We start from the raw sequence: 57,671 nt of genomic DNA, 5'->3' as shown, positions 1-57,671 counted from the left end.
AGAGGCGAGGGAAGAGCTTGCCTTGCTGGCGGCCGAGATTGCCCGTCATGACGCGCTCTATCACGGAAAAGACCAGCCCGAGATTTCGGACGCGGATTATGATGCGCTGAAGCGCCGAAACGATGCGGTAGAGAAGCGGTTTCCTGCCCTTTTGCGGTCCGACAGTCCCACAGGACGAGTCGGGTTCACGCCTCTGCCCACCTTTGCGCCGATCGTTCATGCCCGGCCCATGCTGTCGCTGGACAATACGTTCTCAGATGAGGACGTGCAGGATTTCGTGGCCAGTGTGTATCGCTATCTCGGCAAGTTGCCGGACGATTCCATCGCCTTTACCGCCGAGCCGAAGATCGACGGGCTTTCCATGTCGATCCGCTATGAAAATGGCCGGTTGGTGAATGCCGCGACGCGCGGCGACGGCACGACCGGGGAAAATGTGACCGCCAATATTCTGACGATTGCCGAGATTCCTCGCACGCTGCCGGCGAATGCATCTGCCGTCGTGGAGGTGCGCGGTGAAGTCTATATGGCCAAGAGCGATTTTCAGGCGCTGAACGCCCAGATGGAGGCCGAAGGCAAGCAGACCTATGTGAACCCGCGCAACACCGCCTCAGGCTCGCTCCGGCAGCTCGATCCGAAGGTGACCGCGGCGCGAAAACTGCGTTTCTTTGCCTATGCCTGGGGGGAGGTTTCGGAGATGCCGGCCGATACGCAATTCGGCATGGTGGAAACCTTCGCGGCCTGGGGTTTTCCCGTCAATCCCTTCATGAAGCGGCTCAATCGCATCGAGGATATTCTCGCTCATTACCGGGAAATCGGCCTGAAGCGGCCGGATCTCGATTATGACATTGACGGCGTCGTCTACAAGGTCGACCGGCTGGATCTGCAGGAGCGGCTCGGTTTCCGGTCGCGCAGCCCCCGCTGGGCGACCGCGCACAAGTTTCCGGCCGAGCAGGCGGTGACCCGGTTGACGGGCATAGACATTCAGGTTGGGCGCACCGGCGCCCTCACGCCGGTGGCCCGCCTGGACCCGGTCACGGTCGGCGGCGTCGTCGTGACCAATGCGACGCTTCACAATGAGGATTACATCCGCGGCCTCGGCAATTCGGGTGAGCCGATCCGTGAGGGCAGGGACATCCGCATCGGCGATATGGTGATCGTCCAGCGGGCCGGGGATGTCATTCCCCAGATCGTCGATATCGTGCCGGAGAAGCGTCCAGAAAACAGCATTGCCTATGAATTTCCGCGGACCTGCCCGGTTTGCGGCAGCCACGCTGTCCGGGAGGTCAACGAGAAGACCGGCAAGATGGATGCGGTGCGCCGCTGCACGGGCGGTTTCGTCTGTCGGGCGCAGGCGGTGGAGCACCTCAAGCACTTCGTCTCTCGCAACGCCTTCGACATCGAGGGGCTCGGGACCAAACAGGTCGACTTCTTCTTCGAGACGGACGATCCCTCGATCCAGGTGCGCACCGCGCCGGATATTTTTACCCTCGAAAAACGACAGCAGAGCGCGCTGGCACGGCTTGAAAACCGGGAAGGCTTCGGCCGGACCAGTGTTCGGAAGCTGTTCGATGCCATCAATGAGCGGCGATCCATTGCGCTGCACCGGTTGATTTTTGCGCTGGGCATCCGTCATGTCGGGGAAACGACGGCCAAGCTGCTTGCGCGCGCCTATGGCACCTATGCCGCATTTGCGGAGGCCATGGAGGCCGCCGCGCCCATGCATGGCAGTGCCTGGAACGAACTCAACGCCATCGAGGGCGTCGGCGAAGTGGTGGCGACTTCCATCGTCGAATTCTACAAGGAACCGCGCAACCGGGATGTGATCGGGCGCCTGCTGGAAGAAGTCACGCCTCAGGACGCGGAGCAGCCACAGACGACCGGAAGCCCGATTGCCGGCAAAACGATCGTTTTTACCGGATCGCTGGAGCGGATGAGCCGCGATGAAGCCAAGGCCGGTGCGGAAGCGTTGGGTGCCAAGGTCGCCGGGTCGGTCTCCAAGAAAACGGACATCGTCGTTGCGGGCCCCGGAGCCGGGTCAAAGCTTGAGAAGGCCCGCGAACTCGGTATCCAGACCATGGACGAGGACGAGTGGCTTGCCTTCCTCGCGGGGGCTTCGTCCGGATCGTGAAAGCGCTTGCCATCGATTTCGAAACCGCCAGCGAAGAGCGTGGCAGCGCCTGCTCGGTCGGTCTTGCCTGGGTGGAAGACGGTCAGGTCATCCGTGTGGAAGAGCGCCTGATCCGCCCCAGATCCATGCGGTTTTCCGCGATAAATATCGCCATTCATGGAATTCGGCCGGAGCATGTGGAAGATGCGCCGGAATTTCCGGAGGTCATGGAGGAGTTTTCGGAGGATTTTGCGAGGCTGCCCATGATCGCGCATAATGCCGCCTTCGACTTCTCCGTCTGGCGAGGCGCGCTGGACCAATACCGCATGGCCTATCCCGCAGTGACCTATTTCTGCACGCTGAAAATGGTTCAGAAGGTCTGGCCGCATCTGCCGTCGCATCGGCTGAACGTGGTGGCGGAGCATCTCAGCCTGCGCTTCCGGCACCACACCGCAGGCGAGGATGCGGCCGTCGCGGCCGCGGCCGCCATCGGCGTGGCGCGCAGCCTCGATGTCATCGACCTTCCCGCCGTCGCCTCGCGCATTCGCATGACACCCGGTCAGCTGCGCCCCGGCGGCTATCAGCCCTGCTCCTGTCGCAAGGTCTGATCATCTTCTCCTTGCGTGGCGCTCTTAAACTCCTATTTCTGGTGTAGATCGTTCCGCAGAGTGGATGGCTGAAAGGATGACCCATGACCAAGACGATGTTTCGAACCCTGGCCGGTGCTGCCCTCATGACCGTGGCGACGGCCTTGCCTGCCGGTGCAGATGTGGTGGGAAAAATCGGGGTGGACTGGATCGGCAACGATATCGTTGTGGAAGCCCTTGCAGACCCCAAGGTGCAGGGTGTGACCTGCCACGTCACCTATTTTGACCGAAGCGTGATCGACCGGCTGCAGAAGGGAAACTGGTTCGAGGATCCTTCCAACAATTCCATCGCGTGCCGGCAGACGGGGCCGATCACCATCGGAGACATCGAGCTTTCCGATGACGGCGAGGAAGTGTTCCGGCAGGGCATGTCGCTGATCTGGAAGAAGATGGTGGTAAACCGGATTTACGACCGGAAGAACGATACGCTGGTCTATGTGGTGCATACGCGGCAGGTGACGGACGGATCCGCCAAGATGGCGATTTCCACCGTGCCCCTCTACGGTCAGTCGGTCACGTGGAAGGACGGGAAGCCTCAATAGGCATGCGGTGAAACGATTAGATAATCCTCACCCAAAAATGGTCCGATTTTTTTGGGGCGGCAGCGCGGATAATAGACGAAAGGCTCTTCCGTTATCTCGATTCTTGTGCAAACCTTGGATTGTACAAAGCGACTGCGTCGGAGCATGAAAACCAGCGTAGGCGCCTCCTGTGCACGCCCGGATCGGCTCGGTGGCGTTACCCCAGCTGCCGAAGCCCCCAACAAAAGCCTCGAACCCTCATTGGTTCGGGGCTTTTTGTTTTCCTGCCGTCCCGTCGATGGGCAGACGGGGCGCCGTAGATAAAAATACGCCGCTCCTGCGAGATGAGCGGCGTATCGTGATTGCAACCTTAAGGGTGTTATGCCGCCTGGGCGAGTTCGTCGGCGATAACCGTGTCCAGATTGAGGAAGCACACCATCGATTTTTCGAGGGCGACGATGCCACGGCAGAAGGCGCGCTGTGCTTCCGGAATGATCTCCGGCGGCGGCTGAAGGTCTTCGCTGCGGATGGTCATCATGTCGGAAACCTGCTCGACCAGCAGGCCGACCAGCTTGCCGGCAATATCGGTCACGATGATCGCGGAGCGCTCGGACGGCTCGGTATGGTTCATGCCGAGGCGGCAGGCCATATCGATGACCGGGATAACGGCGCCGCGCAGGTTGATGAGACCCAGCACATAGGGCGGCGTGTGCGGCATCGGGGTGACCGGCGCCCAGCCGCGAATTTCCCTGATCGCCATGATGTCGATGCAGAATTCCTGATCGGCAAGATGGAAGGACACGATTTCCAGATACGCACCGGACTGCTTGATGGCGTTCGACATGATCAGAATTCTTCCCAGTTATCGCTGGCACGAACAGGTCCTGCCTGTGCGGCTGCGCTGCTTCTATTCAATGCACCGGCGAGTTTGGTCACCAGAGCCCGGGCGGGAGACGCCTGTGGTGCATGTGTCTCCTTGGCGGTCTTGGGGACAGAATATTCGAGATTTCTTTCCCGGAGCTTAAAGTGGCTGATCGCCTGCATCAGCTTGTCCGCGTCCTGCGCCAGCGAATGGCTGGCCGCGCTGGTTTGCTCGACCATCGCCGCGTTCTGCTGCGTGACCTGGTCCATCTGGTTGACCGAGGTGTTCACTTCCGACAGACCGGTGTTCTGTTCCTGTGTATCGGTTGCGATCGACAGGACGTGATCGCTGATCCGCACGACGTCCTCGCCGATGTGCTGCAGCACATCGCCGGTGGCGGTAACGAGGCTGACGCCGTTGCGAACTTCCTCTCCCGACTTGTTCACGAGCGTCTTGATGTCCTTGGCGGCGGTGGCCGCGCGTCCGGCCAGTTCGCGCACTTCCTGGGCGACGACGGCGAAACCCTTGCCGGCTTCTCCGGCGCGGGCTGCTTCGACGCCCGCATTGAGGGCCAGCAGGTTGGTCTGGAAGGCGATTTCGTCGATGACGTTGATGATCTTGCCGATTTCGCGCGACGCATCCTCGATGCGCTCCATGGCCGCCATGGCATCGGACACGACCTTGCCGGAGCGCTCCGAAGTCTGCCGTGTCGCTTCCACCATGCGCCCGGCTTCACCCGCCTTGTCGGCGGAATTGCGCACACGCGTCGTGATCTGCTCGATGGCGGCTGCGGTCTCTTCCAGGGATGCGGCCTGGTGTTCGGTGCGCTTGGCCAGGTCTTCGGCGGCCGAACGCATCTGCCTGCTGTAGGACTGGATCGACATGGAATTCTGCCGGATATCCCCGACGATGGATTGCAGTTCGACGACCGTCCGGTTGAAGTCCAGGCGCAGGCGCTCCAGATCGGAGCGGAAAGGGGAATCGATTGTGAAGGTAATGTCACCGCTCGCCAGCCTTCCAAGCCCGTCCGCCAAAGCATCCACCGCAAGGCGGATGGCGTCGGCATCAGCCTTGTCGGCCGCTTCTGCCTCCTGCCGCTCCCGGTCGAGAGCCAGACGGGCATTTTCCGTCTCGCTTTCCAGCACCTTTTTCTCTGCGGCAGCCTGACGGAAAAGATCCGTGGCGCGCGCCATCTCGCCAATTTCGTCGCCCCGGTCGATCATCTGGACCGGTGTGGACATGTCGCCGCCCAGGATTCGCTGCATGCTTTCCCGAACAGCCAGAATGCCGCTTTTCAGCTTGTTGCCATGGACGAATTGCAGCACGGATACGACGGTCAGCGCAATCAGGCCCGCAATCAGCTGGATATAGAGCGATGTTTCCGAGGCATTTTCTGCGGCGATCAGGCGCTCTCTGACCGCCACATTGCCTTTCTCGGCCATGTCGGACAGCAAGGTGGCCATCGTGTCGCCTGAACGATCGATGGTATCGTCGATGGCGCCATAGGCTTCCTCGGCGGCACCCTGCTCGACAAGGGTCTTGAGATCGACGGAAATCGCCTTGGAAAGGGCGGCGAGATCGGCGCCGAATTCGGTGATGGAACCCGTCTGGCCGAGGCTCGCGGCAAGGCTTTCCAGAGCGGGCCTGCCTTCGCTGAGCTGCTGGATTGCATTTTCGATGATCGCCTGGCGTTCGGGCAGGACCTTCTTTTCGGCCTTGTCGACCAGCGTATCCATGGCGGCGAGCACCATGGTGACATTGGCGTGACGCATGGCCACGACCGTTTGGACATTCTGCCGGATCTGCTCTGCCTCTCCGAGATCGGCAGTAATCATGCGGCTTTCGAAAGCGCCTACCGCAATGATGGACATGACGCCGGCTGCGGCGCTGATGCCGAGGGTCAACAGACGCTGGCTGACCGATAAACTTCTTCGAGCGGTCTTTGATGACATGAATTCCTCGCCAGGCCGCACGCGGCGGCTTGAAGCCGAATGATCGGGATCATGCACAAGCCCGGGACGGGGGACGATGGATGCGTCGCTTTTTTCAACGGTCAACCGCCCGCTTCAGGCCGTGTGCGCGGCGTGAAGCGGGTTGGCGGGTTTCCGCTCTCCATAAAAATGGTATCCACCAATGTTTAAGCTTTTGATAATCAAAAATAGAAATAAAATTCTAAACCAAAGCACGAACCGTGCCTCAGGACACGTCAATCGTTGCGCGATAGACGTGCCAGGTGGCATGGCCGAGGACCGGCAGCACGAGCAGCAGGCCGACGAATGCGGGGAGCAGAGCGGCCAGCGCCGACGCGCCAACGATAAAGCCGAATGTGAGCAGGGCGACGGGGTTTTCCATCACCGAGCGGATGCTGGTGATCATGGCGGTGATGAAATCCACCTCGTGATCGAGCAAAAGCGGCATGGAAATGACGGTCACGGAGAACAGGATCGTGGCGATGACAGCCCCCACGATGGTGCCGACCCCGAGAAACAGCAGCCCCTGCGTGGTGGAAACGATCACGACCATCAGGGCGTCGAGTTCCGCAGGCGCCTTGTATCCGAGAAACAGGGCGAACAGCAGCCGGACCTGATAGATCCAGATCCAGAAAATGAAGAGGACGACGAAGGCCATCCAGGACAATTGCCGTTCCCGCTGGCGAAACACTTCCGCCAGAATGGCGGACCAGGTGATCGGCACGTTCTGCTCCCTCCGGCGGCTGATTTCGTACAGGCCGACGGCAATGAAGGGGCCGATCAACGGAAAGCCGATGGCGACCGGAATGATCAGCCAGGGAAGGTGATAGACGGTCAGGGCCGTAACGATGAAAAGGCCGCCCAGCACATAAATGGCCCCGAAGAACAGGCCGAAGCGCAGATGAGAGCGGAAATCGTCCATTCCGAGCATCAGCGCCCGGCCAATATCGCCGACCGATACTTTTCTGATGCGAATGCGCCGTGTGGGCGCGGCTCCCTCCGTCATGCCAGCACTTTCCATCCGTCATCCTCCCCGAAGACTGCGATTGCGGCCAGTGTTCCGTGGAACAAGATCGGCGTCTTTGAATTTTGTCAAGAAATTCAAGGGAAGTATTCAAAAATCGCTGTCTTTGCTCCGCGGGGGCTTTCGGATATAATGCGGCCATGCGTCCTGAAGCGATCCGTTGGCCGCTCGCCCTGAGCGTCGTCATTCTGTCCGGTCTCGTCCTTGCCCTCGGCATGGCGGGCTGGATTCGGCACGCGGCCGATCTCATGCTTTCGCTGGGGCAGGCCGGGCTTTCCTGGTGTCTCTGAAGTCCCGTGCGGCATATCGGCCTTGATCGCGGCTTCACGCTGCTCGTGATTTGCATCCCGTCGCTGGCCGGGCTATCAGCAGCGTCCATATGATGATCCCATTATCAGGAGGCTCCGCATGCGCTCGGTCCGCATCATGCTCTGGTCTGCCACGCTCGTCCTTGCGGCGCTTGTCGCGGTGCTTGGCTACACCTACACGCGCTCGGGCGATCAGCTCGCGGAAGCGCCCTTCGGCGTTCCCTTCCAGCTCGTCAGGCAGGATGGTACGCCCGTCAGCGAGAAGGACCTGCAAGGCAAGCCGACCGCGCTTTTCTTCGGCTTTACCCACTGCCCGGATGTATGTCCCACCACCTTGTTCGAGATGGACAACTGGCTGAAGACGGTCGACCCTGATGGCACCAAGCTGCAGGCATTCTTCGTGACCGTGGATCCGGAGCGGGATACGCCGGCCATCATGAAGGAATATGTTTCCAACGTGACCAGCCGCATTACCGGCATTTCCGGCGATCCGGCCAAGGTGATGGACATGGTGAAGGGCTTCCGGGTCTATGCCAAGAAGGTGCCCACCGATCCGGCAAAGCCGGATGGCGAATATGTGATGGACCACACGGCCTCTGTTTTCCTTCTGGACGACAAGGGCCGTTTTGCCGGCACCATCGCCTATCAGGAAGATCCGAAGGTGGCCGAGACCAAACTGAAAAACCTGATTACCCGCAATCTCTGATCCCACGCCCCCCGCATCCCCGAAGGATCCTGCCTGTGAGTGAAATCCGTCTCTTCATTTCAACGACCGAGGCTCGTGCCGAACGGTTTCTGGAACGCCTGACCGATGTCTTCGGGGAGGAGGATTTCGCCATCGGCACCACCGAAATCGACGAGAAGACGGATCTGTGGGAAGCGTCCATCTATATGATGCGGGAGGATGAAGAGGCCGTCCATCCTCGCTTTCTCGCCTGCCTGACGGACGAGTTTGCCGGCCTTTCCATCGAACGCGAGGTGCTGCCGGACGTGGATTGGGTGGCCAAGTCGCTCGAGGGTCTCAAGCCTGTCAGGGCAGGGCGCTTCCTGGTGCATGGCTCGCATGACCGGGACAAGGTGCGGCAGGGCGATATCGCGATCGAGATCGATGCGGGACAGGCCTTCGGCACGGGGCATCACGGTACGACCGCCGGATGCCTGGAAGTGATCGAGCAGGTGGTGCGGTCCCGCAAGCCGCGCCATGCGCTGGATCTCGGCACCGGCAGCGGCGTTCTGGCAATCGCGGTGCGCAAGCTGACCCATATCCCGGTGCTGGCGACCGACATCGACCCGATTGCCACGCGGGTTGCGGCCGAAAACGTGCGGCGGAACGGCATAGCCACGGGCATCGCCATGGAAACGGCGCCCGGCTTCCATTCCACCGCGTTTCGGCGCCACGGGCCTTTCGACCTCATCATTGCCAATATCCTGGCGCGGCCGCTGATGCGCATGGCACCGGACCTGGTGAAGCATCTGATGCCGGGCGGATCGGTCATTCTCTCGGGCATTCTGGCAAGCCAGCGCTGGAAGGTGCTTTCGGCCTATAACGGCGTGCATCTGCGCCACGTGCGAACCATATGGCGTAACGGCTGGGTGACAATCCATCTCGACAGTCCGCTCGCCTGAGGGCGGACATTTCTCCCGGCCAGAAAAGCAAAAAGGCGGTGCCGAAGCACCGCCTGTGGATCAGTCTGACCTGATCTTGCCCGCAAGCCTGGGAGGAGGAGGTGGCTCAAGCGGGCGCCCGATACCTTGCATCCGGTCGAAGGGAGGGAGGAGGATCTCGACGGGTCGTTCGGTATCAAGTTTTATTTGCTTCGATGAATGTCGTTTGCGACATCGCTTCGATGGGCGCGTTCTAACATTTTTTACCGGCTGGTAAATATGCGATTGCGCATAACCGATATGCACTCTTCGCATGAGAATGAAAGGGGCTGCGCTCTGCCTGCAAGCCCGTTTGTCCTGCGACAAATCCCGTTTATGGTCTGACAAACGGAATCGGACAGGGACCACCACCATGTTTCAGAGTTTTGACGTCACAGCGACCCCGCAATTCGGCCGGACCCGCATCGAGGCCCTGCGTGCCGCCTTCGACGGTGATGGTGTGGACGCGGTGCTGGTGCCCCGGGCCGACGAGTTCCAGGGCGAGTATGTGCCGCCATCGGCGGAGCGCCTGGCCTATATGACGGGGTTTACGGGGTCGGCGGGCATCCTGCTTGTCACCCGCGAGCAGGCGGTGGTGTTCGTCGACGGTCGCTACGTGACCCAGCTCGCCGAACAGGTGGATGCGACGGTCTTCACGCCGGGCGATCTGGTCAACGAGCCGCCGCATCTCTTCATCACGCGCAAGGCGCTGAAGGGGCTGCGTCTCGGCGTGGATCCGTGGATGCATACCGGGGCCGACATTGCCCGGCTGGAAAAAGCCCTTCAGGAGGTGGGAGGGAGCCTGGTTTTCCTTCCCCATAATCCGGTCGACCGCATCTGGACGGATCGTCCCGCCGAGCCGCTCGGTCAGGTCTCGGTGCAGGATCTTCCCCAGGCCGGTGAGCTGGCCATTCACAAGATCGAGGCGATCCGCCGGCAGCTCGCGGAGAAGGGGCAGGACGGGGTGTTGATCACCGATCCGTCGTCCCTCGCCTGGATCTTCAACATTCGCGGGCTCGACGTGCCGCGCACGCCGCATCCGCTGGGGCGGGCCATCATTCATGCGGATGGCAAGCCGGACATTTTCCTCGACCGCCGCAAGACGGGCATCGAGGCGGAAGCCTATCTCGGCCAGCTCGCCCATCAGCGCAGACCCTCGGATCTGGTGCCGGTTCTCGAAGGGCTTGCGCGGGCCGGCAAGAAGATTGCCCTCGATCCCGATCTGGCGCCGTTCGCGCTGGTGCGGCTGATCCGCGAGGCAGGCGGGGAGGTCATCGAGGCGACGGATCCGGCAAAGGTGCCGCGGGCGACGAAAAACCAGGCCGAGCTCAACGGTTCTGCCGCTGCGCATCTGCAGGATGGAGCCGCCATGGTGGAATTCCTCGCCTGGCTTTCCGGCGTGAAGCCGGGCTCGATCACGGAAATCGATGCGGCCAGACAGCTCGAGCAGTGCCGCCGTGCGGTGGGCGAGCGGATGCAGAACCCGCTGAAGGACATATCCTTCGATACCATCGCCGGCGCCGGAGAGCATGCGGCGATCATGCATTACCGGGTGACCACGGAGACGGACCGGACCATCGCGCCCGGCGAGCTCTTCCTGATCGATTCAGGGGGCCAATATATCAATGGCACGACGGATATTACCCGTACGGTCGGGATCGGCGAGGTGCCGGAGGAACAGCGGCGCTTCTTCACGCTGGTGCTGAAAGGGATGATCGCGATTTCGACCGCCCGCTTCCCCAAGGGCACCCGTGGGCTCGATCTCGACGGGCTGGCGCGCATTGCGCTCTGGAAGGCGGGGGCGGATTATGCCCATGGCACCGGCCATGGGGTTGGCTCCTATCTCTCGGTCCATGAAGGCCCTCAGGGCATTTCGCGGCGCGCGGCACAGGAGCTTTTGCCCGGCATGATCCTCTCCAACGAGCCGGGTTACTACCGGCCCGGCGCCTTCGGGATCCGGATCGAGAACCTCATCTACATCAGGGAACCGGAGGAGATCGAGGGCGGCGACATCGCCATGCTGGGTTTCGAAACCCTGACCTTCTGCCCGATCGACCGTTCGCTGATCGTCACCGGCCTGCTGACGCGCGAAGAATTGCTCTGGATCGACGCCTATCATGACGCCACCCGGGAGCGGTTGCTGCCCCTGCTTGTGGACGAAGAGATCCGTCAATGGCTGGTCGAAGCGACCAAACCCCTGCGGGTCTGAGAGGGACCTAGATCCCGGGGGCGCCTTGACGCCCCGGGGATGCGGCCGATCCCGCCCGGGGACTTCATCCGTCGCTTGAAGACGCCTGACAGTCTGATTCAGCCGGCTGGCCGAAGTGACTGATGCGGAATCGCTTTTACCAGCCCATGCCGTGACGCAGCGTCATCACCACCACCCAGGCGGCGGCCAGCATGGTCAGCACGTTCATCCGAAGGCCGACGACGAGCGCTATCGCCATGGCGATCTTGAGTTCCGGCCCGCCCGCATAGAAATTGGGCGCCACGAGCGTGGTGAGCACGGCGGCCGGAACGGCGTTGAGGGCCGCATCGAGCCGGGGCGGGATGCTCTTCATCCGGGAAATCAGCAGATAACCGCCGATACGGGTGGCGAAGGTGGCGACGGCTGCAGCGACGATGAGCAGCATCATGTCGAGGTGCATGATCTTGTCCATGGCTCAGGCCTCCGTTCCGGTTGGCTTCACCGGCAGCAGGGCCGCGACGAGCACGCCGGACAGCGCCCCCACGCTGACATGCCAGGGCGAGCCGATATAGCGATAGGCGAGGATGGAGGCGAGGGCGGCGGTGATCGCCACGGGCAGGAAGTTCGGCCGCTTGCGGAAGCCGAAGACGAGCCCGAGGAAATAGACCGGCAGCAGCACATCCAGTCCGATCACTTTCGGATCGCTGATCAGGTTGCCGAGAAACGCGCCGATAATGGTGACGATCAGCCAGGGCACGTAGATGATCGTTCCAAGCCCCATATACCAGGAGAAGGACACGGTGCGCCCGGATTCGCCCCGCTTGTAGGTTTCCGCAAACTGGGGATCGGTCAGCAGGAAGAAGGTCAGGAATTTCTGGAACGGCCCGAAATGCCCGATGAACTTCGCCATGGAGGCAGAATAGAGAATGTGGCGGAAGTTCACCGCAAAGATGGACAGGATGATCAGCCAGGGCTGGACGTGATGGCCGAACAGTTCCAGGCCGACGAGCTGGCTTGCGCCGGCAAAGACGGTCGCGCTCATGAAGGCGGCTTCGAAGACCGTCTGGCCGTTCTGCACCGCCACCGCGCCGAACAGGGCGCCGAAGGGCGCAGCCGAAACGAAGATTGGCAGACCGGTGCGCAAACCCTCGCGAAAATCAGATTGCCGCATTCCAGACTCCGAATAGAAATATCTCCCCGACCTAGCCCCGGCGCGGTTCATCGACAAGCGCGTTCCATTGATAGGCCAATCGAAAATGCTGATCGTTCAGTTTCGTCACCATTTTCGCGCAAGCCAGCACCCGGAAGATCGGAGCAGGAAGACATGAGAGTCTTCCTGTCAAAGAGGGCACGCATCATGATGGTGAACCGGCTTGCCGGCGGTGTCGTTTCCGAGAGGTACATGCGTTCATGAAAAAAGTGGAATTTTCCAAAGACCAGAAGACCGCCATTGCCCGTCGGGTGCAGCGCTACTTCATGGAACAGCTTGATTGCGAGATCGGAACCGTTTCGGCCATTTTCCTTCTCGACTTCTTTGCCGACGAAATCGGCGGACATTTCTACAATCGCGGTCTGATCGACGCGCACGAAGCTCTTTCCGCCCGGCTTGACGATGTCTTCGACGAGGTGTGGAAACTGGAAATGCAGACCGCGCCCGTGCAACGGCACAATGCCTGATCATCCGTAGGGATCAGCCTTCGGCAGCGCCCTCGCGGCGCTGTCGGCATTTCAGCGCCTTTCTCAGGCGCTCCTGTCTCGCTCTTCCTTCAGCCCGCGCAACAGCGGCATGGCGGCAAAGACGAGCTGTGCAGACAGACCGGCCACGCCCTCCGGCCGCATCAACGCGGCGATATAGCCGGCTGGATCGACATCGCTCAGCATCGTCGCCAGAAGAAATTCTCCGGTCATCAGAAGGGCAAAGGCGATCAGGCCCATGGCGATCCTGCTGGCCGGATCGGGCGGTACGGGTCTCAGGCGGAGCACCAACCCCAGCGACCACCAGGAAATGGCCAGCATGAGCGGAATTTCCACCAGAACCGCCGGCAGTGCGCCGATGTGCGGCGCCAGCAGAACGGTTCTGACCGTGCCCAGAACCATGCCGGCTGCAAAGACCAGAATGAAATAGAGAAGCGCACTTCTCGCCATCATATTGCTCAGAGCGGTTGTTTCTTCATCTGGAACGTATGTTCCGGACCGGGGAAGCTGCGCGCCTTGACCTCGGCTGCATACTCTTCCGCTGCCTTGGAAATGACAGGAGCGAGGGAAGCGAAGTGCTTGACGAAGCGCGGCTTGAAATCGGTGAAGACCCCCAGCATGTCATCGACCACAAGCACCTGCCCGTCGCAGGCAGGCGAAGCGCCGATGCCGATGGTGGGTATGGGGCAGACATCGCTGATTTCGCGGGCGAGCGGCTCGATGGTGCCCTCGACCACCATGGAGAAAGCCCCGGAATTCCCGATCGCCAGCGCATCGCGCTTGATCTTGTCGGCTTCGGCATTGGTGCGGCCAAGAGAACGATAGCCGCCTGCCGCATTCACCTGCTGCGGCATGAGGCCGACATGGCCCATGACCGGTATGCCGCGCAGCGTGAGGAAGGCAATGGTTTCCGCCATTTCCTCGCCGCCTTCCAGCTTCACGCCATCACAGCCGGTTTCCTGCATCAGTCGTGCCGCATTGCGGAAGGCCTGTTCCTTCGATTCCTGATAGGAGCCGAACGGCATGTCCACGATGACGCAGCTGTTTCCGGTGCCGCGCATCACCGCCTGACCGTGGGCGATCATCATCTCCATGGTGACGGGAATGGTGTTCGGCAGGCCGTAGAGCACCATGCCCAGGCTATCGCCGACGAGCAGCAGGTCGCAATGCGGATCGAGAAGCTTGGCGATGGGCGTTGTGTAGGCGGTCAGGCATACGACGGGCCGCACGCCCTTGAGCGCGGTGATATCTGCTGTCGTCAGCCGCTTCTTGCGAACAGCCATGCTCATGTCAGGCAGCCTTTGTGCTGGGGGCGAGTGCCTTGCGGCCGATCACCCGATTGTCGAGAAGTTTCGTCCGTCCGAACCGGACGAAGAGCAGCAGCAGAACAGGGCCATCGACCCGGGTCAGGCTTTCCAGGGTCTTCGGGTCGCGAAGCGCCACCACTTCCGGCTCGGCCAGCGGTTCGCGGCGGATGAAGTCGGTGACGGCGGCCTCGAAGGCGGCGATATCCGTCATGCCGGACCGGTAGAGCCGCTCGGCCTCTTCGAGCGCGCGCGGCACGATGGCCGCAGCCCTGCGCTCTTCAGGGCTCAGATAGACATTGCGGGAAGAGCAGGCGAGGCCATCTTTCTCGCGTACGGTCTCCACCGGCACCACGCGGACCGGCATGGCCAGATCCTGGACCATGCGCTGGATGATCGTGACCTGCTGGTAGTCCTTCTCGCCGAAATAGGCGGCATCCGGCTGCACGATGTTGAACAGCTTGGTGACCACGGTCGCCACGCCGGCAAAATGGCCGGGGCGAACTTCGCCTTCCAGTTCGGAGCCGAGCCGGGGCACATCGACCACCGTCTGCATCGGTTCGGGATACATGTCCTCCACCTCGGGGGCGAAAAGAATGTCCACCCCACCGGCGGTCAGCAGTGCGCTGTCGCGGGGCAGGTCGCGGGGATAGCGGGCGAGGTCTTCATTTGCCCCGAACTGCAGCGGATTGACGAAGATCGACACGATCGTGACGTCATTCTCGGCCCGCGCATGGGAAACGAGCGACATATGGCCTTCATGAAGATAGCCCATGGTGGGAACGAAGCCGATGGTGCGGCCCGCCTTGCGGTGAGCGAGCACAAGCGCGCGCAGCCGGGCGATAGTCTTGACGGTTTCCAACTCCAGCCTCCCTCTGCCGGGGTAGAACGGGCCTCAGGCCCGTGGGCGTCCATGGTCCCTGTGGTAAACTGTGCAGTGCAAAAAAGCAAACCAACATTTCGGCATGCTGACCGTTTCGCGGGCAGGGCCTGCCTGTTTTGTCGTCACTTTCCGGCTTCGCGGAGGATATCCGTGCTGCTGACCACGGAAATTCCGGCCTTTTTCATCTCCTTCAGCGCCTCCTCCACGCCCTCCGGCGTAATGCCGCGCGAGAGGTCCGACACGAAGCGCACGCGCACGCCCGGAAGAAGCTCCAGCGCATCCAGAACGGAGAATTTCACGCAATAATCCGTGGCCAGACCGCCAATGTCGAGCTCGGTCACGCCCCGTTCCCGGATGACTCTGTCGAGGCCTGTCAGCGCGTGTCGGTCATTGTCCCGGAAAGCGGAATAGCTATCCACGCCAATATCTTGGCCCTTCCTCTGAACAAACTGAATCCGGTCTGTTTCCAGTGCCGGATGAAAGTCCGCATCGGGGGTTCCCTGCACGCAGTGGTCCGGCCAGAGCATTTGCGGCTTGCCGGAAAGCTCGCCCATCTCGAAGGGTTGCCTGCCGGGATGGCGCGAGGCAAAGCTGCCGTGATCGGCAGGATGCCAGTCCTGCGAAGCGAGGATCAGGTCATAGCCGCCGTCCCGCATCAGCCGGTTGGCGACGGGGATGACCTCGTCTCCTCCGGCAACCGGAAGGTTGCCGCCGGGGCAGAAGCCGTTTTGCAGATCGACGAGGAGAAGAGCCTTCATGGAGCCGGTCCTTTCTTTGCGCTGCAACATGGCAAGGGAAAGGTCCGGTCGCAAGGGGGACTGCCAAAAAACGACGGCCGGACAGGGGCGGTCCGGCCGTCAGACTGTGCCTTCGGGGCGCCCGGACGCCCTTACTTGATCAGCTTCGGATCGCCGGCCACGGAAATCGCCATGGGTAGCGCGGCAATCCTGTTGGCGGCGGCCTGAACATCGGCAAGGCTCAGCGCATCGATACGCTCAACATAGGTGGCGAGGTCGCCAAGGCCATATCCGGTCGATTCGAGGCCGATGATCAGCCCCGTCATGCTGTCGGTATTGGCGGTTGCCGACAGGAATTCGGCCTTCATGGTTTTCCGCGCGGTCTCGAATTCCTCTTCGGTGATGGGCTTGCTGGCCAGTTCTTTCACGATGCGGCGTACCTCTGCCAGCGAATCCTCCGTATGGGCCGTATCCACCGCCGCCTGGATGTAAAGCAGGGCATTGTCGAGCCCGCGGGTGCCCTGGGTCGAGGCGTTGATGCCATAGGACCAGCCTTTCTGCTCCCGGAGGATCAGATTGAGGCGGCTCTTGAACGTGCCGCCAAGAATGCGGGTGGCGAGATCGAAGGCGGGGCCCTCGGGCGTTTCGGGCGAGGGCGCCTTCATCGCGATCGTCAGCATGCTCTGGGTTGCGCCCTCGACCGGGCGCAGGCTCTTGCCGTCCTTGACGGCAGGCCGGACCGGTTCGGGCGAAACCGGTGCGCTCTGGCCGCCGGTCCAGCCGGCAAAGGCCTTGTCGAGCCGCGCCTTGACGTCATCGGGATCGAGACTGGATACCACATGAACCACGGATCGTTGCGGCTGGACGAGGCCAAAGAACGCCTCCTTCGCCTGTTCGGGCGTGAGTGCCTTCAACCCGTCCGCCGTGCTTTCCCGGGCTTCCGCCGCATCGGCTGGATACAGCTGTTCCACGAGACCGCGCAGGGCCTGATAACCGGGATCGAGCTTTCTCTGGTCGATGCCGGTTGCGGCGCCCTCGATGAGCGCCTTCCATTCCTTCGGATCGAAACGGGGCTTGGTGATGGCATCGGCCAGATAGCCGGCCGCCATATCGAATTTCTTCAGCGGCGCACTTGCCCCCAGCACGGAACGATAGGCACCCGCGTTGCCGCTGAGGCCAATTCCCTCCTGCTTCAGTTTCTGGTCTAGGGTGACCAGGGGCGTATCGCCAAGGCCACGGCTGCCGATGCCGACGGCGATGTCCGCCAGTGCCGGCGGCAGCGCGGTGTTGCCGCCCGGCACGACGATGGCAATATTCGCGCGCTGCTGGTCCGTGCTGCGGTAGACTTTCAGGGTCGCCCCATTGGCGAGCTTGCGTTCGGCCATGTCGGGCATCTGGATGCCGGCCGCCTCGACCGCTTCCAGCCGCGGCATGGGGATGTCCGCGCGGGCTTCGGATGGCTCGGGTTCGAGCGTGCCGGTGGAATCGGCCAGCGCCGGCGGGAACGTGGCGTTACGCGGGCCGGGCTGCAGCCGAACGGCGACCGGATGGGCCTTGAGCAGGGCGGCCAGCGTCTCGGTCAGTTCGGCCGGCGTGATTTCGGCGGCAAGCCGTTCCTGCTCCCGCCATTCGCCGGCATTGCCGCCCCAGGCGGCTGTGTTTGCCAGGGTAATCGCGAAGCCAAGCGGCTGATTGGGCAAGTTGTCCATGCCCTCCTTCAGCTGGGAGCGAGCGGCATCCAGCGCCTCCAGAGAGATGCCGTCGCGCGTGACTGTATCCAGCGTCTCGCGCAGCGCCTTTTCAAGCTTGTCCGCATCCACGCCCTTGGCGGCGGAAGCACTCACGGTAAAGGTGCCGCCGAGATTGCGGAATTCGAAGCCCGCGCCGGCGGAATCGGCGATCCGCTCATCGATGACCAGCTTCTGCTGGAGAGAGGACTTGCCGGTTGAAAGAACGGCCCCGAGCAGCATGTGCTTCACCGCGTCCTTCGACAGACCTTCCGGACCCGGCCAGGCCAGACTGATCGCCGGTTCGGTGACCGCATCCTTGAACACCAGCGATTTCTGCTCGTCCAGCGGCGGAACCACAGCGGGGCTGGACCCCAGGCCGACCGTATCCAGCATGTCCGCGAACCAACGGGAGATCGCCCATCCCCGGTCCGGCTTGGGAATGAGACCGAAGGTTTTGGCAATATCGGCTTTCGCGCGTTCCGGATCGAAATTGCCGGAAATGGACAGCGTGGCGCGGTCCGGCACGTAATGGGTCCGGTGAAAGGCCACGACATCTTCCAGCCGGGCCGCCTGAAGATCCTTGATGGAACCGATCACGGCGTGGGCGTAGGGATGTCCGGCGGGCGCCAGCGTGACGTTCATCTGCTCCACCGCTGCGCCGCCGGGGCTGTCCAGCGTGTTCTGGCGCATCTCGTTCAGCACCACTTCACGCTGGTTATCCAGATCCTCCTTCGTCACCGCATTGGCGAGGTTGGCCATGCGATCCGCTTCCAGACGGATGAATTCGGGCAGTGCCTCCTTGGGGCCGGTGTTGTGGTAGGTGGTCGAATCCCATTCCGTATAGGCATTGTTGTCACCCCCGACAGCGGAAATCGCGGCATCGTAATCCGGCACGTCATGGGTGCCCTCGAACATCAGATGTTCGAAGAGATGCGCGAAGCCCGAGCGTCCCGGTTTCTCATCCGCCGAGCCGACTTCATAAAGGACGACCGTGCTGACGGTTTGCGAGGTGCTGGAGGGCGCCAGAACTACCGTGAGGCCATTGTCGAGCCGATACTGTTCGATGGAGGGCGAGGCAGGCTCCGCCGACGCGAGCGAAGAAAGGGAAAGGCTCGCAGCCAGCATTGCAGCAGGAGCGATGCGGGCAAAGGTCGATCTGAAAAGCATGAGATATTCCGGTGAGTGCATGAACGAGCAGGATGGCTGCGGGATCATAGCGGCCAAACTGCGGCGGAAAAGCAGGAGTTGCTGCACGACGAGAAAAATTCGCGACTCGGTTGACATGAAATAACAGGATGGTTATATAGCCATTAAGTTATGGAGTTTTCAATGGCAAAGCCACTCGATCTGACGTTTGCGGCTCTTTCCGATGCGACCCGGCGCGCCATTCTCGCCCGGTTGGCACTCGGCGAGGCCACGGTTCTTGAGCTGGCCGAGCCGTTCTCCATGTCTCAGCCCGCCATCTCCAAACACCTGAAGGTTCTGGAGGGGGCCGGGCTCATTTCCCGACGCGTTGAGGGCAGCCGGCGTCCATGCCGGCTGGAAGCGGGGGCACTCGACCGGATCGATCACTGGCTCGCCGACCTCCGGCGGGTTCTGGAGGCAAATTACAGCCGACTGGACAGCCTTCTGGCTGAAATCGACAACAACCACGGAGAAAAAGCATGACCGGACTGACCCTCAAGCGGGACGGCGAACGCCATCTCATCGTCACCCGCTTCTTTGCGGCGCGCCCCGAACTCGTCTTTCGGGCGCATACGGAACCGGCGCTGCTCCAGAAGTGGCTGCTGGGGCCGGAGGGATGGACCATGCCTGTCTGCGTCAGCGATGCCCGCCCGGGCGGCGCGATCCGCTACGAATGGTCGGACGGCAAGGGCGGCGGGTTCCACCTGACCGGAGAATATGTCCTGCTGGAACCCTTCAGCCGGATTGTCCATGTGGAGCGCATGTTCCTTCCTGACCCCACACCCGACAATCATGTGGAGACGACCTTTGCCGCCGAGGGGGCGGGTACGCGCATGACCATGCGCATGTCGCTGCCCGATGCGGCAACCGTCGAGGCCATGCTGTCTTCCGGAATGGAGCATGGCATGGAGGCCAGCTATCAACGACTGGAGCGGGTGGTGTAATAGAAGCGACTGCTTATGGGCGCAGTTGGCTCCCCTCCCTTGCAATATCAAGCACTTGGCTTTCGCAAGGGAGGGGGTTTCCAGTTGGAATATCGAGGTCAGCCGCCTAAAGGCGCATGACGAACGACTCTCACCCCACCTTTTCGACAAATCCTTCCAGCACCCGTTTTTCGCCCGCCTTGTCGAAATCGATGGTCAGCTTGTTGCCCTCGATGCCCTTGATATTGCCATTGCCGAATTTCAGGTGGAACACGCGTTCACCGACGGAGAAGCGCGAGGGGGAGTCCGAGACGGATTTCGCCACCAGTTCGCCGTCGATGGTGCGACCGCGTGGACCGCTCTCGCCATAGCCGATCCGCTCGACCTGATGGCCGGACCGGGTGCCCCAGTTCTCGCGGGTCGAGGCGTTGGCATTCTGCTGGGCCCGCTTCCAGCCCGGGGAATTGTAGGAGTTGGCGAAGGGATCGGCCCGGTCGAACCGGGACTGGCCATAGCCGCCGCGTCCGCCATAGCCGCCATAGGAGGTTTCGGATTCCGCCACGTCCACATGGGCGGGGGGAAGTTCGTCGAGGAAGCGGGAGGGCAGGGTCGATTGCCACAGGCCGTGGATGCGCCGGTTGGAGACGAACCAGATATGGCAGCGGCGCTTGGCGCGGGTAATGCCCACATAGGCAAGCCGCCGCTCTTCCTCGAGACCGGAGCGCCCGCCTTCATCCAGCGCCCGCTGGTGGGGGAAGAGGCCTTCTTCCCAGCCCGGCAGGAAGACGGTCTCGAATTCCAGGCCCTTGGCGGAATGCAGCGTCATGATCGAGACGGCGTCGAGATCCTCGTTCTGCTCGGCATCCATGACGAGCGCCACGTGCTCCAGAAAGCCGCGCAGGCTCTCGAAGGCTTCCATCGAGCGGATGAGTTCCTTCAGGTTTTCCAGACGGCCCGGGGCTTCGGCTGATTTATCCGCCTGCCACATGGCGGTATAGCCGCTTTCGTCGAGAATCTGTTCGGCCAGCTGCGTGTGCGGCGTGTTTTCCAGAAGACCCTGCCAGCGGCGGAAATCGGTGACGACGTCGAACAGAGCCTTGCGGGCCTTCGGTTTCAGTTCGTCCGTTTCGATGATGTCGGCCGCCGCCTGCAGCATGGGAATGTCGCGGGCACGGGCATAGTCGTGCAGGTTGCGGACGGTCGTGTCGCCGAGCCCCCGCTTCGGCGTGTTGACGATCCGCTCGAAGGCGAGATCGTCTGCGGGCTGGCAGACGAGGCGGAAATAGGCCATGGCGTCGCGGATTTCGAGCCGTTCGTAGAAGCGCGGGCCGCCGATGACGCGGTAGTTCAGACCGAGCGTCACGAAACGGTCTTCGAATTCACGCATCTGGAAGGAGGCGCGCACGAGGATCGCCATATGGTTCAGCGGATGCTTCTTGCGCTGAAGCTGCTCGATTTCCTCGCCGACGGCGCGGGCTTCCTCTTCGGAATCCCAGGCCGCGTGAACGATGACCTTCTCGTCATCCGGGTCGGTGCGTTCCGTGAACAGTGTCTTGCCGAGACGGCCCTCGTTGTGAGCGATCAGGTGGCCAGCGGCACCCAGAATATGCTCGGTGGAGCGGTAATTCCGCTCCAGCTTGATGACCTTGGCGCCCGGAAAGTCTTTCTCGAAGCGCAGGATATTATCCACCTCGGCGCCGCGCCATCCATAGATGGACTGGTCGTCGTCGCCGACGCAGCAGACATTCTGCGGCTCGCCTTTCGGGCGCTGGGCGAGAAGGCGCAACCACATGTACTGCGCGGTATTTGTGTCCTGATACTCGTCGACGAGGATGTAGCGGAACTTCTGGTGATAGTCCTTCAGGATGTCAGGATTCTTGCGGAAGATCGCGATGGGATGCAGCAGCAGGTCGCCGAAGTCGCAGGCATTCAGGGTCTTCAGGCGGTTCTGGTAGGCGGCGTAGAGCTCGCGGCCCTTGCCGTTCCCGAAGGAACGCGCATCGCCTTCCGGAATGTCGGCGGGCAGCAATCCCTTGTTCTTCCAGCCGTCGATCATGCCGGCAAACTGGCGGGCGGGCCAGCGCTTGTCGTCCAGACCTTCCGCCTGGATCAGCTGCTTGATCAGGCGAATGACGTCGTCCGTATCGAGGATGGTAAAATCGGACCGCAGGCCTGCAAGCTCGGCATGGCGGCGCAGAAGCTTCACGCCGATCGAGTGGAATGTGCCAAGCCACGGCATGCCTTCCACCGCATGGCCGGCCAGAACGCCGATGCGCTCCTTCATCTCGCGGGCGGCCTTGTTGGTGAAGGTGACGGCGAGGATCTGGCTCGGCCAGGCGCGGCCGGTGGCCAGAATATGCGCGATGCGGGTGGTGAGCACCCGGGTCTTGCCGGTGCCGGCGCCGGCGAGAACCAGCACGGGACCATCGACGCTTTCCACTGCTTCGCGCTGTTCCGGGTTCAGCGTCACCAGGTAGTCAGGCGTCGCCTGGCTGGCCCCGCGGGCAGCCAGCGCCCGCGCTGCAATGCCCGAAGGCTGCGGCGCGGATTGCGGCTGCACAGGCTTGACCGGCTGTGGCGCCTGATCCTCATCGAAGAACGGAATGTCGTCGTATATATTTGTCATCAGCTGTAATGTAGCGATTATCCGGGGAAAGGCCAGAATCAATGTTCGCCTTTCATTCTACCGGATGGCCTACAGGCTTTGAGGCGTAAGTCAACAAACCTTACCAAATCTTCATCTCGCGGCATGCGGTATCGGCTTGCCCGTTCGAGCAAAAAAACCATATTGAAACGAACATTGCCGGGAGCAGGCGACCTCCGTCGCCGTTCTCCCGCTTCTTCTGCCGGAGCCACGAATGAGACTTGCTAAGCAACTGGGCTTGAGCCTCGGGGTGCTTGTCGCCGGGGCGGCCATCGCCGTCTGGTTTACCCCGGAGGGGGCCGCCCTTCTGGCGCGCGCCAGCGGAAAGCCCGCGGAGAGGACGGCGGCTGCCGGGGCGCAGGGACAGAGCGGTGCGGGTGGCGGGCCTGGCCGGCGTGCAGACGGACCGCCGCTGGTGGTGGTCGTGTCCGTAACCGACGGCGTGGCCAATGCCCGTCTCGATGCCATCGGCACCGGAGAGGCGCTGAATTCTGTCACCGTGATGCCGCAGGGTTCGGGCGTGGTGACGCAGCTGAACGTCAAGCCCGGCGATGCGGTCAAGGCCGGGCAGCTGCTCGGCCAGCTCGACAACCAGTCCGAGCTCCTGGCGCGCGACAAGGCGGCGGTGACGCTCAAGGGCTCTCTGGAAACCAAGAAGACCTATGAAGGCTCCAATGCCTCCATCACACGGCTGCAACAGTTCACGGCGGGCGTGACGGCGGAAGAAGCCCAGCTGGAGCTGAACATTGCCGAAGCCGATCTGAAAAAGCGGGATATCGTGGCGCCAGCGGATGGGGTTGCCGGGATCGTCCAGGTCAGTCTGGGAGCCTATGTCACGCCGTCGACCCCAATCGTGGTGCTGGATGACCGTTCGTCATTGCTCGTCGATTTCTACGTCCCGGAACATTTCGTATCCTATCTCAAGGCCGGCATGGCGCTCGAAGCCCGGACGATTGCCTTTCCCGGCGAAGTATTCGAGGGCGTGATCGCGGCCGTCGACAACCAGATGGACGCGGTCAGCCGCACCATCCGGGTGCGGGCGAAAATCGGCAACGGGGATGACCGGCTCCGGGGCGGCATGTCCTTTACCGTCACTCTTCGCTTCGCGGGGGAACACTATCCGGCCGTCGATCCGCTGGCCGTGCAATGGGATGCCGAAGGGGCGTATGTCTGGCGTCTCGCGGAGGGCGACAAGGCGGAGAAGGTGCGCGGCGCCGTCGTCCAGCGCGATGCGGACCGGGTGCTTTTCAAGGGTGACATCAAGACCGGCGACCGGCTGGTGACGGAGGGCGTCCAACGCCTGCGTCCCGGCATGGAGGTCAAGGTCGACAAGCCGGGAGCGGGCGCATGAGCGGCGCCGGCGAGGACCTGACGGCGACCGATCCGGTTGCGGAAACCGCCGCTGCCGCCGCTGAACCGGCCGGAGCGACGGATACGTTCACTGCTCTCTTCATCCGCCGGCCGGTGCTGGCGCTGGTGTTCAACGCGCTGATCGTGGTGGCCGGCCTTGCCGCCTATCTCGGGATCGAGGTGCGCGAGCTGCCCGATGTCGACAGGCCCGTGATCACCGTCAACACCTCGTTCAGCGGCGCTTCGCCCGAAACGGTCGACGAGCGGCTGAGCCGGGTGGTGGAAAGCGCGGTGTCGCGTGTTTCCGGACTGAAGTCGATTTCGTCCTCCTCCTCCTACGGCTCAAGCCGTGTCACACTCGAATTCGTCTCGGGCACGGATATCAATGTCGCCTCGACGGATGTGCGCAATGCGCTGTCCCGGGTCACGGGCCAATTGCCCGAGGAGGCGGACGAGCCGCAGGTGGTCAAGGCGGACGCCGACAGCCAGCCTGTCATGCGGCTTGCGATCACCTCCGATACGCTCGGCATGGACGATCTCACGCAGCTTGTGGAAGACGAGATTTCCGATCGACTTGCCGCCGTTCAGGGTGTTGCCGATGTGGAAACCTATGGCGATGCGGAGAAGGTTTATCGGATCGATGTGAACCAGGCGGCGCTTGCCAGCCGTGGCCTGACCTTTTCCGATCTGCAATCGGCCCTTGCCGATGTGGCGCTTGACGTACCGGCAGGATCGCTTTCCGGCGGACGGCAGGAGCTTGTGGTGCGTGCCGCAGTCGGACTTACCGATCCGCAGGCCTTCGAACGGCTTGTCGTCAAGGACCGGGTGACTCTGGGGGATGTCGCGACGGTTACGGTGGGCCCGGAAGACGGGAGTTCCGCGCTCCGGGCGAATGGCCGGGCCGGCATCGGTCTCGGCATCATCCGGCAGGCCCAGTCGAATACGCTCGATATTTCCAATGGCGTGAAGCAGGTGGTCGCCGATCTCCAGGCCTCGCTGCCCAAGGGAACGACGCTGACGGTCACCAGCGACGATGCTGCCTTCATTCGCGGCTCGATCCATGAAGTGGTCAATGCATTGGTGCTTGCCTGCGTCATCGTGGTCGTGGTGCTTTATCTGTTCCTGCGCGACTGGCGGGCGACGATCATTCCGGCCGTGTCGCTGCCGGTGGCGCTGATCGGAACGCTGGCGGCGGTCTGGCTCGCAGGTTTTTCCATCAACATTCTGACGCTGCTGGCCGTGGTGCTGGCGACCGGGATGGTGGTGGACGATGCCATCGTGGTGCTCGAGAACATCGTTCGGCGCATGCATGAGGGCATGGGGCCGCGGGCGGCTGCCGTGCTCGGAACGCGGCAGGTCTTTTTTGCGGTGATCGCGACGACACTGACGCTCGCTTCGGTTTTCGTGCCGCTGTCCTTCCTGCCGGGGCAGGTGGGTGGACTGTTCAAGGAATTCGGCTTCGTTCTCGCCTTCTCGATCCTCCTCTCGTCCATCGTTTCGCTAACCCTCTGCCCGATGCTCGCCTCGCGGATGCTGAAGGGCGGCGGCGGAGAGTCGATGGAAAAGCCGAGCCGCATCGGCGATGCCTTCTCCGGCTTCTACCGGAGGACGGTTCGCGCCTGCCTCAACGCGCCGATGGTCGTGATTGCCGTATCGCTGGTCTTCTCGGTTTTTGCCTATGTGGCCTTTACGCGGGTGCCGCAGGAACTGACACCGCGCGAAGACCGCTCCATGGTGATGCTGCGCGTGCAGGCGCCGGAAGGCGTCAGCCTCGATTACATGCGCGACCAGATTCGCCGCATCGAGGAAAACCTGTTGCCGCTGCGCAAAAGCGGCGAGGTGGCGAATACATTCTCTATCTCCGGGCAGGGCGGAAGCGCCAATAGCGGTTTCGTGGTGCTGACGCTCGCCCCCTGGGAGGGCCGCGCCCGCAGCCAGAATGCCATTGCCGCCGACATTACCAAGCTGACATCCACCATCCCCGGCGTGCGGGTGACCGCCTTCCAGCCCAACAGCCTGCGCATCCGGGGGGCGGGAAGTGGTCTGCAGGTGGCATTGCTGGGCAATGATCGCGCGGTTCTGAACGATGCGGCCAACAAGCTGGTGACCGCCTTGGATGAAACCGGCCTCTTCGATCAGCCGCGACTGTCCAACGATTCCGCGCGACCGCAGATTACCGTCGATCTCGACCGCGACCGCGCCGCGAGCCTGGGTGTTTCCACCAGTACGGTTTCGCTGACGCTGCAGGCGCTGCTGGCCGGTTACAAGACGGGTGAGGTGCATACCGGGGGTAAGCTCTATCCGATCCGCCTGACCGCAGAGAGCCGACCGGTGAACGATCCCGGAGATCTGGAGAACGTGTTCCTGCGCGCCGGTGACGGCCGTGTGGTGCCTCTCTCGGCCATTGCGCGTTTCGAGGAAAAGTCCGTACCGCCGCAACTGACGCGGGAGCAGCAGCTCGCCAGCGTCTCCATCACGGCGGGCCTCAAGGACGGCGTGACGCTGGGTCAGGCCGTTGCCAAAACCAACGAGATTGCCGCAACGCTTCTGCCTGCCGGCGTGCGGCTGATGCCCCTCTCGGAAGCAGCGACGCTGCAAGAGAATTCGAACGGCATGTTCGTGACCTTCGGCTTTGCCTTCCTGATCATCTTCCTGGTGCTTGCGGCCCAATTCGAAAGCGGCATCAGTGCGCTGGTGATCATGACGACGGTGCCGCTCGGGCTTGCCTGCGCCGCCTTTGCACTTGTCATGACCGGAACGAGCCTCAACATCTATAGCCAGATCGGCCTGGTGCTGCTGATCGGGGTGATGGCCAAGAACGGCATTCTGATCGTCGAATTCGCCAACCAGTTGCGCGATCATGGCCGCTCGGTCCGGGAAGCCATCGAAGAGGCCTGCCTGATCCGCCTGCGTCCGGTCATGATGACCATGATCTGCACCATTCTCGGCGGGGTGCCGCTCGTTCTTGCCACCGGCGCGGGGGCCGAGGCGCGGGTGGCGCTCGGCTGGGTGATCGTCGGCGGCTTGGGCATGGCGGTGATCGTGACGCTTTACGTCACGCCGGTCGCCTATCTGCTGCTCGCCCGCTTCTCGAAACCCCATGCGGACGAGGAACGCCGGCTTGCCGAGGAAATGCGCCACGCGGCGCATCTCGCGGCCCCTCTGGCTCCGGGCGCCTGAACGGTCAGATCCGTTCGAACTGCTCGGGCCAGTCCCGGTTCGTTGCGACTTGCCCCTCCGTCCGCAAGCGCCGTACTTCCGCAAGATCGATATCGGTGATCAGCCACCGGCTGGAGCCGGGCTGCAAATCCGTGCTTTCGGCATAGATGCCGGAGGGCGGCATGCCATAGTCGGAGGGGACATAGAGGGCTGCCCGACCGACGTTCTCGTCGACGGCGGGAGACCACGGGGCCGAGCCAACCGTGGGGGCGACCAGAACCGCGATCTGGTTTTCCAGCGCGCGCGCCTGTGCACCGACGCGAACCCGGTGGTAACCCGCCTCCTTGTCCGTGCAGGACGGCGCAAGAATCATGTCCGCACCGGCTTCCGACAAGGTGCGGGCAAGCATCGGAAACTCGTTGTCATAGCAGATCAGGATGCCGAAGCGGCCGATGGGCGTTTCGAAGAGTTTCAGGCCCTGGCCGGCGGAAATGTGCCACTGTTCCCGTTCGAAACGGGTCATCATCAGCTTGTCCTGGGTGCCGATCAGGCCGTTCGGCCCGAAGAACCAGGATCTGTTGCGGTAGTGCCCGTCGGGATCGAGCACCGGCGCCGAGCCATTGACGAGATAGACGCCGAGATTGCGGGCGATCTCTTCCGACAATTCCACGAAACGGGGGATCAGCGGCTGCATTTCTCGCAGCGAGCCATGCAGATCGGAGCGGATATCCGCTGGCAATTGCCCGGTGAGAACCATGGCCGCGTATTCCGGCAGGACAAGCAGGCTCGCACCCTGGTCTGCGGCTTCCCGGCACAGGGTCATCACGCTGTGGGCATAGGCATCCCAGCTTTCGATGAGGTCGATGGAATACTGGCAGGCGGCAACTCTGATCATGGGGCAATGTCCTTGAGCCAGAAGGAGAGGGGCTTTTGAGTTTCCTCGCTCTCGCCAATATCGGTCCAGCTGAACCGGGCGACGAGGTCCGGATGATGGGCGAAACCGCGCTTGCGCCAGAAGGCATGGAGCGGCTGGTAGCCGGGCGGACGGAGTGGGTGATCCGTGGACCGCTCGACGGCGCAGAATGCGAGGGTGGAAAAGCGGCCAAGGCGACGCGCATAGGCCTCCCGTTCCTCGAAGAACCGCACCCCGATGCCGCGTCCGCGGTGGGACGGCAAAAGCACGCTTTCGCCGAAATAGAAAACACGAGCCGGATCGCGTCCGGTGGCCAGGAAGGGGGCTCTCACGTCCTCCGTCTCGTCGGCCATGGGCATGCCTGTCGAGGCGCCCACCACCTGTCCTTCCTCGATGGCAAGGACAAACAGGCTCTCCGGCGAGGCGGCATAGGTCGCCAGATATTCGATTTCGTAGTCCATCGAGCCGTCATAGAGATAGGGAAAGGCCCGGAATACGGTCATGCGCAGCCGGGCGAGATCGGCAAGATGGGGCGTCACGTCCCTTCCGACGAAGGTCTGGATATTCATGCGCAGGGCGTTTTCATCGGGTTCAGGTCTCGGTATTGTCTTCCGAAGGACGGTGCAGGGGACGCACCGAAACTGCCATGGAGGACAGCATGAACGCAACCGAGATCATCCGCGCCTATTACGATGCCTTCAACCGGCGCGACATGGATGCGTTCTTCGGTCTTCTGGACGATGATGTGATCCATGACGTCAACCAGGGCCAGAGAGAGATCGGAAAGGAAGCCTTCCGGCACTTCATGGGCGATATGAATGCGGCCTATAAGGAAGAGCTCCACGACATGATGATCTTCACCAACGAGGACGGGACACGGGCCGCCGCGGAATTCCAGCTGACGGGCACCTATACGGATACGGCGGAAGGGTTTCCTGAAGCCCGTGGCCAGAGCTACACGCTGCTTGTAGGGGCGTTCTTCGAGATCCGTAACGGCAAGATCACGCGCGTCACGAACTACTATAATGTGAACGACTGGCTGCGACAGGTGAGGGGTTAAGGACTGCGACGCGGGCGTCGGTTCGGTTGTCGCGGGATCACCGAACAGGCCCTCAGCTTTTATCATCAACAACACTTGATTGGATATTTACTCGTCTGATCCAGGCTTTGGACTGAAATTCCATTTTTGGTTTTATCAACTCCTTGATTGCTTACATAAATGAAGTGTCGGCATGAGCCTGCTTTACGCCTCCATCCCCCCGCGTTTCGCCACGCGAAGTCGATCACAGGCTCCGGTATTACAGCACCCGCCCGCGCTGGAAGGTCGCCGTCTCTTTTGCATGCTCATTAAAATGCCGCGTTTTATGCTATGGGCTCTATTCGGATTTAATCACGGAGCCTGATTCCATGCTGAAGCGCATTGCCCTCGTTGCCCTGGCCGCGACCTACCTCGCAGGCTGCACGACCACCGACCCCTATACGGGCGAGCAGAAAATGTCGAAGACAGCAGGTGGCGCTCTGCTTGGCGCAGGGGCCGGCGCGCTGGCCGGTCTTGCCATCGGTGGCGATGCCACGGAGCGCCGCAACGGCGCCCTGATCGGTGCGGCGCTCGGCGGTCTCGCCGGCGGTGCGATCGGCAACTACATGGACAACCAGGAAGCCGAGCTGCGCGCCCAGCTGCAGGGCACCGGCATTTCCGTCAGCCGCGTCGGCGACCGGATCATTCTCAACATGCCCTCGAACATTACCTTCAACGTCGACCAAGACGGCTTGAAGCCGGGCTTCTTCCCGACCCTGAACTCGGTGGCCATCGTGCTGCGCAAGTTCGACAAGACGCTGATCGATATCAACGGTCATACGGACTCCACCGGCAGCGCTGCGCATAATCAGGATCTCTCCGAGCGCCGTGCGCTGGCCGTCGCCAGCTATCTCGGCGGGCAGGGCATCGAGCAGCGGCGCGTGTCCGCCGTCGGCTTCGGCGCTTCTCGCCCGATTGCCAGCAATGCCTCGGAAGAGGGGCGCGCGCAGAACCGGCGCGTGGAAATCCTCATCGCCCCGATCAACGCGGGCTGAAGACGACCGGGGCCAGGGAGAAAACATCATGAAAGCCGATGCCAGACCCGGTCCCCGCAACGAAACAGGCATTGCCGCCCTTCTGCCCGTGCTGGCCGCCCGCTTTGGCGCGCGGTTCCAGGCGGGAGAGGCGGTGCGGGGCCAGCATGCCCATACCACGACCTATCTCCCCACCCAGCGACCCGACGGCGTGCTGTTCGTGGAGAGCCGGGAGGATGTGGTGGAGGCGGTGCGGCTTGCCGCCGAGCATCGGGTTCCCCTGATTCCCTTCGGTACCGGGTCCTCGCTCGAGGGGCAGGTCAATGCTCCCTGCGGGGGCATTTCGCTGGATTTCAGCGGGATGAACCGGGTGCTTGCGGTCAATCCGGAGGACCTGGACTGTACCGTGGAGCCAGGCATCACCCGGGAGGCGCTGAATGTCGCCCTGCGGGATACCGGCCTGTTCTTTCCCATCGATCCCGGAGCCAATGCCTCCATCGGCGGGATGGCATCGACGCGGGCGTCGGGTACCAATGCGGTGCGTTACGGAACGATGAAGGACAATGTGCTTTCACTGACCGTCGTTACCGCCAATGGCGAGGAGATCCGCACCGCGCGCCGCGCGAAAAAATCGTCGGCCGGTTACGATATGACGCGGCTATTCGTGGGCGCGGAGGGCACGCTCGGGGTGCTGACATCGGTGACCCTGCGTCTGCAGGGCATTCCCGAGGTGATTGCCGGCGGTGTCTGCTCCTTCCCGGATATCGGCTCGGCCTGCCATGCGGTCATCATGACGATCCAGCTCGGTATTCCCGTGGCGCGGATCGAGCTGCTGGATCCGCTGCAGATTCGTGCCTGTAACGCCTATTCGGGTCTGTCCCAAAGGGAGGCCCCGACGCTGTTTGTGGAGTTCCACGGCAGCCAGGCGTCGGTGGATCTGCAATCGAAGGAATTTGCAGCGGTCGTCGCCGAATTCGGCGGCTCGCCCTTCGAATGGACCGTCGATGCGGCGGAACGGGCAAGGCTCTGGAAGGCGCGGCACAACGCCTATTTTGCGGCGCGGGCGCTGGCGCCCGGTCTGGATGCGGTCTCCACGGATGTTTGTGTTCCGATTTCGCGCTTTGCGGAATGCGTGATCGCGACCCAGGCCGATATCGCGCAGCATGGGTTCCTGGCGCCGATCGTCGGCCATGCGGGAGACGGCAATTTCCATGTCCTGCTGCTCTTCGACGGCAAGGATGCGGGAGAGATCGCGCGGGCGGAGGCCTTTCTCCAGCGTCTGAACGATCGGGCGCTTTCCTTCGACGGTACCTGCACCGGAGAACACGGGATCGGACAGGGTAAGAAATCCTTCCTGCAGGCGGAACTGGGCGGGACCGTGGCCTTGATGCGTCAGGTGAAGCAGGCGCTCGATCCCGACAACATCTTCAATCCCGGCAAGATTTTCTGAGCAAAGCCTCCGACAGCCGTCTGGTTAAGCCTTTTCTGATTTAATCCGGCCTTGTGATCTGCCATAGTCGGCACCGGTTTTCCGAAAGGCCTGGTGTTCTCCCCCGCTGGTTCCAAAGCGGTTGTTCCCTTTCGGTTTTCTTTGTTCTAGGGTCCGGGCGGCTGCGCGCCAAGGCGTTGCAGCGGCGATGACAATTGGGTGATGTTTCGGTGCTAGGTCGAATTCTGGTATTCCTCGGTGGACTGGTGGTCCTGCTGCTGTTTGCGGCACTGATTGCGCCATTCTTCGTGGACTGGACCGGCTTTCGCCAGCAGTTCGAGGATCAGGCCAGCCGCATCGTCGGGAAGAAAGTGGTGGTGCACGGCTCTGTCGATGCGCGTCTCATTCCCTTTCCCTCGATCACGATGAACGATGTCTGGGTGGGGAGCGAACCGGACGGACAGCCGCAGGTGCGGGTCTCCCGCTTCTCGATGGATGCCGAGCTCGCTCCCGTTCTTTCCGGGGAAGCCCTGATCTTTGACATGCGCATCGAGGACATGCAGGCACGCATCCGCCTGCTGCCGGATGGGACGCTGGACTGGATGCGCGGAAGCAAGCCGCAGATTCCGGCGCGCAATATCGTCCTCGAGAATGTCCGGGTCCGGAACGGCAACATTACCTTTATCGACGAGCAGTCCGGCCGAACCCGGAAGCTGACGGCGCTCAACGCGGCCATGTCGGCCAAATCGCTGGCCGGTCCGTGGAAGGCGGTGGGCGATGCCGTGCTCGATGGTGAGCCGGCGCGCTTTTCCGTGGCGACAAATCTGGATGAGGGGAAGGATAGCGGGCTTTACCTGCGCACCCGCATCATGCCGACAAACCGGCCCATCGGCGCCGAGCTGGAAGGGCAGCTGGCGGTCATCGATGGCAAGCCGAGCTACAAGGGTACCTTTCTCGCCTTTCTGCAGCAGCCGGACGACAGCCAGAAATCCGATCCGGAGCGGCCTGCACCGCGGCTCAAGGGGTCGTTCGAGCTGACCAATGAGAAGATCCGGGTTCCGGATTACCGGCTGGAAGTCGGCGATCCCGCCGATCCCTATGTGGTGACGGGCGAGGCGACCCTCGATACGGGCAAGGAGCAGGAGTTCCTGTTGCTGGCCGACGGCCAGCAGATCGACGTGGCGCGGATCGACTATAGCGGCGCTGCCGGAAAAACCGGCCGCGATCCCGGCGATACCGTGCGCAAGCGGTTCGAACATTTCGCCTCGATCATTTCCAGCATTCCGGTTCCCTCGGTACCGGGCAGGGCGAGCCTCAAGCTGCCGGCCATCCTGATCGGCGACACCTCGATTCGGGATGTGCGCCTCGATGTCAGGCCGGCAAAGGGCGGATGGGTGGTCGATAATGCCGTGGCCACTCTGCCCGGTCGTACCCAGCTGGAAGCGAAGGGTGTGCTCGGCCTCAAGGGGATGCCAGCTTTCAACGGCCATCTTCTGATCGCGTCACGGCAGCCATCCGGCCTGGCATCCTGGATGTCCGGGGAGGTGGATCCGAATATCCGCACCATGGGAGCCCTGGGCTTCGAAGCGGATGTGCGGTTGACCCCCGACCTCCAGCGTTTCGAGCGGCTGGAGCTCCAGATGGGCGATGCGACGCTCAAGGGCCGGATCGAACGTCAGTCCGTTCCGGGGCAACCCCTTTCACTGACGGCCCTGCTTTCCGGCAACCGGATCGATCTCGAAAGCCTGCGCGCGCTTGCGACCCTTTTCGGCAAGGATGGCAAGGCGGACCTGAGCGGCCATGCCATCGCGGCGGAGCTCAAGGCCGACCGTTTCGTCGCCTTCGGTATGGAGGCGCATCAGACGGAAACCGTCTTTACCCTGGCCAACAACGCCCTGTCGATCGAGCGCTTCAGCGCCAAGGATCTGGCCGGCGCGCAGATCAATGCCATCGGTCGCGCCGATTTCAGCAAGGACGATCTCGGCGCCAATGGGCGGCTGAGCTTCAAGGCCGCTGATCCGGCGCCCTTCCTGGCCATGATTGCGCAGAAGCTGCCGGCCGATCCGCTGCTCGGCCATCTGTTGCGTCATGCCGGCTGGTTTGCCGATACGGAACTCAAGGTGACTCTCGCGGCCGGCGGAAAGGATCGGACCGGACTTTCCGTCAAGCTTGCCGGAACCAGCAATGGCAGCCGCGTCGATCTCGATCTCGGGCTTGCCGATCCGGCGTCTTATCCGAAGGGCGCCGGGCTCAATCTGCAGGCGACGCTGGAAAATCCGAAGGCCAATGTGCTGCTCGGCCAGGCGGGGCTGGAGCCGCTGCCCTTCGATGCGGTTGAAAAAGGCGTGCTGTCCCTGCGGATTGCCGAGACCAAGGATGGTGACAACGATGTTTCGCTCGCGCTGAATGCGGGGAAGACGGCCTTCTCGCTGACCGGCAGGGCCGCCTATGCGGATGATGCCGGGCTCACCGGGCAATTCCAGACGAAGCTCGAAAGCGACGACGCGACCCCATATCTGCTGATGACCGGCGTCGCCTTGCCCCGCATGGGGCTCGGCATGCCGGGAACACTGGCAGCGGGGCTCTCGCTCACGCCCGATGTGATCGATATCACCGACATCAAGGGGTCGGTGTCCGGAAATGCCGTCTCCGGTCGGCTTACCGTCGATCGGAAAAGCGAAGGGCTGAAGGCCTCCGGCCAGCTCGCCCTTGGCGAAGCCGATCTGGGCTGGATTGCCGAAAGCGTGTATGGGCCTTTGACCGATGCGGACGGCAAGCTTTCGAACGACACGTTCGGCGACAGCGTGCTTTCTGACAGCAAGCTGGCAATCGACCTGACGGCACAGACCTTTTTCACGGGTATTGGCGGACCCGTCCGCAATTTCCACACAAAGCTCACCGCTTCCGACGGCGAGTTGCTTCTGAACGAAGCCGCCGGCGAATGGGCAGGGGGAACTTTGAGCGGTTCCGCCCGCTTTGGAAATACGGGTGGCTCCGGCTATATGCAGGTCAATCTGCAGGCGGCGAACGGGACCACGCCGGCCATTTCCTGGTTCAACCGGGGAGCACCGCTTGCGGAGGGTCGCTTCTCCCTGAAAATGTCCGGGGAAGCGGCGGGCAAAAGCGCTGCCGAACTCGCCAAAGGGCTGGGCGGCTCCGGGGAACTGCGCTTCGACGACCTTACCATTGCCGGCCTTAATCTGGCTCTGCTGCCGCCGGTTATCGCCGAAATGGACAAGACCGGCAGCGAGATCGATACGGCGCGGGTGTCTGCTTTGGCTTCCCGCCTTCTGACGGAGGGAAATACGTCGCTGGGGGATGTGACGGTGCCTTTCTCGTTGGGTGGCGGTCAGCTGGTCGTGCAGCCTGTGAGCATTGCCAAACCGGAGGCCACCGTCACGGCGGAAGGCGACATCGATCTGGCAGAGGCTGCGCTGCAGGGGACGGTGACGCTCGCGCTTGCTCCCGGAGCGGACAGCGTCGAGGGAGCCGATCCGCAATTGCGCCTCGATTTCTCCGGACCTCTTGAGCAGCCTTCCATGAAAGTGGATACGCTGGGACTGACCAATTTTCTGTCGCTGCGGGCCTTTGACCGGGAGCGCCATCGCGTGGAACGCCTTCAGGCCATTGCGCAGGAGAAGCTGCGCCTGCGCCGTGAAGCGGCCTATTATGCGGCCCGTGCGGAGGAGCGTGAGCGGGTGCGCAAGGCGGCGGAAGCGGCCGCAGCGCAGGCGGCTGCCGAAGCTGCCGCGGAAGCCGAACGGCAGAAGCAGCGTCTGGACCAGCCGCTCGACCTGCCTCCCGGGCAGGAATTCGAAGGGCCGTCCATGCCAGTCATGCCCGTCAATCCTGCTCAGCAGGTCATTCGCGGTTCCACACTTCCCCCGCCGGCTCAATAGGGGCCGGTCGTGCCTTTGAGGCAGGCCAGCACATGCAGGCGCAGCGCAGAGGAGAGATTGCCTTCCGCCCGGCCATCATCGATTTCGGCAATCAGGGCAGCCAAGGGCATCGCGCGGGCCGAGGCGATGGCCTTCAGTTCCTCGAAGAAGGCTTCTTCCAGAGAGAAACTGGTTCGGTGACCGTGGAGCGTTGTGGAATATTTGCGGATCATTCCGTCCTCGAGTCTTGAGATACCGATTCAGGTCTTTACAAGATTGAGTCCGGACATTTCGCCAAGGGCCTGAAATTCAAGGTTTTTCAGGTGCATCTTCCGAAGCTTTTCCAAGGTGGCCCTGATCCAGCCGCTTTTCCGCCTGGTCATTCAGTGCGCGCGTGAGCGACTTTTCCGCCTTGGTGCGGCCGAAGGTCAGGCGGTTCTGTTCCGCCTGCCTTTCCTTCTCGTTTCGGGCTTTCGCCTTGCGGGCCTGACGGAGATTGACGATCTCGGCGGCCATGGCGGCTTACTGCTTCTTGCGGAAGGAATCGAGCGAGATGACGGAGGCTTCCTTCTTCTCGTCCTCCGAGGCCGGCTTGGCTTCGGTTTCGACCTTGTCCACCGGATAGGCGGTGATTTCGGCAGACTCCAGCTCCGCTTCGCCCGCGGCCGGCACATCGAATTCCATCTCGAAATTCACCGAGGGATCGTAGAAGCCGCGGATCGCGTTGAACGGAATGACCAGCTTTTCCGGCGTATCGGAGAAGGAGAGACCGATCTCGAATGTCGAATCGGTTACCTTGAGATCCCAAAACTGATGCTGGATGACGATGGTCATCTGCTCGGCATACTTGGCTTTCAGATGTTGCGAGAGGCGAACGCCCGGAGCGCCGGTGAGAAAGGTGATGTAGAAATGATGGTCGCCTGGCAGGCGGCCCGTTGCGGCAACTTCAGAAAGCACCTTTCGGATCACGCCACGCAAGGCGTCCTGTGCCAGAATATCGTAACGGATATGATCCTGCCCCATCGGTTCCTGTCTTTCCACTTGTGCCGTCCAGCAACGGCAATTTCACCTGTGTCGTAGAGCGCCGCCATCCTAAGGGCAATCCCTTAAGGAATGTGAAGACGAACGCCTCGAATTGATTCGACGCCAGAGTTTGGCGTTTTCTCATCTCAACTATGCTTTATGCCATTTGTCGCGTTTGGAAAAAACCCCTTCCGGCATGATGCAGGCACAAGGCATTGAAAAAACTTTGTGGGGAAGGTCGGTGGAGGTTTCTGTTGCCAGGTACCTCCGAACCCCGCCTCAAGGTGCTAACCAGAAGGACTTAGGTCGGGTTTCCCGCACCGCCATTAGGCAGCGAGAGCATAACCCTTAGCGTTGTTGTCGTTTGCAACTACACTTTTTGACCCGATAACGGTGGTATCATGCCGAGCACAGCTTTTGTCTTTCAATGCCAGTCGATCCCATTTCGCCCCCATCAAAAGCCGAACTGACCTTCGGTTTTTGGTGGAGGCGGCGGCTTCGAAGCCGCGTCCTGTACATCTATTGCACAAAAGGTTTAGCGCCATAGTCTCCTTGCGGAGCACTGGAACAGATAAGACAGCCGCATGACCTTTTCAAGGCGAAATCGCCGGGAGCCCCCGATTGGTTTTCCTGAGGGCGGCGGCCCCTGGCCGGCTGCCGCCTGTTTGCCCCTCGCCACTCGAAGGCATGGAGAAATCCACACAAAATATTTGGATCGATCCAAAAATTTCCACAAGCGCGATTTGCGCAAACTTGCCGGGTATCGCCGGAAAAATTAAAATAAATGATATCTGCCAAATAGATAGATGAAAATTTTCCGTCATTCAATTCCGGATTCTGTTTGCTGGGTGCCCTCTTGACGAATTTGGAACGATCCAATTATGGTGTGTTCAAGACGGGGATGAACCTCTGGGAGGCGGACGATGGCGAAAGGGCGAGTGACGGTGATCGACATCGCCCAGGCGGCCGGTGTGTCCAAGTCGACGGTTTCGCTGGTTCTCCAAGGCTCTCCTCTGGTCAATGAGGCGACGCGCGCCAAGGTGAACACCGTCATGCGCGAACTCGGCTATGTCTATAATCGCGGTGCCGCCACCTTGCGGCAGACCTCGGCCAAGTCCCGCATCATCGGCGTGGTGGTGAACGACCTGACGAACGGGTTCTTTGCCGAGCTCGCGGTCGGCGTCGACATGGTGGTGCAATCGGCGGGCTTCGTGCAGTTTCTTGCGAATACGGCTGAAAGTGTCGACCGGCAGCAGGAAGTCATCTCCTCCATGCGCGAGCATGGCATTTCCGGCCTCGTCATTTCGCCGGCGCGGGCAACGACCGCCCTCGATCTCAAGGCGGTTACCGAGGCAGGGATTCCGGTCGTGACCGCGGTTCGGAACGTGCCGGGCGCGAAGTGCTCGTCGCTGGTTTCCGACAATGCGGCTGGTACGCTTGCCGCCGTTCGCCATCTCGTCGGGCTTGGGCATCGCCGTATTGCATTCCTGGGTGGTTTTCCTGACGTGATGGTCTTTCAGGAGCGTTTTCGCGGGTATGCCGAGGGGCTCGAAGCGGCGAGCATCTCTCTTCGCGACGATTATGCCATTCCGTCGGCTGCCTCGCGGGCGGGCGGGCTTGAAGCCATCGGGGCGGCGCTTCGGCTTTCCGAGCCGCCCACGGCGGCCGTCTGTTTCAACGATGCGGTTGCTTTCGGCGCTTGCGACGGGCTGCGCGCACAGGGCATCGATCCGGGCAAGGCCTTTGCGGTGGTCGGCTTCGACGACGTGATCGAGGCGAAATCGGCGGTTCCGGCGCTGACGACGGTGTCCGTCGATCCGCAGGCCATGGGTCGCAAGGCTGCACAGCTTCTCTTGAAGCAAATCAATGCGGGCCGCGCCGAGGCGGAATCCATAACGACTGCCGTACGACTCGTCGTGCGCGAGAGCTGCGGCGCTCTGGCGCCCGAGCGGGCGAGGGGGGCAGCATGAGGACCTTTTCCAGCCCCTTCGCTGCGACCATCCCCCTGTGCGGACTGTGAGAAAGACCATGACGAAGCATATTACCCCAGCCCAGGCCGCCGCTCTTGTTCCCGATGGCGCCGTCGTTTCGGTATCTTCCTCAAGCGGGCTCGGCTGCCCTGATCTGATGTTGAAGGCCATTGGCGAGCGGTTTGCGCAAACGGGGCATCCCCGCGAGATCACCACGCTGCATCCCATTGCCGCCGGCGACATGAGCGGCATCCGGGGTGTGGACCATATTGCCCGCAAGGGTCTGCTCAAGAAAATCATCGGCGGCTCCTACCCCTCCGGTCCCTCGACCGCAGAGCCGCCGCTGATCTGGCAGATGGTGACCGGCAACGAGATCCCCGCCTATAACGTGCCGTCGGGCATTCTCTTCGACATGCACCGCGAGGCGGCTGCCAAGCGTCCGGGCGTGATCACCAAGGTCGGGCTCGATACGTTCGTCGATCCGACCCGGCAGGGTTGCGCCATGAATGCGGCTGCCGCCGCGGAACCGATCGTCGAGCGCATCGCGTTTGCCGGCGAGACCTGGCTCTATTTCCCCGCCATAGTGCCGAAGGTGGCGATCATTCGCGCCACCACGGCGGACGAGCGCGGCAACCTGACCTATGAGCATGAAGGCGCCTATCTGGGCGGGCTCGACCAGGCCCTGGCCGCCCGCAACAATGGCGGCATCGTGATCGCGCAGGTCAAGCGCATCACCAAGGATGGATCGTTGCGTCCGCATGATGTGCGGGTGCCGGGCATGCTGGTGGACTATATCGTGGTCGATCCCGACCAGAAGCAGACGACCCAGACCGATTACGATCCGGCCATTTCGGGTGAAATCCTGCGGCCGCTCTCGAGCTTCAGCGTTCCCGAATTCAATATCCAGAAAGTGATTGCCCGCCGCGTCGCGCAGGAATTGCAGGCCAACAGCTGTGTCAATCTCGGCTTCGGCATTTCGGCGAACGTGCCGCGCATCCTGCTGGAAGAGGGGTTGCACGGGGCGGTAACGTGGGTCATCGAGCAGGGGGCCGTGGGCGGTGTGCCACTGCTGGATTTTGCCTTCGGTTGCGCTTCCAATGCCGATGCCTACATGCCGTCTCCCTACCAGTTCACCTATTTCCAGGGGGCGGGTTTCGATGCGTCGCTGCTTTCCTTCCTGGAGATCGGCCGCGATGGCTCGGTGAACGTGTCCAAGCTCTCCTTCCGGCCGCATGTGACGGCGGGCGCCGGCGGCTTTGTCGATATTACCGCCCGGGCGCGCAAGATCGTGTTTTCCGGCATGTTCAATGCGGGGGCGAAGCTGGCGATCAGCGAGGGCCGTCTGGTGGTCGAGAAGGAAGGCAAGCTCCGCAAGCTCGTCAACGAGGTGGAGCATGTGACCTTCTCCGGCCGTCGGGCGATCGAGCAGGGGCAGGACATCACCTATGTCACCGAACGGGCGGTGATGAAGCTCACGCCCGAGGGGATCGTGCTGACCGAAATCGCGCCGGGGGTCGATTTGCAAAGCCATGTGCTCGATCAGGCGGAATTCCCGCTGATCGTCTCGCCGTCGTTGAAGACCATGGATCCGCTTCTGTTCGGCGAAGAGCCGATCGGTCTCTCGCTGCAGGCGAAGCCTGCCCGCCAGCTGGAGGGTGTTTTCCATGGCTAGCGGAACAGTCCGGATCGAAAAGCGGCAGCATATCGGGATCCTGACCGTCTCCCGGCCGGATAAACTCAATGCGCTCGACCTCGACATGCTCGCGGCGCTGGCATCGGCTGCCGATGCGGTGGAAGCCGATCCGGATATCCGGGTTGCGGTCCTGACCGGCGAGGGCAGGGGCTTCTCGGCCGGCGGCGATATCCGCGCCTGGGGCGGCATGCGCCCCGAGGAATTCGGCCATGCCTGGGTGCGGCATGGCCACCGTGTATTCGAACGGCTGGCGACGTTGCGCATGCCGCTGATTGCGGCCATCAACGGCCATGCCCTCGGGGGCGGGCTGGAGCTCGCAGGTGTTGCGGATATCCGTATTGCGGAAGAGCATATCCGCATCGGGCTGCCGGAAGCGGGTCTCGGCATGGTGCCGGGATGGTCGGGCACGCAGCGGCTGGTCAAGCGTTTCGGTGCACAGCTCATCCGGCGGATGGCGCTGGGCGGTGAGATTTTTACCGCGGCGGAGGCCGAGGGTCTCGGACTGGTCGATGCGGTGGTTGCCACCGGAAGCGGGCTCGACGCTGCCCTTGCCTATGCCGAGCGCATCGCCGGACGCGGCCCCGCCGCACTGGAAATCGTGAAACTCATGATCGCCTCGGCGAGCGGCGAGGATAATGGCGCAGCCGTCGAGGCGCTTGGCTCCATCCTCGCGGCCAAGACCGGCGATCTCAAGGAGGGTGTGCTTTCCTTCACGGAAAAGCGTCCCGCGCAATTCAAGGGAGAATGGTAATGACGGTTCTGGTGAACCCTACGGCGCTGGCCGGACACACGGTGCGTGATTTCGGCCTGCTGATCGACGGCCGATGGGAGCAAGGCAGCCAGGCGCCGATCGAACGGATCGCGCCGAGCCATGGCGTGCTGGTCAGCCGTGTTGCCAATGGCAGCCGGGCCGATGCGGAGCGCGCCATCCTTGCGGCCCGGCGTGCCTTCGACGACGGTCCCTGGCCGCGCATGACTGCCTCCGAGCGGTCCGCCGTGTTGCTCAAGGCGGCGGACCTGATTGCCGCGCGGGCCGAAGAGCTTGCTTTCCTCGACGCCATCGAGGCGGGAAAGCCGATCAGCCAGGTGCGCGGCGAAATCGCCGGTTCGGTGGATATCTGGCGTTACGCGGCGGCACTTGCCCGCAATCTGCATGGGGAAAGCTACAATACGCTCGGCGACGGTACGCTCGGCGTGGTTCTCCGGGAAGCCATCGGCGTGGTCTCGATCATCACCCCCTGGAATTTCCCTTTCCTGATCGTTGCCCAGAAACTGCCTTTCGCCCTTGCTGCCGGATGCACGGCGGTGGTGAAGCCTTCGGAGCTTACCTCCGGCTCGACGGTGCTGCTCGGGGAGATCCTGCTTGAGGCCGGTGTCCCTGCCGGCGTGGTCAACATCGTCACGGGCACGGGACCGGAAGTGGGGGCGGTCATGACCTCCCATCCGGAGGTGGACATGGTCTCCTTTACCGGATCGACCGGTATCGGCAAGCTGACCATGGCCAATGCGGCGCAGACGCTGAAGAAGGTCTCCCTGGAACTCGGCGGCAAGAACCCGCAGATCGTCTTCCCGGATGCGGATCTCGAAGCCTTCATCGATGCGGCGGTCTTCGGCGCCTATTTCAATGCGGGCGAGTGCTGCAATGCGGGCTCGCGCCTCATTCTCCACCGGTCCATCGCCGACGAGGTGGTTCGCCGGGTGGCCGAGCTTTCCCGCAAGGTCAAGGTGGGCGATCCGCTCGATCCTTCGGTGCAGGTGGGGGCAATCATCACGCCGCAGCATCTTGAGAAGATCTCGGGATATGTGGACGGCGCGCGCGCCGGCGGAGCGGATGTGGCCTTTGGCGGGGAGGCTCTCGATCTCGGCATGGGCCAGTTCATGGCGCCGACCATTCTGGCCGGGGTGACGCCCGAGATGGCGGTGGCGCGGGAGGAGGTCTTCGGCCCGGTTCTCTCCGTGCTGACCTTCGAGACGACCGCGGAAGCCGTCGCGATTGCCAATGCGGTCGACTATGGCCTTTCGGCCGGTGTCTGGAGCCGGGACTTCGACACGTGCCTGACCATCGGACGGAAGGTTCGGGCCGGTACGATCTGGATGAACACCTTCATGGACGGCGCTTCGGAACTGCCCTTCGGCGGCTTCAAGCAATCCGGTCTCGGCCGGGAACTCGGCCGCCACGCGGTCGAGGATTATACCGAGACCAAGACTTTGAACATGCATATCGGCGCACGCACCGGATGGTGGGTGCCGCGCTGAGAAAGCGGCATTCTAGAGAGTGGAAAGGAGGTGGCGTTCATGACGGTAAAGACAGGGCAGACACGACGCCTCCGTGCGTCACAGGGGCTCGGATCCGGGCGTCGCATGCGGCTTCAGGAGCACTTGCAGACTGGCCGGATCGGTGTCCGGCCGGGCAATCCGCTTGAGCAGGACCCGACCCAGCATTTCTCCGGCCTCGGTCAGATCCTCGTAGATGGTATCGACACGGGGCTGCACGTCAGAAAGCAGGCGGGACGTCTGTTTGGCGACGATGTCGAATTCCCGCCCCAGCGTCCAGCCGCCTTCGTTCAATCCGGTGATGGCGGCAAGAGCCGAAACCTCCCCGGGACAGACGAGGCCGTCGGGCGGCTCGGGGTTCTGAAGGCGGCGCCGGAAATGGTCGCGCACGACGCCAGCCGTGGAATCGAGATTGATGTCCTCGGAAATTTCATGGGCCACGCCGGCCTCGCGCACCGCAGTCATGAAGCCGTGGAGCATATGCTGGCTGAAGGTCAGTCGCTTCAGTGGCAGCATGATGGTGAGCTTGCGGCGGCCCTTTGCTATCAGGCGGCGGGCCGCCTCGTAGGCGAAGGTGAAATTGTCGTAGTCCACATAGGCATGCGGCGTGGTGAATTCGGTGCGACCATGGCTGACGAAGGGGAAGTCCCGCTCGATCAGCAGGCGGACGCGCGGATCGAGAACCTCCGTGCGGGTAAAGATGATGCCGTCCGCGAGATTGTTGCGGATGATATAGTCCACCGCCTCGACATTCGAGGTTTGCAGAAAGTTGGGCATGACGATCAGGTGATAGGGCGTGCCCTGCAACGCGGTCGTGAGGCCATAGAGCAAAGAGGTACCGAAACCGAGGATTTCCTCGTGCGGATCGAGCAGCACGCTGATGACGTTGGTGCGACCGGTCTTGAGGCGCTGCGCGGCCCTGTCGGGCGCATAGCCGAGCCGGTCGGCAATCTCGCGCACCCGTTCGCGTGTCGCCTGGCTGATCAGCGGATCGTCCGCAAGCGCCCGCGAAATCGTGGCAACGGCCAGGCCGCTTGCCTCGGCAAGGGTCTTCAGCGTCGGTTTTCCGGACCGCTTCGCCTTCTGGTTTCCCGCAGAACTGATTGTCGTCTTGGCCACTGTCGACCGGTCTCCCCTGATTTCGGTCGAACGTTAACCCGGACCGCGGTGCGCGACAAGCCACTTGCTCGGAAATTTGAAACGTTTCAATTACAGTCGGTGTCGGCGGATTGTTGCGGGAAGCGGTGTAAATCAGCACATAATGGGCGTTGAACTGGCGGTGCAAGGAGGCGAGGGAGTTCTTGACATCGCAAATTTGTAACGTTTTAAATACAGCGGGCACTTTGGTGCACGACGGACTGGCCGCCTCCGGAACCGGTGGCCGAGAGGAATATGACAGGGAAGCGCCCTGCATGACGAACTTGCTACCAGGGAGGAAACCATGCGCAAGTTTTTGATGACGACGGCAATGGCATTGACGATGACGGCCGGCGCGGCCACCGCTGCGGAAAATGTGGAGGTTCTGCACTGGTGGACGTCCGGCGGTGAGGCTGCCGCACTGGACGTGCTGAAGAAGGATCTGGAGTCCAAGGGCATTTCCTGGACGGACATGCCGGTTGCCGGCGGTGGCGGTACGGAAGCCATGACCGTGCTGCGTGCCCGGGTAACCGCGGGCAATGCTCCGACCGCGGTGCAGATGCTTGGCTTCGACATTCTCGACTGGGCGAAGGAAGGTGCGCTCGGCAATCTGGACGAAGTCGCCGCCAAGGAAGGCTGGGACAAGGTGATCCCGGGCGCCCTGCAGAAATTCTCGAAGTATGACGGCCACTGGATTGCCGCACCGGTCAACGTGCATTCGACCAATTGGCTGTGGATCAACAAGGCCGCCCTCGACAAGGCCGGCGGCAAGGAACCGCAGAACTGGGACGAGCTGGTTGCCATGCTCGACAATTTCAAGGCGCAGGGCATCACCCCGATCGCTGCGGGCGGCCAGCCCTGGCAGGACGCGACCCTCTTCGACGCGGTCGTGCTTTCGCTCGGCGACGACTTCTACAAGAAGGCCTTCATCGATCTCGACTCGGCAACGCTCGGTTCCGACCAGATGAAGGAAGCCTTCAACCGCATGACGAAGCTGCGCTCCTATGTGGACGACAACTTCTCCGGCCGCGACTGGAACCTGGCTTCTGCCATGGTCATCGAAGGCAAGGCCGGCGTGCAGTTCATGGGTGACTGGGCCAAGGGCGAATTCGTGAAGGCGAAGAAGGTGCCGGGTCAGGACTTCGTCTGCATGCGCTTCCCCGGAACGCAGGGCGCAGTGACCTTCAACTCCGACCAGTTCGCGATGTTCAAGATTGCGGAAGACAAGGTTCCGGCCCAGCTCGCCATGGCTTCGGCCATCGAGAACCCCACCTTCCAGTCTGCCTTCAACGTGGTGAAGGGCTCGGCTCCGGCCCGGACCGACGTTCCGAACACCGCCTTTGACGATTGCGGCAAGAAGGCCATGGCCGATCTTGCCGATGCGGACAAGAACGGTCGCCTCTTCGGCTCGATGGCCCATGGCCATGCCAACCCGGCGGCGGTGAAGAACGCCATCTATGACGTGGTCACCCGCCAGTTCAACGGCGAGCTTTCTGCCGATGATGCCGTGAAGGAACTGGTGGCCGCTGTCGAAGCCGCCAAGTAAGCGCATCGGATGCCGCGGGCGGCGGGGGAACGTCTTGCCCCGCCCGCGGTGTCCTTCCTGATCCAACCTTTCGCGTCGTCTTTGCTGCTGTTCACAGCCCCGGTCCGCAGACCGGCCGGGCGGCGAAGAGGCGTATTCCCAGATCGTCGGGAAGGGGAACGAGCCATGCCCACACGAAACCGGTTGCAGGATCTGCTGCCGAAGATCGTCCTGGCCCCGAGCTTCGTCATTGTCGTGCTGTTCGTCTATGGCTTCATTGCCTATACGGGCTATCTGTCGATGACCGACAGCAAGATGCTGCCATCCTATAATTTTGTCGGCTTCGCCAATTATCAGAAGCTCTGGGCGCTGCCGCACTGGTGGCGGGCCGTGACCAATCTGGCGATCTTCGCCTCCCTCTACATCGTGATCTGCTCGGTGCTCGGCCTGTTCCTGGCCATCCTGCTCGACCAGAAGATCCGGGGTGAGGGCGTGTTGCGCCCGATCTATCTCTATCCGATGGCGCTCTCCTTCATCGTGACGGGCACCGCCTGGAAGTGGTTTCTCGATCCAGGCATCGGGCTTGAGAACACCATGCATCTCTGGGGCTGGGAGAGTTTTTCCTTCACCTGGATCAAGGACAGCAAGATGGCGATCTACTGCGTGGTGATCGCGGCGGTCTGGCAGTCCTCCGGCTTCGTCATGGCCATGTTCCTTGCCGGGCTTCGCGGCGTGGACACGGAGATGATCCGCGCGGCGCAGGTGGATGGAGCGACGCCCGTGACGATCTATCGCCGGATCATCATTCCGCTGATGCGGCCCGTCTTCCTGTCGGCCTTCGTGGTGCTCGCTCATCTTGCGATCAAGGCCTATGATCTGATCGTGGCGCTGACCGGCGGGGGTCCCGGCCAGGCAACCGAACTGCCCGCCACCTTCATGTATTCCTACACCTTCACCCGCAATCAGATGGGTATCGGGGCCTCCTCGGCCATGATCATGCTGGTGATGATCTTCTCGATCATCGTGCCTTATCTCTATTCCGAACTTCGCGGGGGGAAACGCTGATGAGTGGCGGACAATCTTCCGACAATGCGATCTCGCACGGGCTTTTGACCCGCGCCCTGATCTATACGGCGCTCTTTTTCTTCGCGCTTTACTATCTGCTGCCGCTCTACGTGATGGTGGTGAATTCGCTGAAGCCGCTGGAGGAAATCCGCGAGGGCGGCATGCTCAGCCTTCCGAAGACCCTGACCATCGAACCTTGGCTCGCCGCCTGGTCGACGGCGCAGATCGGCGTGCAGCCGACGGGCCTGAAGCCCTTCTTCCTCAATTCGATCCTGATGGTGGTACCCGCCGTGGCGATCTCCACGCTGGTCGGCGCGCTGAACGGCTATGTGCTGACCAAGTGGCAGTTTCGCGGCTCGAACATCTTCTTCGGCCTGCTGCTGCTGTCCTGCTTCATTCCGTTCCAGATCGTGCTAATCCCGATGGCGCGCATTCTCGGCATCATGGGGCTTGCGGGGTCCATCTACGGGCTGATCTTCGTGCATGTGATTTACGGTCTCGGTTTCACCACGCTCTATTTCCGGAACTATTACGAGAACTTCCCGAACGAGCTGGTACGGGCCGCGCAGATCGACGGGGCGAGCTTCTTCCAGATCTTCCGGCGCATCCTGCTGCCGTCCTCCGGGCCCATCATCGTGGTGTCGGTCATCTGGCAGTTCACCAATATCTGGAACGACTTCCTGTTCGGGGCGTCCTTCTCCGGACCCTATTCGACGCCGATGACGGTTGCGCTGAACAACCTCGTCTCGTCCTCCACGGGCGTCAAGGAATACAATGTCCATTTCGCGGGCGCGATCCTTGCGGCCCTTCCCACTCTCATCGTCTACATCGTGTCGGGCCGCTATTTCGTGCGCGGTCTGATGTCGGGCGCCGTGAAAGGTTGATCCCATGTCCTTCCTGAACATTTCCCATCTGCGCAAGTCCTACGGCTCGCTCGAAATCCTCAAGGACATCAATATCGAGATCGAGGAAGGCGGCTTCCTGGTGCTGGTCGGGCCGTCCGGTTGCGGCAAGTCCACCCTGCTCAACACCATAGCGGGGCTCGAGCCGATCACGTCCGGCGAGATCTTCATCAATGGCCGCAACGTGGCGGGGCTGGCCCCTTCCGAACGCGATATCGCCATGGTGTTCCAGTCCTATGCGCTCTATCCGAACATGACCGTTGCCGGAAACATCGCCTTCGGCATGGAAATCCGCAAGGTGCCGAAGGCCGAACAGGAAAAGGCGATCCGCACGGTCTCCGAGATCCTGCAGATCGGCCATCTGCTCGACCGCAAGCCGAGCCAGCTTTCCGGCGGCCAGCGCCAGCGTGTGGCCATGGGCCGGGCGCTGGTGCGCAATCCTCAGGTCTTCCTGTTCGACGAGCCGCTCTCCAATCTCGATGCCAAGCTGCGCGTCGACATGCGCACCGAGATCAAGCGCCTGCACCAGCGGATGAAGACCACCATCGTCTACGTGACCCACGACCAGATCGAGGCGATGACGCTGGCGACGCGCATCGCCGTGCTGAAGGATGGCGTGCTGCAACAGTTCGGACCGCCGGACGAAATCTACAACAACCCTGCCAACATGTTCGTGGCCGATTTCATGGGCTCGCCGTCCATGAACCTGCTGACGGGCCGCATCGAGGCGGAGGGCGAGGGGCTTTGCGTCCGGCTTGCCCAGGGCGAGGGCGGTTCGATGATTCTTCCGGTCGCGCCCGAGAAGACGGCGCTTCAGGCCTTCAAGGACAAGGAGATCGTTTTCGGCATCCGTCCGGAAGCGCTCACCGATCCCGATGGTGCGGACCGCAATGCCCGGCTGGTCGCGGTGCGGGATTGCCCCATCGAGGTGGTGGAACCTGCCGGTTCCGATACCTTTGCGGTCACCCGGCTTGCCAACCGGGAAGTGGTTGCGCGGCTGCGCGCCGACGCCCGCATTGCCCCCGGCCAGACGGCGAGCCTCGCCTTCAATCTGGATAAAGCCGTGTTCTTCGATCCGAAGTCGCAGGAAAAGATTGCCTGAAAGACCGGATGATGGACAGCAATCCCGACATTCTCATCATCGGCTCCGGCATTGGCGGCGCGACCGTGGCGGCGGGCCTGGCTCCTTCGGGGGCCTCGATCCTCCTCCTCGAGGCGGGCGACCATATTCCGGACCAGCCGGAAAACCGCGATCAGCGCGCGATTTTCCAGCGCGGCCATTTCCGGCCGAAAGAGACCTGGTACGAGAAGGACGGAAGCGGCTTCAATCCCGGCAACTACTATAATGTCGGCGGGAATTCGAAATTCTACGGGGCCGTTCTTTCCCGCTATCGTCAGGAGGATTTCGAGGAGTTGCGGCACCGTGAGGGCGTGTCGCCGGCATGGCCCTTTGCCTATGATGTGCTCGAACCCTGGTACAGTGCCGCCGAGCGTCTCTATCAGGTGAGGGGGGTGACGGGCGAGGATCCGACCGAGCCCGTCCATTCGGGAACCTATCCGCATCCGCCCGTGCCGGACGAAGCGCCGGTGGCGGCGGTGCGGGCGCGGCTGAAGAAGGCCGGAATGCATCCCTTCTCGCTCCCCCTCGGCGTCGATATCGATCGCTGGCTGAGGCGCGCGCCCACCGGCTGGGACGCGCATCCGAATTCTGACGATGGCAAGATGGATGCGGAAACCACGGCCCTCAGGGCAGCGCTTGCCCATCCGAATGTCCGCCTGCAGACCCGTTGCCGGGTTGTGCGTCTCGAAGCGGAGGCGGATGGCCGGATTTCGGGCGTGATCTACGAGCAGGCGGGCGAACGTAAACGGCTCAGCCCCCGTTTGACGATTCTGTCTGCGGGGGCGGTCCAATCGGCGGTGCTTTTGTTGCGTTCGGCAAGCGACCGGTTTCCGGCGGGCCTTGCCAACCGGTCGGATCAGGTCGGCCGCAATTTCATGAACCACAATTCGTCCGCCGTCATCGCGATCGCGCCCTGGTACCGGAACGATGCGATTTACCAGAAGACCTTCGGTTTCAATGATTTCTACCTTTCGGACGGCAAGGGCGGGCCGCCGCTCGGCAATGTGCAGCTGCTGGGGCGGGTGACGGGGAAGATCCTCAAGGCGCAGTTGCCGCGTGTGCCGGAATGGGCGCTCGACCGTCTCGCGGCCCATTCGATCGATTTCTACGCGATGAGCGAGGATATCCCGCATCCGGAAAGCCGGGTGATGGTCGATGGCGAGCGGATCGTGCTGCAATGGCACCGCACCAACTGGCAGGCGCATCTCGATCTCGTCTCGCGGCTGAAAGGCGTGCTGCGGTCCATCGGCTTTCCGCTGGTGCTGTCGCGTGCCTTCGACAAGCGCACGCCCTCCCACCAGTGCGGAACGGTGCGCATGGGCACCGATCCCGCGACGTCACCGCTCGATCCCCTCTGCCGGGCCTTCGATCACCGCAATCTGTTCGTCGTGGATGCGGCCTGCCTGCCGACATCGGCAGCGGTCAATCCGGCCCTCACGATTGCCGCGCAGGCCCTGCGGGTCGCCGACCATATCCGGCGAGAGGAACTGAAATCATGAAGGCGGCGAAAATCCGCCGCGCGCGGGAACAGTCTCCCGCCGACATCACAGGGTGAAAGCCATGGCTTTTGACTATATCATCACCGGCGCGGGGCCTGCGGGTTGCGTTCTCGCCAATCGCCTGACCGAAGACCCCGACGTCCGGGTGTTGCTTCTGGAGGCCGGGGGCAGCGACTGGAACCCCTTGTTCCACATGCCGGCCGGCTTTGCGAAGATGACCAAGGGCGTCGCCAGCTGGGGATGGGAAACCGTACCCCAGAAGCACATGAAAGGCCGGGTGCTGCGCTACACGCAGGCCAAGGTCATCGGCGGCGGCTCCTCCATCAATGCCCAGCTCTATACCCGCGGTAATGCTCGGGACTACGATCTCTGGGCGCAGGAAGAAGGATGTACGGGCTGGGACTATCGCTCGGTGCTTCCCTATTTCAAGCGCTCGGAAGACAACCAGCGCTTCTGCGACGATTATCATTCCTATGGCGGGCCGCTCGGCGTTTCCATGCCCGTATCGGCCCTGCCGATCTGCGATGCCTATATTCGGGCCGGGCAGGAACTGGGCATTCCCTACAATCACGATTTCAACGGCAAGCAGCAGGCGGGGCTCGGTTTCTACCAGCTGACCCAGCGCAACCGGCGCCGCTCTTCCGCCTCGCTTGCCTATCTGTCGCCGATCCGCGACCGCAAGAACCTGACGATCAGAACCGGCGCGCGCGTGTCGCGCATCGTGCTGGAGGGCAGCCGCGCCATCGGCGTCGAGGTGGTGGGCAAGGGGGGCCTGGACATGATCCGGGCGGAGCGGGAGGTGCTTGTCACATCAGGCGCCATCGGCTCGCCGAAGCTCCTCCTGCAATCCGGCATCGGTCCGGCGGATCATCTCCGCGCGGTGGGCGTCGAGGTGAAGCACGACCTCGCGGGCGTCGGGGGCAACATGCAGGATCACCTCGATCTCTTCGTCATCTCGGAATGCACGGGCGACCATACCTATGACGGCGTTGCAAAGCTCCACCGCACGCTTTGGGCCGGTCTGCAATATGTGCTGTTCCGCTCCGGCCCCGTGGCCTCCAGCCTCTTCGAGACAGGCGGCTTCTGGTATGCCGATCCGGACGCCCGGTCGCCGGACATCCAGTTCCATCTGGGACTCGGTTCGGGCATCGAAGCGGGCGTCGAGAAACTGAAGAATGCGGGCGTGACACTGAATTCCGCCTATCTTCACCCCCGCTCGCGCGGCACGGTGCGGCTGCGCTCCGCCGATCCTGCCGCTGCCCCGTTGATCGATCCGAATTATCTGGCCGATCCCCATGATCGCAAGATGTCGATCGAAGGGCTCAAGCTTGCCCGGGAAATCATGCAGCAGGCCGCGCTGAAACCCTTCGTTCTGGCAGAGCGGCTGCCGGGTCCCAAGGCCGTCACGGACGAGGACCTCTTCGATTATGCCTGCGCCAATGCCAAGACCGACCATCACCCGGTCGGCACCTGCCGGATGGGCACGGGCGAGGATGCCGTCGTCGGTCTCGATCTCAAGGTGCGGGGGCTCGAGGGGCTGCGGGTCTGCGACAGTTCCGTGATGCCGCGCGTGCCCTCCTGCAACACCAACGGGCCGACCATCATGATGGGCGAAAAGGGCGCCGACATCATTCGCGGCCTGCCGCCGCTGCCGCCGGCCATCTTCCAGCACGAACGAAACGACACACGGCCTCGCGCCCGCAAGGAGATCCATTGAGATGATCCGTCACTGCGTCTTCATCCGCTTCCGGGCAGGCACCACCGCCGTGGAAAAGAGCGAAATCTATCGGGAAATCAGTGCGTTGAAGGGACGTCTTGCCGGCCTTCTGGCCGTGCATGTCGGCGATAATGTCAGCCCGGAAACCGGCATGGACAAGGGGTTTGCCGAGGGATTCATCGTGGATTTCGACGGGCCGGCGGCGCGGGATGCCTATCTCGCCGATCCCGAACACCGGGCCACGGGCGCGAAGATCGTGGCGGCAGCCGAAGGCGGGATTGCCGGCATCTTCGTCTACGACCTCGAAATCGCCGGCGGCTGATCCCGCCCGTTGCCGCAGGGATTGACAGCTTCAGGGAGAGTGCAGATGCGTGAAATCAGGGTGGCCATCCTCGGCGCTTCGGGATGGATGGGGAAGGTTCACACCATGGCCTTCCAGACCTTTCCTCATTATTTCGGCACGGCGGGCGGAACGGCGCGCATCGCCGTGCTGGTCGATGCCAATCCGGCTCGCGTCGGAGAGCTTCGGGCCAAGGTGCCCGGTGCCCGCATCGTCGAGGACTGGCAGGCGGCGATTGCCGATCCCGAGATAGATCTCATCGATATCTGCCTGCCGGATAAGCTGCATTACCCCGTTGCCAAGGCTGCCCTTCTCGCCGGCAAGCATGTCTTTTGCGAAAAGCCGCTGGCCGACAGCGCGGTCGAGGCGCGGGAGCTGGCGGATCTTGCCCGCGAACGCGGGCTGATCAACCGGGTCGGCCATGCCTTTCCGCGCAACCCCGTGCATGACATCGCCCGCGATATCATCGCGTCCGGCGAGATCGGCGAGATCACCATGTTCCGCGGTTGCCAGCATGTGGACGTGTTCGGCGATCCGCACGCGCCTTTCATGTGGCGGGCGGATGGTCAGCTGGCCCCTACGGGCATCGTCGGCGATACGGGCTCGCATGTCTTCAGCTTCATGGAGTTTCTGGTCGGCCGCGTGTCGTCGCTGGTGGCAGAAACCTTTGTCACCACGCAGAGACGCCCCCTCATCTCTGGCCTCGGGATCGGCGAGACGGTGGCATTGACGGGTGAGGAGGCCACGGCCGAAGTGACCAATCCGGATGCGGGTCAGGTTATCTGCCGGTTCGAAAACGGAGCGCGCGGCATCGTCGATTTCAGCCGGGTCGCAACCGGGCGGAAGTTCATGCAGACCTACGAGGTCTACGGCACCCGGGGCAGCCTTGCCTATAATTATGACGAGATCAACCGGCTGCGCTTCTATTCGAATGACGACAGGGCCGGGCGGGCGGGCTTTCGGGCTATCGATGCCGGGCCGGAAAACCCGAATTACCGGGCCTTCCTGCCGCTGCCGAATTTCGGGCTCGGCTATAATGAAACCAAGATCATAGAGGCGGCGGAGGTCGTCCGGTCGATTGTCAGCGGCACGAACATGTGGCCCACCTTCGAGACGGGACATCACATCTGCCAGATCGTCGATGCCTGCATGGAGTCCTCCCGCCTGCAGCGCTGGGTGGACATTCCGCCCGGCTGACGCCGAGGTTCCTTTCTTTCCTGCGCATGAATGGCCGAAACCATGACAATCGATGTACCCCAGCACATTCTCGACGAACTGACCGACGTGGACATGCCGCGCCTGCCGCGCGAGCGGGCGCCGGATGAAATCCTGATGCTGACCGGCATGGAAGTGCCGGTCTATCGCAGCGGTTGCGTGATCGTGGGATCGGGAGCCGCCGGATTGCGGGCCGCGATCGAGCTCAAACGGCGCGGCGACAATGTGCTCGTCATCAGCCAGAGCGCCTGGGGGGGCACGTCGGCCTGCTCCGGATCGGACAAGCAGACGCTGCACACGGCCAATACGGCGGATCAGGGCGACAATTTCAAGGCCATGGCCCGGGCCATCCGCGATGGCGGGTCGATGGACGAGGATACGGCTTACGTGGAGGCTGTCGGTTCGCCGCGCATGATGGCTTCGCTGCAATATCTCGGTCTGCCCCTGCCGCAGGAAAGGCTTGGCGGCACGCTTCGCTATCAGACCGATCATGACGAGGTCGGACGGGCCACCAGTTGCGGCCCGCGCACGTCGCGGCTGATGGTCAAGGTGCTGGCCGAGGAGGCGCTCCGCCTCGGTGTCCCCTTGCTCAACCATACGACCGCCGTGAGCATCCTGACGGAGGGCGAGGGGCGCGACCGGCGCATCCTCGGCATCATCGCCATGCGCGCCAACGACCGCTCGGACGACAACCCCTTCGGGCTTTCGCTTTTCCCCTGCGCGGCGCTGGTTCTCGCGGCCGGCGGTCCGGGCGAACTTTATCGGGACAGCGTTTATCCGAATGGCTGTTTCGGCTCGCTCGGGCTGGCGCTGGAAGCCGGCATCGAGCTGGTGAACCTGACCGAAAGCCAGTTCGGGATCGGAACCCGTCGGGAAGGGTTTCCCTGGAATCTGTCCGGCACCTATGTGCAGGCGATTCCGCACGTCTATTCGGTGGATTCGAAAGGGCGCGAGCATCATTTCCTGGGAGACTATTATCGCACGACACAGGAGCTGGCGTCGAACCTCTTCCGCAAGGGCTACCAATGGCCTTTCCATGCGACCCGCATGCTGGATTTCAAATCCAGCCTCGTCGATCTGGCGATCTACCGGGAGACGGCTGCCGGGCGGCGGGTCTTCATGGATTTCAACCGGAACCCCCTGCCGGTGCCGGGGGATGCGGCCTTCGACCTCGCGCGGCTGGATGACGACGTGCGGACCTATCTCGGCCATGCCGGCGCATCGCAGGCGCTGCCCATCGACCGGCTTCGTCAGATGAACCCGCTCGCGATCGAACTTTATCGCCGGTACAAGGTGGATATTGCGCGCGAACCGCTCGAATTTGCCGTCAACAACCAGCACATGAATGGCGGCATCATGGTGGATGTCTGGGGCATGACCAACCTGCCGGGCTGCTATGCGGTCGGCGAGGCGGCGGGCATCCATGGCGTGACGCGGCCCGGCGGTTCGGCGCTGAATGCCGGTCAGGTCTTCGGTACCCGCGCCGCCGAACACATAGCCGCGAGCGGTCGGGCGAAGGCGCCCCTTTCCGGCGAGATCAGCACCATTGCCGAGCGTCGCATCCGTGAGATCCTGGCTCTTCTGACACGGGACGGAGATAATACGATCAAGGCCGTTCGGGCGGAAATCCAGGCGCGGATGAGCGACCGGGCCGGCCTGATCTGTGACGCGGAGGGTGTCCGCGCGGCACTGGCGGAGGCTCGTGCCCTGCTCGACCGGTTAGAGCGCGGGGGCATGGCTTACAGCCGCCCTTCGGAAGCGGCCCGGGCGCTGCAATGGCGTCATATGGCGCTTGCTTCCCATGCGGTTCTGGCAGCGCTTCACCACTATATCGAGGCGGGCGGCGGCAGCCGTGGCGCTCGCGCCATCTGCGATCCGGAAGGAGAGGCGGTGCCGGTGACCCGCAACGGGCCGCTCGAAGCCTTCCGCTTCCGCACGGAAAAAGCGGATCACAAACAGGAGCAGATCGTGGTATCGGCGAGGGGTGACGGGCTTGAGATCAGGACCCGGCCGATCCGGCGCTTCGATGAAGGCGCCCGTTCCTTCTTCGAGCGGGACTGGCCGGACTGGCTGACGGGCCGGATCTATGACGGTGCCGTCGGACAGGAAGGACACAGGACATGAAGCTCATCTCGGATCGGCTGGTTTCCATCGGCGAGGCCATGGTCGAACTCGCGCCGGAGGGCGACGACCGCTACCGGCAGGGGTTTGCGGGCGATTGCTTCAACACCATCTGGCATATGGGCCATCTCCTGGCCGACAAGGCCCGGTGCGGTTTTGTCACCACGTTGGGGACGGACCGGTTTTCCGAGCGTTTCGTGCGGGAAATGCAGGCCGATGGGCTCGATACGTCCGGAATCATGCGCGACGAAACGCGCACCATGGGGCTATATCTGATCGAACTCGATGGCGCAGAGCGCAGCTTCCACTACTGGCGGAAGGATTCCGCCGCGCGGCGCCTGGCCGATGATCCGACAGCCCTTGAACGCGCGCTGGCGGACGCGGCGCTTGTGCATGTTTCCGGAATCACGCTGGCCATTCTGGACGCGCCGGGACGTGACCGGCTGTTTTCCGCGCTTCGTTCTCTCCGCCAGAAGGGCGCGATCGTCACCTTCGATCCAAATGTTCGCCCGAGGCTGTGGGCCTCGACCGAAGAATGCCGGGAGACGCTGCTGCGCATGCTGGGCCTGACGGACATTGCCCTGCCGAGCTTCGATGACGAGGCCGCGCTCTGGGGCGATGCCGGGCCCGAGGCGACGCTGCACCGCATGGCGGCGCTCGGCATTGCCGAAGCGGTCGTCAAGGACGGGTCGAAGCCGGTGCATGTGTTGAGCGAGGGGACTATCTCTTCCTTCGAGACGCCTCCGGTGCATGCCCTGCGGGACACGACGGGTGCGGGCGATTCCTTCAATGCCGGCTATCTTGCCGGGCGGTGCCTGGGCCGGGATATGGCCGGGGCGGTGGCGCTCGGCCAGAGACTGTCCGGCATCGTCATCGGACATCTGGGCGCGCGGGCGGACAAGCCGGCATTGCATGCCTTGCGACAAGCCGAAAAGATCGCCTAGGCTCCGCCGCGGCGTCCGAATAGGATCCTCCCCGATGCTGCTGTTCCGATTCTCGGGGCAGGGGCGTCTGGTGCTTTCCCCGCGATTCCCGCGCAAGCGGGACAGCGGGGCGTGGTGACGCGGTGGGCCTTGAGGATGAATGACAACAGGACGCTATCGCTTGCCGGACTGATCGGGCTCGGAACCACCCAGATCATCGGCTACGGAACACTCTATTATGCGTTCAGCGTCCTCGTCCCCGATATGGCCCGCGACTTCGGGCGTTCGGAACAATGGATATTCGGGGCATTTTCGCTTTCCCTGCTGATCGGCGGATTCGCCGCTCCGCTTTCGGGCAAGCTCGCCGACCGTTTCGGCGGGGCGCAGGTGATGGCGGTGGGCTCGGTGGCTGCCGCCGCCGCGCTTTGCCTCACGGCTTTTTCAAACGGCGCCTGGAGCTTCGTTCTCGCGCTTGTCGTGATGCAGGTGGTTTCCGCGACCGTCCTTTATGCCAGCGCCTTCACCACCATCGTGCAGGTGGCCGGGCACCGGGCGCAAACGTCCATCGTCCATCTCACCCTGATGGCCGGCTTTGCCTCGACCCTCTTCTGGCCGATCACCTCCTATGCCCATACGGTGCTCGACTGGCGGCAGATCTATCTGATCTTTGCGGGGATCAATCTTTTCGTCTGCGCCCCTATCCATCTGGCCTTGCCGATGCTTGCCCGCCGTGGCCGGCCGGGGGCTCCCGGACGCGCCATTCGCGCCGAGGGGCCTGCCCCTTTCCCGCCCGCCAAAAGGCGACTGGTCGGTCTGCTGATGATGGCGGGCTTCGCCATCGAAGGCTTCGCGCTCTCCGCCATGCTGGTGCATGTGGTGCCGCTGATGCAGTCGCTGGGGCTTGGCAAGAGCGGACTTTTTGTCGTGTCGCTGTTCGGCCCTGCCCAGGTGGCCAGCCGTCTCGTCAACCTGCTTTTCGGACAGGCGCTGCGTCAATCGACCCTTGCGGTGCTTTCAGCGATCTTCCTGCCGGTCGGGCTGGTGGTGCTGCTGCTCACCACGCCGTCGCTGCCGGGCGCCATCCTCTTTGCAATCTGCATGGGGCTCGGTTCGGGCCTCACCAGCATTGTCAGCGGCACGCTGCCGCTCGAACTGTTCGGCCGGGACGGGTACGGAAAGCTCATGGGCTGGGCCACATTGGCAAAGCAGATCCCGGCGGCAATCGCACCCTTCGCACTGTCCGTTTCGCTGGCGGGAGCGGGGACCCGTGTTTCCCTCTGCGCGCTGATCGTGACCGGGCTCATCGCAGCCGCCGCGTTCCAGGGCATACGGTCGGCGGCCGATGGACGGCAGGCTGACTGAGGTCACCAAAAGCTCTGGATGGAACAACTGGTTGTTGGACATGACCGTATGCGGGCTGTATGCCTTTTCGAAATGCATGAGGAGGACGCCATGAGACATCCCGAGGAACAGTATCTCGATATTGTCCGGCATCTTCTGGAAAAGGGCGACCGGCGGATCGACCGCACAGGCGTGGGCACGCTATCGATGTTCGGCGCCATGATGCGTTTCGATCTTTCGGATGGCAGCTTGCCGATCTTCACGACGAAAAAGGTCTTCTGGAAAACCGCGGTCAAGGAAATGCTGTGGTTTCTGACGGGCCGTACGGACCTGCAATCGCTGCTTCAGGAAAACATCCGCATCTGGACCGACTGGCCGCTTGCCAAGTACCGCAAGGCAACCGGCGAGGCGATCTCCCAGGAGGACTTCGAAGCTCGCATTCTCGCCGACGATGCCTTTTCCAGAAAATGGGGCGATCTGGGGCCGATCTATGGCAAGCAGTGGCGGCGCTGGCTGGATGCCGACGGGCGCGAGCACGATCAGGTTGCGACCGTTATCGAGACGCTTCGGTCGAACCCGTCCAGCCGCCGGATGCTGTTCCATGCCTGGAACGTGCCGGAACTGGACAGCATGGCGCTGCATCCCTGCCATAT

Annotated in this window: 49 protein-coding genes and 1 other RNA gene (2 of these 50 running past the window's edge); 32 read left to right on the top strand and 18 right to left on the bottom strand. The window is 62.6% G+C overall.

Translation table 11 applies throughout. From position 1 onward, the window contains the following. The 3 genes from ligA to ACT54B_RS01525 all read left to right on the top strand — a co-directional run. Positions 1-2,128: the 3' portion of an NAD-dependent DNA ligase LigA gene (ligA, locus tag ACT54B_RS01535; RefSeq protein ID WP_476042341.1), read on the top strand. 44 nt of this gene lie to the left of the window's left edge; the window shows 2,128 of its 2,172 coding nt (coding positions 45-2,172); its start codon lies beyond the left edge, outside the window; it ends in the stop codon at positions 2,126-2,128. Beyond that, positions 2,125-2,715 carry a 3'-5' exonuclease gene (locus ACT54B_RS01530; RefSeq protein ID WP_476043459.1) on the top strand — a complete coding sequence of 197 codons (591 nt, stop codon included), beginning with the start codon at positions 2,125-2,127 and terminating at the stop codon, positions 2,713-2,715. The genes ligA and ACT54B_RS01530 overlap by 4 nt, the downstream gene beginning before the upstream one ends. A 95-nt stretch (positions 2,716-2,810) precedes the next feature. Continuing rightward, positions 2,811-3,296, top strand: coding sequence for a CreA family protein (locus ACT54B_RS01525; RefSeq protein ID WP_476043457.1), 486 nt, complete (start codon positions 2,811-2,813; stop codon positions 3,294-3,296). A 358-nt stretch (positions 3,297-3,654) separates the two neighbouring features. Here ACT54B_RS01525 and ACT54B_RS01520 read toward each other — a convergent pair whose 3' ends face one another. From ACT54B_RS01520 to ACT54B_RS01510, 3 genes are all read right to left on the bottom strand, one after another. After that, the gene (locus ACT54B_RS01520; RefSeq protein WP_183364743.1) at positions 3,655-4,119 is read right to left on the bottom strand and encodes a chemotaxis protein CheW; all 465 of its coding nucleotides are present in this window, start codon (positions 4,117-4,119) and stop codon (positions 3,655-3,657) included. 2 nt (positions 4,120-4,121) lie between these two features. Next, the gene (locus ACT54B_RS01515) at positions 4,122-6,089 is read right to left on the bottom strand and encodes a methyl-accepting chemotaxis protein (RefSeq protein WP_476042339.1); all 1,968 of its coding nucleotides are present in this window, start codon (positions 6,087-6,089) and stop codon (positions 4,122-4,124) included. 244 nt (positions 6,090-6,333) lie between these two features. Then, positions 6,334-7,128, bottom strand: a complete 795-nt coding sequence (locus tag ACT54B_RS01510) for a DUF2189 domain-containing protein (RefSeq protein ID WP_476042337.1) — start codon at positions 7,126-7,128, stop codon at positions 6,334-6,336. A gap of 143 nt (positions 7,129-7,271) precedes the next feature. Here ACT54B_RS01510 and ACT54B_RS01505 point away from each other — a divergent pair, with 143 nt between their 5' ends. The 4 genes from ACT54B_RS01505 to ACT54B_RS01490 all read left to right on the top strand — a co-directional run bounded on the left by ACT54B_RS01505 (position 7,272) and on the right by ACT54B_RS01490 (position 11,292). Then, positions 7,272-7,421 carry a hypothetical protein gene (locus ACT54B_RS01505; protein ID WP_476042335.1) on the top strand — a complete coding sequence of 50 codons (150 nt, stop codon included), beginning with the start codon at positions 7,272-7,274 and terminating at the stop codon, positions 7,419-7,421. A 118-nt stretch (positions 7,422-7,539) separates the two neighbouring features. After that, entirely contained in the window at positions 7,540-8,145 is a 606-nt protein-coding gene (locus ACT54B_RS01500; protein WP_476042333.1) for an SCO family protein, read from the top strand. Positions 8,146-8,180: 35 nt separating this feature from the next. Then, on the top strand, positions 8,181-9,065 hold the full coding sequence (locus ACT54B_RS01495; protein ID WP_476042331.1) for a 50S ribosomal protein L11 methyltransferase: 885 nt from the start codon (positions 8,181-8,183) through the stop codon (positions 9,063-9,065). A gap of 391 nt (positions 9,066-9,456) precedes the next feature. Next, a complete protein-coding gene (locus ACT54B_RS01490; RefSeq protein ID WP_476042329.1) occupies positions 9,457-11,292 on the top strand; it encodes an aminopeptidase P family protein in 1,836 nt (611 codons plus the stop codon). Positions 11,293-11,428: 136 nt separating this feature from the next. Here the strand turns inward: ACT54B_RS01490 and ACT54B_RS01485 are convergent, their stop codons facing one another. Beyond that, on the bottom strand, positions 11,429-11,743 hold the full coding sequence (locus ACT54B_RS01485) for an AzlD family protein (protein WP_476042327.1): 315 nt from the start codon (positions 11,741-11,743) through the stop codon (positions 11,429-11,431). Between the two features lie 3 nt (positions 11,744-11,746). After that, entirely contained in the window at positions 11,747-12,442 is a 696-nt protein-coding gene (locus tag ACT54B_RS01480; RefSeq protein ID WP_476042326.1) for an AzlC family ABC transporter permease, read from the bottom strand. Positions 12,443-12,681: 239 nt separating this feature from the next. On the opposite strand from ACT54B_RS01480, the gene ACT54B_RS01475 reads away from it, so the two are divergent. Further along, the gene (locus ACT54B_RS01475) at positions 12,682-12,948 is read left to right on the top strand and encodes a DUF2164 domain-containing protein (RefSeq protein WP_476042325.1); all 267 of its coding nucleotides are present in this window, start codon (positions 12,682-12,684) and stop codon (positions 12,946-12,948) included. Between the two features lie 63 nt (positions 12,949-13,011). Here ACT54B_RS01475 and ACT54B_RS01470 read toward each other — a convergent pair whose 3' ends face one another. From ACT54B_RS01470 to ACT54B_RS01450, 5 genes are all read right to left on the bottom strand, one after another. Further along, positions 13,012-13,416, bottom strand: a complete 405-nt coding sequence (locus tag ACT54B_RS01470) for a hypothetical protein (RefSeq protein ID WP_476042323.1) — start codon at positions 13,414-13,416, stop codon at positions 13,012-13,014. Positions 13,417-13,424: 8 nt separating this feature from the next. Continuing rightward, on the bottom strand, positions 13,425-14,255 hold the full coding sequence (gene panB / locus ACT54B_RS01465) for a 3-methyl-2-oxobutanoate hydroxymethyltransferase (protein WP_476042321.1): 831 nt from the start codon (positions 14,253-14,255) through the stop codon (positions 13,425-13,427). A 1-nt stretch (position 14,256) separates the two neighbouring features. Beyond that, positions 14,257-15,132, bottom strand: coding sequence for a pantoate--beta-alanine ligase (gene panC, locus ACT54B_RS01460; protein ID WP_476042319.1), 876 nt, complete (start codon positions 15,130-15,132; stop codon positions 14,257-14,259). A gap of 143 nt (positions 15,133-15,275) precedes the next feature. Continuing rightward, positions 15,276-15,911, bottom strand: a complete 636-nt coding sequence (gene pncA, locus ACT54B_RS01455) for a bifunctional nicotinamidase/pyrazinamidase (protein WP_476042317.1) — start codon at positions 15,909-15,911, stop codon at positions 15,276-15,278. A 131-nt stretch (positions 15,912-16,042) separates the two neighbouring features. Continuing rightward, on the bottom strand, positions 16,043-18,787 hold the full coding sequence (locus ACT54B_RS01450) for a M16 family metallopeptidase (protein ID WP_476042315.1): 2,745 nt from the start codon (positions 18,785-18,787) through the stop codon (positions 16,043-16,045). Positions 18,788-18,949: 162 nt separating this feature from the next. Between ACT54B_RS01450 and ACT54B_RS01445 the strand changes: the two genes are divergently transcribed. Continuing rightward, positions 18,950-19,288, top strand: coding sequence for an ArsR/SmtB family transcription factor (locus ACT54B_RS01445; RefSeq protein WP_476042313.1), 339 nt, complete (start codon positions 18,950-18,952; stop codon positions 19,286-19,288). After that, positions 19,285-19,749: an SRPBCC domain-containing protein gene (locus ACT54B_RS01440; RefSeq protein ID WP_476042311.1), complete on the top strand. Its 465-nt coding sequence runs from the start codon at positions 19,285-19,287 to the stop codon at positions 19,747-19,749. The genes ACT54B_RS01445 and ACT54B_RS01440 overlap by 4 nt, the downstream gene beginning before the upstream one ends. Before the next feature lie 130 nt (positions 19,750-19,879). Here the strand turns inward: ACT54B_RS01440 and ACT54B_RS01435 are convergent, their stop codons facing one another. Next, entirely contained in the window at positions 19,880-22,354 is a 2,475-nt protein-coding gene (locus tag ACT54B_RS01435; protein WP_476042309.1) for an ATP-dependent helicase, read from the bottom strand. 232 nt (positions 22,355-22,586) lie between these two features. Between ACT54B_RS01435 and ACT54B_RS01430 the strand changes: the two genes are divergently transcribed. Then, positions 22,587-23,723: an efflux RND transporter periplasmic adaptor subunit gene (locus ACT54B_RS01430; protein WP_476042308.1), complete on the top strand. Its 1,137-nt coding sequence runs from the start codon at positions 22,587-22,589 to the stop codon at positions 23,721-23,723. After that, positions 23,720-26,902, top strand: coding sequence for an efflux RND transporter permease subunit (locus ACT54B_RS01425; RefSeq protein ID WP_476042306.1), 3,183 nt, complete (start codon positions 23,720-23,722; stop codon positions 26,900-26,902). Before ACT54B_RS01430 ends, ACT54B_RS01425 begins: the two co-directional genes overlap by 4 nt. 4 nt (positions 26,903-26,906) lie before the next feature. Here the strand turns inward: ACT54B_RS01425 and ACT54B_RS01420 are convergent, their stop codons facing one another. Together ACT54B_RS01420 and ACT54B_RS01415 are read right to left on the bottom strand one after the other, a co-directional pair. After that, on the bottom strand, positions 26,907-27,776 hold the full coding sequence (locus ACT54B_RS01420; RefSeq protein WP_476042304.1) for a carbon-nitrogen hydrolase family protein: 870 nt from the start codon (positions 27,774-27,776) through the stop codon (positions 26,907-26,909). Continuing rightward, the gene (locus tag ACT54B_RS01415) at positions 27,773-28,363 is read right to left on the bottom strand and encodes a GNAT family N-acetyltransferase (protein ID WP_476042302.1); all 591 of its coding nucleotides are present in this window, start codon (positions 28,361-28,363) and stop codon (positions 27,773-27,775) included. The genes ACT54B_RS01420 and ACT54B_RS01415 overlap by 4 nt, the downstream gene beginning before the upstream one ends. 89 nt (positions 28,364-28,452) lie before the next feature. Here ACT54B_RS01415 and ACT54B_RS01410 point away from each other — a divergent pair, with 89 nt between their 5' ends. The 4 genes from ACT54B_RS01410 (at position 28,453) to ACT54B_RS01395 (ending at position 35,174) form a co-directional block, all read left to right on the top strand. Next, positions 28,453-28,854, top strand: a complete 402-nt coding sequence (locus ACT54B_RS01410) for a ketosteroid isomerase-related protein (protein ID WP_476042300.1) — start codon at positions 28,453-28,455, stop codon at positions 28,852-28,854. Positions 28,855-29,201: 347 nt separating this feature from the next. Then, positions 29,202-29,867 (top strand): YiaD family glycine zipper/OmpA-like lipoprotein, encoded by a 666-nt coding sequence (locus tag ACT54B_RS01405; protein ID WP_476042299.1) that lies wholly within the window; start codon positions 29,202-29,204, stop codon positions 29,865-29,867. Between the two features lie 28 nt (positions 29,868-29,895). Continuing rightward, positions 29,896-31,296 carry an FAD-binding oxidoreductase gene (locus tag ACT54B_RS01400; RefSeq protein ID WP_476042297.1) on the top strand — a complete coding sequence of 467 codons (1,401 nt, stop codon included), beginning with the start codon at positions 29,896-29,898 and terminating at the stop codon, positions 31,294-31,296. A gap of 194 nt (positions 31,297-31,490) precedes the next feature. Beyond that, entirely contained in the window at positions 31,491-35,174 is a 3,684-nt protein-coding gene (locus tag ACT54B_RS01395; protein WP_476042295.1) for an AsmA family protein, read from the top strand. Here ACT54B_RS01395 and ACT54B_RS01390 read toward each other — a convergent pair. From ACT54B_RS01390 to ssrA, 4 genes are all read right to left on the bottom strand, one after another. Then, the gene (locus tag ACT54B_RS01390; protein ID WP_476042293.1) at positions 35,168-35,386 is read right to left on the bottom strand and encodes a ribbon-helix-helix domain-containing protein; all 219 of its coding nucleotides are present in this window, start codon (positions 35,384-35,386) and stop codon (positions 35,168-35,170) included. The two genes, ACT54B_RS01395 and ACT54B_RS01390, sit on opposite strands and share 7 nt — an antisense overlap. Positions 35,387-35,462: 76 nt before the next feature. Then, the gene (locus tag ACT54B_RS01385) at positions 35,463-35,669 is read right to left on the bottom strand and encodes a DUF4169 family protein (RefSeq protein ID WP_476042291.1); all 207 of its coding nucleotides are present in this window, start codon (positions 35,667-35,669) and stop codon (positions 35,463-35,465) included. Positions 35,670-35,675: 6 nt separating this feature from the next. Then, a complete protein-coding gene (locus ACT54B_RS01380) occupies positions 35,676-36,176 on the bottom strand; it encodes an SspB family protein (protein WP_476043456.1) in 501 nt (166 codons plus the stop codon). Between the two features lie 240 nt (positions 36,177-36,416). After that, positions 36,417-36,777: a transfer-messenger RNA gene (gene ssrA, locus ACT54B_RS01375) on the bottom strand. Between the two features lie 322 nt (positions 36,778-37,099). Between ssrA and ACT54B_RS01370 the strand changes: the two genes are divergently transcribed. Genes ACT54B_RS01370 through ACT54B_RS01355 form a run of 4 tightly spaced genes read left to right on the top strand, consistent with a single transcriptional unit; the run spans position 37,100 to position 42,095 of the window. Further along, positions 37,100-38,146 carry a LacI family DNA-binding transcriptional regulator gene (locus ACT54B_RS01370; protein ID WP_476042290.1) on the top strand — a complete coding sequence of 349 codons (1,047 nt, stop codon included), beginning with the start codon at positions 37,100-37,102 and terminating at the stop codon, positions 38,144-38,146. A gap of 58 nt (positions 38,147-38,204) precedes the next feature. Further along, on the top strand, positions 38,205-39,818 hold the full coding sequence (locus tag ACT54B_RS01365) for an acyl CoA:acetate/3-ketoacid CoA transferase (protein ID WP_476042288.1): 1,614 nt from the start codon (positions 38,205-38,207) through the stop codon (positions 39,816-39,818). Continuing rightward, positions 39,811-40,590 carry an enoyl-CoA hydratase/isomerase family protein gene (locus tag ACT54B_RS01360; RefSeq protein WP_476042286.1) on the top strand — a complete coding sequence of 260 codons (780 nt, stop codon included), beginning with the start codon at positions 39,811-39,813 and terminating at the stop codon, positions 40,588-40,590. Before ACT54B_RS01365 ends, ACT54B_RS01360 begins: the two co-directional genes overlap by 8 nt. Then, a complete protein-coding gene (locus ACT54B_RS01355) occupies positions 40,584-42,095 on the top strand; it encodes an aldehyde dehydrogenase family protein (protein ID WP_476042284.1) in 1,512 nt (503 codons plus the stop codon). Before ACT54B_RS01360 ends, ACT54B_RS01355 begins: the two co-directional genes overlap by 7 nt. Positions 42,096-42,173: 78 nt before the next feature. On the opposite strand, the gene ACT54B_RS01350 is transcribed toward ACT54B_RS01355, so the two are convergent. Further along, positions 42,174-43,232 (bottom strand): LacI family transcriptional regulator, encoded by a 1,059-nt coding sequence (locus ACT54B_RS01350; protein WP_476042282.1) that lies wholly within the window; start codon positions 43,230-43,232, stop codon positions 42,174-42,176. 322 nt (positions 43,233-43,554) lie between these two features. Here ACT54B_RS01350 and ACT54B_RS01345 point away from each other — a divergent pair, with 322 nt between their 5' ends. The 12 genes from ACT54B_RS01345 to thyA all read left to right on the top strand — a co-directional run. After that, positions 43,555-44,796: an ABC transporter substrate-binding protein gene (locus tag ACT54B_RS01345; protein ID WP_476042279.1), complete on the top strand. Its 1,242-nt coding sequence runs from the start codon at positions 43,555-43,557 to the stop codon at positions 44,794-44,796. 165 nt (positions 44,797-44,961) lie between these two features. Then, a complete protein-coding gene (locus ACT54B_RS01340; RefSeq protein WP_476042278.1) occupies positions 44,962-45,840 on the top strand; it encodes a carbohydrate ABC transporter permease in 879 nt (292 codons plus the stop codon). Continuing rightward, positions 45,840-46,724, top strand: coding sequence for a carbohydrate ABC transporter permease (locus tag ACT54B_RS01335; protein ID WP_476042276.1), 885 nt, complete (start codon positions 45,840-45,842; stop codon positions 46,722-46,724). Before ACT54B_RS01340 ends, ACT54B_RS01335 begins: the two co-directional genes overlap by 1 nt. Positions 46,725-46,728: 4 nt before the next feature. After that, a complete protein-coding gene (locus tag ACT54B_RS01330; RefSeq protein ID WP_476042274.1) occupies positions 46,729-47,844 on the top strand; it encodes an ABC transporter ATP-binding protein in 1,116 nt (371 codons plus the stop codon). Positions 47,845-47,855: 11 nt separating this feature from the next. Then, positions 47,856-49,361, top strand: coding sequence for an FAD-dependent oxidoreductase (locus ACT54B_RS01325; RefSeq protein WP_476043454.1), 1,506 nt, complete (start codon positions 47,856-47,858; stop codon positions 49,359-49,361). 61 nt (positions 49,362-49,422) lie between these two features. Then, positions 49,423-51,078, top strand: a complete 1,656-nt coding sequence (locus tag ACT54B_RS01320; RefSeq protein WP_476042273.1) for a GMC family oxidoreductase — start codon at positions 49,423-49,425, stop codon at positions 51,076-51,078. Between the two features lies 1 nt (position 51,079). Continuing rightward, on the top strand, positions 51,080-51,400 hold the full coding sequence (locus ACT54B_RS01315; RefSeq protein ID WP_476042271.1) for a Dabb family protein: 321 nt from the start codon (positions 51,080-51,082) through the stop codon (positions 51,398-51,400). 45 nt (positions 51,401-51,445) lie between these two features. Next, positions 51,446-52,615 (top strand): Gfo/Idh/MocA family protein, encoded by a 1,170-nt coding sequence (locus ACT54B_RS01310; protein WP_476042269.1) that lies wholly within the window; start codon positions 51,446-51,448, stop codon positions 52,613-52,615. Positions 52,616-52,657: 42 nt separating this feature from the next. Then, positions 52,658-54,757 carry an FAD-dependent oxidoreductase gene (locus ACT54B_RS01305; RefSeq protein WP_476042268.1) on the top strand — a complete coding sequence of 700 codons (2,100 nt, stop codon included), beginning with the start codon at positions 52,658-52,660 and terminating at the stop codon, positions 54,755-54,757. Next, positions 54,754-55,698, top strand: coding sequence for a sugar kinase (locus ACT54B_RS01300; RefSeq protein ID WP_476042267.1), 945 nt, complete (start codon positions 54,754-54,756; stop codon positions 55,696-55,698). The genes ACT54B_RS01305 and ACT54B_RS01300 overlap by 4 nt, the downstream gene beginning before the upstream one ends. Before the next feature lie 135 nt (positions 55,699-55,833). Then, positions 55,834-57,039 carry an arsenite efflux MFS transporter ArsK gene (arsK, locus tag ACT54B_RS01295; RefSeq protein ID WP_476042265.1) on the top strand — a complete coding sequence of 402 codons (1,206 nt, stop codon included), beginning with the start codon at positions 55,834-55,836 and terminating at the stop codon, positions 57,037-57,039. A gap of 90 nt (positions 57,040-57,129) precedes the next feature. Then, on the top strand, positions 57,130-57,671 hold the 5' portion of the coding sequence (gene thyA / locus ACT54B_RS01290) for a thymidylate synthase (protein WP_476042264.1). Its footprint extends 373 nt past the window's final position; only the first 542 of its 915 coding nucleotides appear in the window; its start codon is at positions 57,130-57,132; the stop codon falls past the right edge of the window.

It is taken from the genome of Gellertiella sp. DMC107 (assembly GCF_056313605.1).
This window is presented reverse-complemented; position numbering and strand designations above follow the sequence as displayed.

Coding starts and splice junctions, on each gene's coding strand:
- ACT54B_RS01405 (WP_476042299.1), top strand. CDS start 29,202: ATGCTGAAGCGCATTGCCCTCGTTGCCCTGGCCGCGACCTACCTCGCA.
- pncA (WP_476042317.1), bottom strand. CDS start 15,911: ATGAAGGCTCTTCTCCTCGTCGATCTGCAAAACGGCTTCTGCCCCGGC.
- ACT54B_RS01365 (WP_476042288.1), top strand. CDS start 38,205: ATGACGAAGCATATTACCCCAGCCCAGGCCGCCGCTCTTGTTCCCGAT.
- ACT54B_RS01370 (WP_476042290.1), top strand. CDS start 37,100: ATGGCGAAAGGGCGAGTGACGGTGATCGACATCGCCCAGGCGGCCGGT.
- ACT54B_RS01430 (WP_476042308.1), top strand. CDS start 22,587: ATGAGACTTGCTAAGCAACTGGGCTTGAGCCTCGGGGTGCTTGTCGCC.
- ACT54B_RS01300 (WP_476042267.1), top strand. CDS start 54,754: ATGAAGCTCATCTCGGATCGGCTGGTTTCCATCGGCGAGGCCATGGTC.
- ACT54B_RS01470 (WP_476042323.1), bottom strand. CDS start 13,416: ATGGCGAGAAGTGCGCTTCTCTATTTCATTCTGGTCTTTGCAGCCGGC.
- arsK (WP_476042265.1), top strand. CDS start 55,834: ATGAATGACAACAGGACGCTATCGCTTGCCGGACTGATCGGGCTCGGA.
- ACT54B_RS01305 (WP_476042268.1), top strand. CDS start 52,658: ATGACAATCGATGTACCCCAGCACATTCTCGACGAACTGACCGACGTG.
- ACT54B_RS01520 (WP_183364743.1), bottom strand. CDS start 4,119: ATGTCGAACGCCATCAAGCAGTCCGGTGCGTATCTGGAAATCGTGTCC.
- ACT54B_RS01450 (WP_476042315.1), bottom strand. CDS start 18,787: ATGCTTTTCAGATCGACCTTTGCCCGCATCGCTCCTGCTGCAATGCTG.
- ACT54B_RS01325 (WP_476043454.1), top strand. CDS start 47,856: ATGGACAGCAATCCCGACATTCTCATCATCGGCTCCGGCATTGGCGGC.
- ACT54B_RS01500 (WP_476042333.1), top strand. CDS start 7,540: ATGCGCTCGGTCCGCATCATGCTCTGGTCTGCCACGCTCGTCCTTGCG.
- ACT54B_RS01380 (WP_476043456.1), bottom strand. CDS start 36,176: ATGGGGCAGGATCATATCCGTTACGATATTCTGGCACAGGACGCCTTG.
- ACT54B_RS01490 (WP_476042329.1), top strand. CDS start 9,457: ATGTTTCAGAGTTTTGACGTCACAGCGACCCCGCAATTCGGCCGGACC.
- ACT54B_RS01445 (WP_476042313.1), top strand. CDS start 18,950: ATGGCAAAGCCACTCGATCTGACGTTTGCGGCTCTTTCCGATGCGACC.
- ACT54B_RS01420 (WP_476042304.1), bottom strand. CDS start 27,776: ATGATCAGAGTTGCCGCCTGCCAGTATTCCATCGACCTCATCGAAAGC.
- ACT54B_RS01385 (WP_476042291.1), bottom strand. CDS start 35,669: ATGGCCGCCGAGATCGTCAATCTCCGTCAGGCCCGCAAGGCGAAAGCC.
- ACT54B_RS01390 (WP_476042293.1), bottom strand. CDS start 35,386: ATGATCCGCAAATATTCCACAACGCTCCACGGTCACCGAACCAGTTTC.
- ACT54B_RS01415 (WP_476042302.1), bottom strand. CDS start 28,363: ATGAATATCCAGACCTTCGTCGGAAGGGACGTGACGCCCCATCTTGCC.
- ACT54B_RS01340 (WP_476042278.1), top strand. CDS start 44,962: ATGCCCACACGAAACCGGTTGCAGGATCTGCTGCCGAAGATCGTCCTG.
- ACT54B_RS01425 (WP_476042306.1), top strand. CDS start 23,720: ATGAGCGGCGCCGGCGAGGACCTGACGGCGACCGATCCGGTTGCGGAA.
- ACT54B_RS01335 (WP_476042276.1), top strand. CDS start 45,840: ATGAGTGGCGGACAATCTTCCGACAATGCGATCTCGCACGGGCTTTTG.
- ACT54B_RS01475 (WP_476042325.1), top strand. CDS start 12,682: ATGAAAAAAGTGGAATTTTCCAAAGACCAGAAGACCGCCATTGCCCGT.
- ACT54B_RS01505 (WP_476042335.1), top strand. CDS start 7,272: ATGCGTCCTGAAGCGATCCGTTGGCCGCTCGCCCTGAGCGTCGTCATT.
- ACT54B_RS01510 (WP_476042337.1), bottom strand. CDS start 7,128: ATGGAAAGTGCTGGCATGACGGAGGGAGCCGCGCCCACACGGCGCATT.
- ACT54B_RS01440 (WP_476042311.1), top strand. CDS start 19,285: ATGACCGGACTGACCCTCAAGCGGGACGGCGAACGCCATCTCATCGTC.
- ACT54B_RS01345 (WP_476042279.1), top strand. CDS start 43,555: ATGCGCAAGTTTTTGATGACGACGGCAATGGCATTGACGATGACGGCC.
- ACT54B_RS01315 (WP_476042271.1), top strand. CDS start 51,080: ATGATCCGTCACTGCGTCTTCATCCGCTTCCGGGCAGGCACCACCGCC.
- panB (WP_476042321.1), bottom strand. CDS start 14,255: ATGAGCATGGCTGTTCGCAAGAAGCGGCTGACGACAGCAGATATCACC.
- ACT54B_RS01360 (WP_476042286.1), top strand. CDS start 39,811: ATGGCTAGCGGAACAGTCCGGATCGAAAAGCGGCAGCATATCGGGATC.
- ACT54B_RS01480 (WP_476042326.1), bottom strand. CDS start 12,442: ATGCGGCAATCTGATTTTCGCGAGGGTTTGCGCACCGGTCTGCCAATC.
- ACT54B_RS01525 (WP_476043457.1), top strand. CDS start 2,811: ATGTTTCGAACCCTGGCCGGTGCTGCCCTCATGACCGTGGCGACGGCC.
- ACT54B_RS01410 (WP_476042300.1), top strand. CDS start 28,453: ATGAACGCAACCGAGATCATCCGCGCCTATTACGATGCCTTCAACCGG.
- ACT54B_RS01485 (WP_476042327.1), bottom strand. CDS start 11,743: ATGGACAAGATCATGCACCTCGACATGATGCTGCTCATCGTCGCTGCA.
- ACT54B_RS01310 (WP_476042269.1), top strand. CDS start 51,446: ATGCGTGAAATCAGGGTGGCCATCCTCGGCGCTTCGGGATGGATGGGG.
- ACT54B_RS01330 (WP_476042274.1), top strand. CDS start 46,729: ATGTCCTTCCTGAACATTTCCCATCTGCGCAAGTCCTACGGCTCGCTC.
- ACT54B_RS01435 (WP_476042309.1), bottom strand. CDS start 22,354: ATGACAAATATATACGACGACATTCCGTTCTTCGATGAGGATCAGGCG.
- ACT54B_RS01355 (WP_476042284.1), top strand. CDS start 40,584: ATGGTAATGACGGTTCTGGTGAACCCTACGGCGCTGGCCGGACACACG.
- ACT54B_RS01515 (WP_476042339.1), bottom strand. CDS start 6,089: ATGTCATCAAAGACCGCTCGAAGAAGTTTATCGGTCAGCCAGCGTCTG.
- ACT54B_RS01400 (WP_476042297.1), top strand. CDS start 29,896: ATGAAAGCCGATGCCAGACCCGGTCCCCGCAACGAAACAGGCATTGCC.
- ACT54B_RS01320 (WP_476042273.1), top strand. CDS start 49,423: ATGGCTTTTGACTATATCATCACCGGCGCGGGGCCTGCGGGTTGCGTT.